Consider the following 57,671-nt stretch of genomic DNA (forward strand, 5'->3'; position numbering starts at 1 on the left):
GCCGCCTTTTTCTGGTTCGATTCGCACAGGGTGACGGTCCAGCTCGGGCGGACAGTCTTGAGCACCAGCCCGGGCAGGCCCGCGCCTGAACCCAGGTCGAGGACTCTCAAGGGGCCTTGAGGCAGAAAAGGCAGCGGGGCCAGGCTGTCGGCCAGGTGCCGCACCACCGTATCGGCCGGGGTGGAGGGGCCGATGAGGTTGATCTTTTTGTTCCAGAGAATGAGTTCAGAGAGATAGGTCAGGAGCATGGAGACCTGGGCGTGGTCTAACTTAAGGCCCAGTTTTTGAGCGGCTTTGATGAGAAGCCTGTCCAGAGGCATGGCCTGCCAGTTTTTTTCTGTTTCACGTGAAACATTTCGGTGTGTCATAGTTTTATTTCATTTATTCAGGGGGGAGCTTTTTAATAAAAAGTTCCCCCCTGAAACCCCCCTCAAAAATTTTCAACAGGGGCTGCGGCGGCGTGTGTCGCCGCAGCCCTGACAGTTTTTTGGGAGGGGGCTTGGGGGAACCGTTTTTTTTCAAAAAAAGGGTTCCTCCAATGATTTCCCCCAACTCACTTACCCAGGCAAAATTTTTCAAAAATCCGGTCCAGGATCTCATCCGTAGTGGTCTGGCCGGTGATAAGGCCGATTGCGTCCAGGGTTGACCTGATCTCCAGGGCAATCAGTTCAGGCGCCAGGTCCTGTTTAAGGCCCTGGATGGCGCGCCTCAGAGGCGACCTGGCCTGCTGAAGCGCCTGTTTATGCCTGAGGTTTGGCGCCAGGTGAGGCACATGGTTCGGGCTGGTCCGGCCGCCGGTTACATTTTCAAAGATCTGGGCCTTCAGTTCGGCCAGGCCCTCGCCGGTCTTGGCGGAAACGGACAGGGCCGGAATCGAACCCAGGAGCTCCTGAGCCTCCGGCATGGAAAAGGCCGGGGCCAGGTCGGCCTTGTTCAGGACAGCAATGGTGTGATCGTTCCGGGTCAGGGAAAGGATGCGCCGATCCTCGTGGCTCAAGGGCTGGCTCCGGTCCAGGACGAACAGCACCAGGTCGGCCGCGGCCAGCCGGGCCGCGGCTCGCCGCTGTCCTTCGGCCTCAGCCTCGTCTCTGGCCGTTGCTTCCAGACCGGCCGTGTCTACCAGGGTCATGGGCACGCCTTCGATGAGGGCCTCGACCTCGATGACGTCCCGCGTCGTGCCCGGGGTGGGGGTAACGATGGCGCGTTCATCCCTGGCGAGCCGGTTCAGCAGGCTGGACTTGCCCACGTTCGGCCGCCCGATGATGGCGGCCTGAAGGCCCTCGCGATAGATGCGGCCGGATTCATAGGCCATAAGGAGCCTGTCCAGGGGCCCCAGAACCTCATCTGTCAATCTGCTCGCCGCCTCCGCGCCCTGGATGATCTCGGCGTCTTCGTCCGGGAAATCCAGGGCGACCTCAAGATGAGCCAGGACGTCAATTAGAGGTTCTTTGAGCGCTTCCACTTCCTGTTGGAGTTCGCCGCTGAGCTGGGCCAGGGCCAGGTCGGCCTCAGCCTGGCTGCGCGCCGCCACCAGTTCGGCCACGGCCTCGGCCTGGGAGAGGTCAATGCGGCCGGCCAGAAAGGCGCGTCTGGTAAACTCCCCAGGCTCGGCCATGCGGGCCCCGGCGGCCAGGACCAGGTCCAGGATGCGACGGGTTACGACCGGCCCGCCGTGCGCATTGATCTCAACCACATCCTCACGGGTGTAGGTGTGGGGGCTGCGCATACAGGAGCAGAGGACCTGATCCACGGCGCGGTTCGTTTCAGGGTCAACGATCTCTCCGAGGTAGAGCTTATGGAACGCAAGCGGATGGCGGGACCCGGTCGGCCGAAAAATTTTTGCAATAATGCTCAAGCTGTCCGGGCCGGAGAGGCGGACGATGGCGATGCCACCCGGGCCGACGGCCGTGGAGATGGCCGCGATGGTGGCGGAATGAGGGAGCCGTTCCATATCGTTGCCCGGGAGTCTTTTGCAGGGTTTTAGACCTTCCTGATGGACGGTCTAACCAGTCAGCCGTTCTTTTCTATTCTTTCGGGGCCTGTGACTCCAGTTCCTCAGAACCGTGATTCGTTTCAAGGTCGGTCAGCTCTTCCTGTGCCAGGGCGGATTCAGTATCTGGCATGGACGGGGCTTGAGCTTCAAAATCTCCGACCGGCTGTCGGTCTTGAGGGGCGCGGTCTGGGAAGATCATAATTTTCTTATAATTGCCTTCGCCCTTGCTGCGTGTCGTCAATCCCGATTCGTTTTTAAGGGTCAGGTGGACGATGCGCCGTTCCTGGGCAGAAAGGGCGCTGATGCTAACCGGCCGCCGGGTGCTGCGGGCCTTGTCGGCCATGCGGTGGGCCAGGTTGATCAAGGCGTCGTGCCGGCGGGTGCGATAATCGCCGGTGTCAACGATGACATGGCAGCGCTCTGCCTGGGAGCGGTTCACGATTTTGTTGACCAGGAACTGAAAGGCGTCAAGGGTTACGCCTTTCTTGCCAATGAGCAGGCCGCTGTTGTCTCCTTGAATATTAAGGATGATGCGGTCATTGATTCTGGAGACGGCCACCGAGGCCTCCAGAGGCATCCTTTCAAGGATACCTTCCAGAACCTCCCGGGCGTGGGTCATGGCTTCCTCTTCAGGGCCTTGATACACCTCCTCGCCGGGCCCGGGCACGGTAGGCGAAGTCAGCGCTGAAATATCTGGCTGAGGCCTGGGGCCTGGAATTGGTTCGGTCCGGTGCTCCGGCGCTCTCTTCTCCTTTTTAGGTCCCGGCCGGGGCGTCCGGGCGGTCGTGTCTGTGGCCGGAGCGGATGAAAAGGGCGGGGCTTCAGGTTTTTCAGGGGCCGCTTTGGGGGTCCTGGTTCCGGGCGGAGCGGAGAGCTTCTCTTCTATGGTGACCTTGATGCGGGCTTTTTTCCCGGATAGAAGTCCAAAGATTCCGGAAGTGCCGGTGGAAAGGATTTCAAAATTCAGTTCGTCCTTGGCCAGGTGTAATTGACTGCAAGCTTTTTCTATGGCCTCTTCAGTGGTTTTTCCTTCAAATTCGATTGTGGGCATATGAGCCTCCGTGTTCTAGGACGCGAATTTATTGGTGTAGAATTGTTGGCCGATGGTAAGCAGGTTATTGACCAGCCAGTAGAGAACCAATCCCGCGGGAAAGTTGAGAAAAATAACGGTGAAAAAGAGGGGCATGAACATCATGATCTTCGCCTGGGTGGGGTCCCCGGGCATGGGCTGCATTTTTTGCTGAAGAAACATGGTCGCGCCCATGAGCAGGGTCAGGACCGGGATGCCTGACGGTTCCTGCATAAAAGGGATCTGGAAGGCAAAGTTAAAAAGCCGGTCCGGAGCGGAAAGGTCCTGAATCCAGAGCCAGAAAGGCGCATGCCTCAGTTCGAGCGAGTAATCCAGGAGGCGATAGAGGGCGATGAAAACCGGTATCTGGATGGCAATGGGCAGGCAGCCCCCCACGGGGTTGACTTTATAACTCCGATATAACTGCATCATCTCCTGGTTCATGGCCTGCCGGTCATTTTTATATTTTTCCCGCAGTTTCACGACTTTTGGCTGGAGCTTTTGCATCTCCCTCATGGACTTTTGGCTTTTATGCGTCAGCGGAAAGAAAAGTATCTTAATGAGGATGGTCAGGACGATGATGGTGACCCCGTAGTTCTTCACATACTGGTGCAGCCAAAGCATGAAGACAAGAATAGGCTTGGCCAGGATATCGAACCAGCCGAAGTAGATCGAACGCACCAGCCCGTTGTTGAGCGACTTGAGCAGCTTGTAGTCCTTGGGGCCGTAATACAGGGCATAGCGGTAAGATTTCTCGGTGTGAGGCGCCAGCATGACCGCGGAGTTGATCAGGCTGAGGCGCAGTCCGCGTTCTCCGAGGGGAACGGCCTTGACCTTGGTCTTGTCCTGTCTTTCCGGCAGAGCCACGGCCAGGAAATACTGATCCTCATATCCGGCCCAGATCAGGGAGTAGTTGCCTTGCTTGATCTTGGCCAGCCCCTTCTCGATCTTGTCAATCTTTATTTCATGAAGGTCGTCGCCCACCAGGAGACCAAGTCCGGCGAAAGAGTAGCGTTTTTTTCGCTTAAACGCGCTGCTGGTCAGTTCGAGCACCAGGTTGTCGTCAATGGTCTCTGCGGACAGGTTGCGAAGCATCACCTCCAGGTCTATCAAATACGAGTCATGGTGAAAGGTGAAAACCTTGATTACTTCCAGGCCGTCCTTTGTTTCATGGGTGAAGGTCAGCCGCTGCCGCTGACGGGCGGAGTTGACGGTGATGGTTTCCCTGTCCGCAGAAAAATGGGCCCTGCCAAGTCCGGGCACCGAGTCAGCCAGGAAGTATGTTCGTAAAGGAAAATCCTGCGGCGACTCCACCGTGACCAGCTCCTTGGGCGGAGAACCCGGGCTGGTGTCTAGGCGGTATTTATCAAGGGTTAAACTGGTGAGACGGCCGCCGGTCTCGGTAAACCGGGCGGTGTAAAGGTCGGTTTTAACGATAACTTCCTTGGCGGAACGATAAACGGTCTCCTGGGGAAGGGGTTTGGTCGTTCGGGTCGGAAACTCCGTTTCCGCTGTTCGGGTGACCGGCGCAGCTCTTTCACCAGCGCGTTTAGCTATCTCTTCTGAAGGGACTGTAGTAGGCTCTGGGGCCTTAGGCTCAGGCCCGAAGAAATATGACCAGATGACAAAAACAGCAATGGAAAGGGCAAACGCCAGTAAAACTCTTTTTTCCATAAGTCGCTCCGTGTATGAACTCTCGAAACCAGCAAGACAGACAGCCCCTTGATTTACGGGACAGGGTCATAACCGCCAGGATGCCAGGGATGACACTTCAATAGCCTGATCGCAGTTAGCCGAAGCCCTTTCAATGGCCCGTACTTTTCCAGTGCCTGGCAGGCATAGCAGGAGCAGGTTGGATGAAAACGACAGCTCGGTGGGAACAAGGGAGAGATAAAATACTGATACGCCTTGATGAAATAAAGAAAGGCCTTTTTAAAGACCGTACTGACCATGATTCAATGAATCGCTTGCCTGATCAATTCTCTCTGTTCTCTTTCAAACGAGTCGGCGTCCATATCAGCAGCACCTCGGGAAACAATGATCAGCAGGTCAAGCCCTGCTGGCAGGAAGTGCTTGTGGGTGCGGAAAAATTCGCGCACGCGCCGTTTGACTCGGTTTCGCTTCACCGCTGAGCCAACCTTCTTACTTGCCGTGATTCCAAGACGGGCTTGAGGCAGCTGATTCGGTTTAACCAGTAAAAGAAAGTGGTCGGTCTTAATGCGCCGGCTTGGATTTTTCGAGACCGCCAGAAAATCTCCCCGTTTTAGCAGACGCTCTTTTTTCGTGAATCGGAACTGTCCCATCTTTTTTAAGGGCAGGCAGCCCCTCTTGGGAAAGCAATCCTAATTTACTACGTTCCAAAAAGATCTCTGGTTACGCTGAAAGCCGTTTTCTGCCTTTGGCCCGTCTATGCTTTATTATCTGCTGGCCTCCTTTGGTTCTCATTCGGGATAGAAAGCCGTGGGTTCGTTTTCGTTTGATATTGCTCGGCTGAAATGTTCGCTTCATTTATATCTACGCATCTTTCTTAAAGATTTATATGGATTATATACCTAACAGGAAAAAAAATCCATGTCAACGACTTCTTAGGCTTTCGTTTTAAAGTAAAGATAACACCCGTCGCTTCTTAAGGCCCGAGTCGGCTTCCCTGCCTCTGCCACAGGACAGATTTGCCTTCCTTAGCTTTTCATGGAGGCGACCCGTTTTCTCAGGCAATGCTTATTCATCCGAGCCAGGGCGGAAAAAACCGTGCTGTCTTGCCTTGCGATAAATAATTTACAATGGCAGGCTCCTGTTTCCGGGCTCGGGTCAAAGATGATAAGCATAGCCGTACGATGGACCTTGTGTTAAAATATAATTTATCTTAAGATCAGGTCAGGAGAGGCTTCATGTCCAATTCCTGGAAGAAGAAGGTGGTTTCCCCGGATCGGGTGCTCGAAAGGATTAAGCCCGGCATGAGCATTTTTATCGGGACGGGCGTGTCTGAACCTCGGACCATGGTCCAGCACCTCCTGACTTCAGACGCCTCAAACCTCAGGGACCTGGAACTGATCCAGCTCATGAGCTTTGGGGACGCCATCACCATGGAAGAACGCTACCCTAAAAAATATCGGCTAAAAACCTTTTTTTCAGGGTGGGTGGCCAGCGAGGCCGTTACCGCGGGCCGGGTGGACCTGATTCCCTGCAATTTTTCGCGCATCCCTCTTCTAATCGAGTCTGGCGCGATCAAGATTGATATCGCCTTTGTTCAGATTACACCTCCGGATGACAAGGGCTACGCCAGCATCGGCGTAGCGGTTGATACGGCCAGAAAGGCCATGGACCAAGCGTCTCTGGTGGTGGGAGAGATCAATGAGCACGTTCCCCACACCATGGGCGACACCTATGTCCACGTTGATGACTTCGATTTGTTAGTGCAGGCGCAAGAGCCGCCCATCACCTTTGAACGCTGGCCCCTGGATCCGATTATTAACAAGGTTGCCGCCAACCTAGCCGCCTTGATTGATGATGGCAGCTGCCTGGCCTTTGCCACCGGCCATCTGTTTGAAGCCCTGGGAAGGCACCTGACTCACAAAAGGCACCTTGGCATCCATTCTCCATTTTTTACCGACCCGCTTATGGACCTGGTCAACTCCGGCGCCGTTTCCAACCGGCGCAAGAGCTTCTTCCCGGGCAAGTCTCTTGTGTCTTACGCCCTGGGCACTCCGGAGCTAATGCGCTGGCTTCATCAGAACCCGCTGGTTGAATTTCAGGGAATAGACGTTGTCGGGGACCCCAGGAACATCGGACTCAATGATAACTTCGTGGCCATCCTGCCCACCCGCAAGGTGGACCTGACCGGAAGAATCGCCATGCACATCGGCCGGAGTAACGTGGCTTATGCCATGGGCGAGACCCTGGAAGTTTTTTCCGGGGTGCAGCTTTCCCGCGGCGGGCGTATCATCTGCGCCCTGACCAGCCGAAACCTTAAAGGCGAACCAAACGTCCGGGTTTCAATCGAGGACTTCCCCAACCAGATCACCTCGCGCGAGGCCTTGAACATGATCGTCACCGAGTACGGGGTCGTCTCTCTCGCCGGCCGGACCGTGCGGGAGCGCGCCCTGGCCTTGATAGATATTTCCCATCCTGACGACAGGGCCGAACTGGTGCGGCAGGCCAAGGAGGCCAACCTCCTCTACCCGGACCAGATCTACCTCTCAGAGGCCGGACATCGTTATCCTCAGGAAATCACAACCTCATACACCTTTAAAGACGACCTCAGCCTTCGCTTTAGAGCCATCAAGCCATCAGATGAAAATGGCATGAGAAAACTGTTCTACCGGTTTTCCGACGAATCGGTCTATTATCGCTACTTCAGTCCGATCAAGGCCATGCCGCACGCGGAGATGCAGGAATACGTGAATATTGACTACAGCAACACCATGTCCATCGTTGGATTGCTCGGGCCTGAAGGCGATGGCAATATCGTAGCCGAGGCAAGGTATGTGCGCAACAGGAAGCGTCCCTATGCTGACGTGGCCTTCATCGTAGATGAAGATTATCAAGGCAAAGGCATCGCGAGCTTCATGTATGAAACGCTGATCAGGATCGCCCGACAGCGCGGTATCGAAGGGTTTACCGCGGACGTGCTGGGCACGAACCGAAGGATGCTGCACGTCTTTGAAAAGGCCGGGTTCCCCATTAAGTCCGTACTGGTCAACGGCGTCTATGAATTGACCATCCCGTTCAGTCATCCCACCCAGAAAGACGATAAAGGCAAAACACGGGTTCTCCGGTCCAGGGCCGTCGGTTAAAGAAAACAGGCCCTCCTCAAAAACGAATTTGAGGAGGGCCTGAATTACCTGTGGGCTGACGCCCTGTGTTCAGAGGAATCAGGAGAGGACCTTTTTAAATTCTTCCGTCATGACCGGAACGGCGTCAAAGAGATCGGCCACGATACCATAATCGGCCTTCTGAAAGATAGGGGCTTCTTCGTCCTTATTCACGGCCACGATGAACTTAGAGGAGCTCATGCCTGCCAGGTGCTGAATTGCGCCTGAGATGCCGCATGCGATATACAGGTTCGGGCTGACGACTTTGCCAGTCTGGCCGACCTGGTCGGAATGGGGCCGCCAACCGGCGTCCACGGCTGAACGGGAGGCGCCGACGGCCGCACCCAGCACAGCGGCCATCTCTTCAATGATGACGTAATTTTCCGGTCCCTTCATGCCTCGGCCGCCGGAAACAATAATATTAGCCTCGGTCAGTTCGATCTTGCCGCTTTCTTCCTTGAGGACCTCCGTGACCTTGGTCTTGAGTTCAGAGGCGTCAACACTGAAAGGCACATTGACTACTTCGGGTTTCTTGCTTTCATCCGGCTCAACCAGGTCCATGACGTTGGGCCGGGACGTAGCTATCTGGGGATCGCCAGCCGGTATGATTTCAGCCATGGCCTTGCCCGCATAGATAGGGCGCCTGGCTACTAATTTTTTATCGGCATTAAGTTCGAGTTCAATACAGTCCATGGCCAAACCGACCCCGAGCCTTGCGGCCAGTCGTGCCGAGAGGTCCTTACCCTGAACCGAGGCGGGTATGAGCAAGATAGCCGGGTCGTTCTCCTTGACCAGGTTGGCGATCGCGGCGGTATAGGCGTCGGTGGTGTATTGCTGGAGCGCGTCATCCTCAACGACAAAGACCTTGTCAGCACCGTAGGCGCCCAATTTATCGGCCTCGCCCGCCACTCCGGCGCCCAGCAGGACCCCGGTCACGTTCGTGCCTATCTCATCGGCCAGGCGACGGGCCGCACTGGCGACCTCGAAGCTCACCTTTCTCAACTCACTATCCCTCTGCTCGGCGACAAACCAAATTCCTTCTGCCATTTCTCTATCTCCTTTTTATATCTGCCTAAACGATTTTGGCCTCTTCGTGGAGTAAACGAACCAGTTCAATCGCCTTCTCCTCCGCGGTCTCACCATCAATAACCTTTCCAGGAGGCCGTTCCGGCGGCGGTGTAAGCTGAACCACTTCCAGCTTGCCTTCAGGTGTGACGCCCAGGGAGGCGGGATCTTTTTTATCCATCGGCTTTCTTTTGGCCTTCATGATCCCGGGCAGGGAAGCGTAGCGGGGTTCATTAAGACCTTTCTGGGCCGTAATAAGGGCCGGTAACCCGGACTCGATTACCAGCGTCTGGCCTTCGATGGGCCGCTGCACGGTTACCTTGGACTGGTCATCAGCCACATCCACTTTGACGATCAGGGAGAGCTGAGGAATCCCTAAGAACTCGGCTAGGGCGGCCCCGGTCTGGGCCTGATCGTTGTCTACGGCCCGCTGTCCGCAGAAGACCAAATCATAAGGCACCTCTTTGATGGCCGCTGCCAGAAGCTCGGCCGTGGTATAAGGGTCCAATTCACCCCCCTCAGTCTCGACATGAATCGCCTTGTCCACGCCCATGGCCAGGGCTGTACGGATGGCCTCGACTATTCGGGCCGGGCCGACGCTCGCCACGGTTACAGTTCCTTTGAATTTTTCTTTCAGTTTTAACGCTTCCTCCACACCATACTCATCATAGGGGTTCATGACCCACTTGATGTCGCTGGCGTCAATGGACTTGCTGTCCCCGGAGATCTTAATTTGAGCCTCGGTATCGGGAACCTGTTTCAGGCAAACGACAATTTCCACAACATCCTCCTTTTCTTAAGCCACAATCGGCCGCCCTTAAAGGCATGCCATCTTTTTTCACTAAGGCTTATACAGGTTTCTATCTATAGCGCTGCTGCCTCTTCGTAAAACGACTTGTCCTCGATCAGGTTACAAGGGCGGTCTTTTGTGTATCTCCCTTTTTAAATTGCGCCTTGAACCTAACCCCCTGTTTTTGATCATGGAACTCGATATTGAAATGAGTTCCTTCCGCTTAGCCGAATACTACAACCCCGCCACGGTGTCAAGGCTTTTTAAGGATTAAGTTTTATTTTTCCCTTAGATAGTTAAAAGCGGAACAGCGCTTTAGAGGAGTTTCATAAACTAGGCTCCCCTTAAAGACAGGCCAAGAAATCTCTTGTGTTTTTAAATGGATTGCTATATAAGGACATATTCAAAAACGAGAGGGGGTGGGGCAGGATTCAGTAAGATATTTAGCCAAAAGACATTTGTAGGACTTTTCAATCATCCCAAATTAAAACAACTTAATGAGGATAAGCTAATGAAGAAAAGTATTCTTTTCATATGGTCTTTTGTATTAACAATCGTATTGATTTCCCCGGCCGCTATATGTCAGGCAGCGGAGCCTTACAAAATTGGTTGTGTCTTTGCGATAACCGGCCCCGCGTCATTTTTAGGGGAGCCCGAGCGGAACTCAGCCAAAATGTTTGAAGAGGAAGTTAACGCGGCTGGAGGCATCAATGGTCATGCCGTTAAAGTAATCATTTACGACACCGAGGGTGACGCCACCAAGGCGAAAACCAGGGTCGAGCGGCTGATTCGAAAAGACAATGTCCTGGCCATCGTTGGACCATCCCGGAGCGGCACCACTATGGCTGTTATTCCAGTCGTAGAAAAGGCCGAAATACCTTTCATCTCGTGTGCGGCCAGCATCAAAATTGTTGAGCCGGTCAAAAAGTGGGTCTTCAAGACTCCCCAGACCGACACCTCGGCTGTTGAAGCCATTTACACACACATGAAAAAGGACGGCCTGACTCGGGCGGCTCTTCTGACCGGCACCACCGGCTTCGGGGCCGGCGGCCGGGTCCAGCTCAAGGCGGTGGCTCCGAAAATGGGGATCACCATTGTGGCTGACGAGGTCTTTGGCCCCAAGGATACCAGTCTGACGGCACAGCTTACCAAGATCCGCGGGACCGACGCCCAGGCCATCATTGGCTGGACCATTGCCCCGCCACAGGTCATCATGCTTAAAAACTGGAAACAGCTGGGCATGGATAAAAAATTTCGATTTTATGAGAGCCATGGATTTGGCAGCAAACGTTACATTGAGCTGGCCGGCGGCGCGGCAGAGGGTGTCTACGCCCCGCTTGGCCGGGTGGTTTTTGCGGATATCCTTCCCAAATGGAATGCCCAGCGAGAATTCGCCTTAAATTACAAGACCAATTACGAGAAGAAATTCAAATCTGAAATCAGCACCTTTGGCGGGCATGCCTGGGACGCTTTGCACATGCTCAGGATAGCCCTGGAAGCCGTCGGTCCAAACAAGGCCAAGATTCGTGACTACCTCGAAAACGTCAAAGGGTTTGCCGGTACGGGCGGTATCTTCAATATGTCGGCCCTGGATCATTGCGGCCTGGATGCCAGTGCTTTCGAGATGGTTGTAGTCAAGGATGGAAAGTGGGCCTTGATTGATTAGTCTTCCTTATTATTGACTTCCCATCAGTGCATTAACTATTGTTGATTGGGATCAATCTAGCGCTAAGTTGCTTTCAGAAAGGCAATACTTTCAGCGGTGTCTCTGCCAGTTGCAAAGGGGGGAGGCAGTCTTGTGCCAGAAATTTTAGAAATTGCTTCGCCTCGGTCGCAATGACAGCACAGATACGGACCTTTTTCTGATTGCAGCTTAGCTGACAGCCCTTCAGACGCAGGGGCCGGACTCATGTCCGGCCCTGATAACTTTTGGTACTTTTGGTTATGGAAGACTACGGATTTTTAAGCCAGCTTGTGCAGTACATCCTGACTGGCATTACTTTGGGCAGCATCTATGCCATTGTCGGTGTGGGGTTCAACATTATTTATAACGCCACGGAGATCATTAACTTTGCCCAGGGTGAGTTTGTCATGCTGGGCGGGCTGGTCATGATCACCCTGGTTAACTTCGCCCATCTGCCCATGCCTCTCGCGTTTCTCCTGACGGTGATCATCGTCAGCCTGGTGGGCTTGCTCATTGAACGGCTAGCCATCTTCCCTCTCAAGGAAAGTTCTGTTTTACGGCTGGTCATCATCACCATTGCCCTTTCTATTCTGATCAAGGGTCTGGCCATGTTCACCTGGGGTAAACAGTCATTCGCTTTAAGGTCTTTTTCCGGCGACACCCCCATACCTTTTCTGGGGGCCTCGGTTATCCCCCAGACACTCTGGATTATTGGAATCACAGTGGTGCTGGTGATTCTCTTGAGCATCTTTTTTTCCAGGACGATCATTGGCAAGGCTATGAGTGCGTGCGCGGACAACCCTGAAGCAGCCTCTCTGGTAGGCATTAACACCCAGCGCATGGTCATGCTGGCCTTCATGCTTTCGGCTGCCTTGGGGGCTGTGGCCGGGATGATCATCACGCCTGTTGCCTTGATGGAATACGACCGGGGAGCCTTGCTGGCGCTCAAGGGCTTCGGGGCGTGTATTTTAGGGGGGCTGGGGAATTTCTACGGCGCCGTCGTGGCGGGCATCATCCTGGGTCTGATCGAATCTCTGGGAGCGGGGTTGATATCATCCGGTTACAAGGACGCCATGGCCCTGGCGGTGTTGCTTCTGGTCCTGTTCATTAAACCCAGCGGTCTTTTTGGCAGCGCTGAAGTAAGTAAGCTGAAGAAGTTCTAGAATGGGGCGCAAGAATACAATCGGTGTGCTGGGCCTGGCGCTTTTCATCTTGTTTTTTCCGCTCACAGGGCGTATTCCGGCCATCTCCCACTATGTGGACATCATGACTTTTATCGGGCTGACGGCCATGATCACCATGGGCCTCTCGCTGCTCATGGGTTATGCCGGTCAGATATCCCTGGGTCATGCCGCTTTTTACGGCCTGGGCGCCTATACATCTGGTGTCCTAACTGCCAAGTTCGGGATCAATCCCTGGCCAGCAATTCTGGTGGGAGTTCTTCTTTCAGCCGCCGTGGCCGTGATTGTCGGTTCCCCGTCTCTCAAGCTCCGCGGGCATTACCTGGCCATGGCCACCCTGGCCTTCGGAGAAATCATCTACATCATTTTCAACGAATCAATAGCATTGACCGAAGGGCCGGACGGATTTGGCAACATCCCTCACCTGTCCCTCTTCGGCTTTACCTTCGATACAATCCTGGCTAATTACTACCTTATCTGGGCCGTAGCGATCCTTATGCTTATTTTCAGTCTCAACATTATACACTCACGGGTCGGGCGGGCCTTGATGTCCATCCATGGCAGCGAGGTTGCGGCCATGACCATGGGGGTTAACGCGGCCAAATTCAAGATCCAGGTCTTTGTCATCAGCGCGGTCATGGCCTCGATCGCAGGCAGCCTTTATGCCCACTATGTTCAGTTTATCAACCCTCCGGTCTTCGACCTGTTTTTCTCTATTAAATTAGTCATGATGGTGGTTGTTGGCGGTATGGCCAGTGTCTGGGGCGCCATTCTTGGGGCGGCCTTAATCACCTTTCTGCCAGAATGGCTTATATTTTTAGAAGACTTCGACATCCTGGCCTATGGTCTGGTTCTGCTGTTGATCATCATGTTTCTGCCTAAAGGACTGTCCAGCCTCACGGGCGTACTTTACCGGCTGGTCGCTCCGCGCTTGAAATCCGGAAGTTGAAACGTCTATGGTTCGTTCTGAAAACATCCTGGAGATTTCATCACTCAGTAAAACCTTCGGGGGACTGGTAGCAATCTTTGATCTGGACTTCACCGTCTCCAGAGGCATGATCAAGGCTATCATCGGCCCCAACGGCGCCGGGAAGACCACCCTTTTTAACCTCATTTCCGGTGTCCTCCCGTCCGACACCGGGGAGATCATCTTCAACAGCCAGCCCGTTACAGGGCTCAAGACCTACCAGATCGCCGACCGCGGCATCTCCCGCACCTTCCAGACGATCGAGCTTTTCAGCGAGATGTCCGTCTTGCAAAACGTTATGATCGGACGGCATGTCCGGACGAAAAAAGGGGTCCTGAGCGTTGGGCTGAAACTGCCAGGCTCGCGGCGGGAAGAGAAAACCATTTTAGAAAAGGCCAGATACTACCTCGAGTTTGTGGGCCTGAGCCATAAGGCCGATCAGGAGGCGAGCAGCCTCCCCCTGGGGCAGCAAAAGCTCCTGGAGATCGCCCGGGCCCTGGCCACGGAGCCTAAGCTCCTCCTCCTGGATGAACCCGCGGCCGGCCTGAATGAAACCGAAACAGAAACAGCGGCCCGGCTCTTTCAAACCATTCAGGATGCAGGGATTACCGTCATCCTGGTAGAGCATGACATGAGCCTGGTGATGAATGTGGCCGAAGAAGTCATGGTGCTCAACTACGGCCGCAAGATTGCGGACGACAGGCCGGAGGTGATTCGCTCCGACCCTGAAGTCATCAACGCCTACCTGGGCGTAGATATCGGATATGCTTGAGGTTACAGATTTAAAAGCTTCTTACGGCGGAATCCAGGCCCTCAAAGGCGTCAACCTGAAGGTTGAGGAGGGAGGCCTTGTGGCCATTATCGGGGCCAACGGCTCAGGTAAGACAACGCTGCTCAAGTCCATCTCCGGCCTCATCCGGTCCAAAGAAGGCCGAATCATCTTCCAGGGCCGTGAGATCACCCGGTCTCTGCCTCGACAAATCGTCAGTCTCGGCATTGCCCTGGCCCCGGAAGGGCGCCAGATTTTCGCCAGCCTCAGTGTGGAGGACAACCTTAACCTTGGGGCCTTCCTGTACTACCGCCGCAAGAATCGAGCAACAATTAAGGCTCTGAAAAAAGAGATTTATGAGTTATTCCCGGTCCTCGAAGAACGCCACTCCCAGCTCTCCGGGACATTGTCTGGCGGGGAGCAACAGATGCTGGCCATCGCTCGGGCCATGATGGTCAGGCCCAAGCTGCTCATTCTGGATGAGCCATCCATGGGCCTGGCGCCTCTCTTTGTGCAGGAAATATTCAAGGTTCTGGAACGACTGAATCAACAAGGGGCCACCATCCTTCTGGTGGAACAGAACGCTCGCGCCGCCCTCAAGGTAGCCCGGTATGCCTATGTCCTGGAAACCGGGGTCGTATCCCTGGAGGGCCAGACTGACAACCTTCTGGCCGACGAAAAGATAAAGAAGGCCTATCTCGGGGGTTGAACGTCTTTTGATTATTTCGCCGGAAATAAGGATTGGTTATCAAACCTTAACTGGTTCAATAAAGGGATGGACCAGGAAGAGAGGAGGATAGACCAATGAAAATCAAACATTGGATGACAAAGGACCCGATAAGCGTTAGCCCGGATACGTTGATCATTGATGCCAAGAAAGTCATGAAGGAAAATAAAATCCGGCGCCTGCCCGTGGTGGAGAAAGGCAAGGTCGTCGGGATCGTGACCTACCGCAATATCATCGAAGCCTCGCCCTCAGCCGTAACCACCTTGAGCATCCACGAACTGAACTACCTGTATATGAAACTAAAAGTTAAGGACATCATGCACAAAAACCCGCTGCTTGTCTCACCGGAAGACTCCAACTTTGACATCATTCTCAAAGGACACAAATTAGGCATTGGCTCGTTTCCGGTTGTGGAAAAAGGCAAGCTGGTCGGGATTGTCACAGAGACTGAGATATTCAATGCGCTGGTGCACCTCTTGGGTCCGGGGGATGAATCAGAGATCATTACTCTGGATAACATTGAACTTGAAAAGAAACCGGGCGAGTTCAGCAAGATTGCCACACTGATAGAAAAACAAGGGATTCCGGTCCTGGCCATTTTTTCTCTTCCGCATCGAAACAAGGAGGGACACAGGGTCTTCATCCGGGTCAAAACCAAGAAGACCGAATCCCTGACCAAGGAGATCAAGAAAGCCGGTTACACCTTACAGGAATAGCTAGGCGGACGATCTGTTTTGATCAAAGCAGGACAGGGTCTGTTCTAATGTTTCCTCCTCTCTCTGTCGGCCTCCCTCTGTGTGATTAATTGCGCTCCTAGACTTGAGTCCAGGTCCGAGAACAAAAAGCCTGGTCAAACTTTCAAACAAATCATTTGCCTTCATGGGCAGGGTGCGCCACCTCGTGTCCCGGGTACAGTAACCTTGATTTCAAGGAGCCTGGTGCTTGACAAATGTCCTTGACATGCTATTTTAATTTTAAAAATTTATATTTTAAAAATAATGGCTTTAAGAACGCTCCAAAAAGGAGATCGCCATGGAACTCGTCAAGGTAAAGCAGAATTACCAAATCACAATCCCGCAAAGCCTTCGCAAAAAAATTAAGATTGATGTAGGGGACTATATCGAGATAGACACTCAAGATGAGTTTATTATCTTAAGGCCTGTTAAGGTGGTCCATCCGGATCAGGAGTATTTCTATACCAAGAAATGGCAGATAATGGAAAGAGAGGCGGATAAAGACATTAGTCAGGGTGATGTAGTCGGCCCTTTTAAAGACGTTAAGGCCAGTCTCAAAGCCCTCAAAAAATCTAAAACGTGAAAGTCTCTTTTACTAAAAGCTTTACTCAAGATTACCGCTCACTCCCCCCACGCCTTCAAAAAACAACCGACAAGCAGCTGGGGCTTCTGCTTACCGACCCCCACCATCCTTGTTTGAACATTAAAAAAATGCATGACCCCAGGGAGATTTGGGAAGGAAGAATCACCAGGACCTACCGCTTTACCTTTCAAATCCAAGGTGACACCTATATCTTGAGAAGGCTGGGCACGCATGACGTTCTGAAGCAGCCTTAAAAAAGAGGAGCCGGGCCCCGGGTCGGGGCTAACCGGTTCATCCAGAATTCCTTTAACTTCATAAAGGACCAGATCTTCCGGGTGAGGAGTGAGAGAGGTCATGTACGCATGTCCGGGACAACAGCCAGCAGGTTGTCCAGGTTCAAAGGCCCGTCTCTAAGGAGGCGCGGCGGTGTGGTGCTGGTGTCAATCAGGGTCGAAGGCTTACCACCGGGACACGGACCGCCGTCCAGAATCAGGTCAACGCCGTCCCCAAAATAGTCCGCCACCTCGTCCGCGGTCAGGGCCGGGGGAGCGCCGGCTGGATTAGCGCTGGGACCGGTTACGGCTCGATCCAGGGCGCGCACCAGAGTTCGGATAACCGGCAGGCCTTCGACCCGGAGCCCCACCGTGTCCCGGGGTCCTATCAGGGCTGGATGCTGGCCGGGATGGGCTTCAAGGAGGATGGTCAGAGGACCGGGCCAAAAATGCCGGGCCAGTAGTTTAAAGGAGTAGGGCTGGTAGCGGGCGTAACACCCAACGCGCACGGTACGATCCAGAAGAAGGAGTAAAGACTTATTGACCGGGCGCTTCTTGAGCGCAACAACTCGTTCAATGGCCTCAGGCTGATCGGCTGCGGCCATGAGGCCGTAGAAGGTCTGCGTCGGCCCGGCCACGACCTCACCTTGCAGCAGGCTTGACACCACCGGCCGTAAAGCCAGGTAGTCGCAATGGTGAGGGTCAACCTTTAAAATCCGTGGCATGGCTTCCTTCTTTTTAGGGGAAACCGTTTTCCCTAAAAAAAGGTTCCCCCAGATTTACCTTAAAAAGCTCTTGTTTAACCCGCTTTGCGGCCATAGAGCCGGGCGGCCTTCTTTTCCACATCTTGAGCCAGTTCAGCCTTGTACTCCTCAAGTTTACCGCTCAGGGTCTGATCGGAAAGCGCCAGGATTTGCACGGCCAGGATGCCGGCGTTACGCGCTCCGGCCTTACCCACAGCCATAGTGGCCACCGGCACACCGGCAGGCATTTGAACCGTGGCCAGAAGAGCGTCAAGACCGTTAAGGGACGTGGAGCTTAACGGGACCCCGATAACCGGCAGGCTAGTTTCAGCGGCCAGGGTCCCGGCCAGGTGAGCCGCGCCGCCGGCCCCGGCAATAAGAACTTTCAGGCCCCGCGCCTTGGACGACCGGGTGTAGTCTTTTACCCGGGCCGGAGAACGATGCGCCGAGGCAATCGTGATCTCAAAAGGAACCTTGAATCTTTCAAGGATTTCCGAAGCGCCGGACATGGCCTTCAGGTCGGAGTCACTGCCCATCACAATTCCAACTAAAGGTGCGGTCATTGGTAATCCTCACTTAAGCCGCTTCAGGGCCTTCATGCCAATATCACTTCGACAGTATTTTCCCGGCCAGGAAATCAGCTCCGCGGCAGAGTAGGCTCGCTCCCTGGCCTGGGCGACATCAGCTCCCAAGGCAGTCACTCCTAGAACCCGGCCGCCGCTGGTCATAATTTTGCCATCCTTTTCTGCGGTGCCTGCATGGTAAACCACTACATCGGGCAGGGCCTTTACCGCTTCCAATCCCTCGATAATGTGGCCTTTTTCATAACGACCGGGGTAGCCTTCCGAAGCCAGGACCAGACAGAGGCTGGCCTGATCGTCCCATTCGATACGTATATCGGCCAGCCGATCCTGGATGATGGCCTCAAAGATGTCAACCAGGTCGGTCTTGAGGCGAGGCATGAGGGGCTGGCACTCAGGGTCACCGAAACGGGCGTTGAATTCCAAAACCCTGGGGCCGTCCTCCCTGATCATCAAGCCGGCGTAAAGCACACCCTTATAAGGACAGCCTTCGGCAGCCATGGCCTCGATGGTGGGCTTCATGATCCTGGTCATGATTTCGGCCGCAAGCTCCGGGGTTACCACGGGCGCCGGGGAGTAAGCCCCCATCCCGCCGGTATTGGGCCCCTTATCTCCGTCGTAGATAGGCTTATGGTCCTGAGAAGTGGGCATGGCTTGAATATTCTTCCCGTCAGTAAAAATCAGGAAGGTGGCCTCCTCCCCTTCGAGGAACTCTTCGATGACGACCCGATCTCCAGCCGAGCCAAAGGCCCTTTCCTTCATGATGCGGCTCAGGGCGTCCAGGGCCTCATCCGTGGTCTGACAAACCAGAACCCCCTTGCCAGCCGCCAGTCCGTCCGCCTTGACCACCAGGGGACCGGCTTTTTGTTTGATATAATCAACCGCGGCCTCATAGGTGTCAAAAGTTCGGGAATCCGCGGTTGGGATGCCGTATTTTTTCATCAAGTCTTTGGCAAAGGCTTTACTGCCTTCAATCCGGGCGGCCGCAGCCGTGGCGCCGCAGATCCGAAGCCCGGCTTCGGTCATGCGGTCCGCCAGGCCCATGGTCAGAGGAGCCTCCGGACCGGCCACTGTCAGGTCAATTTCTTTCTCCAGGGCCAGGGCCACCAGCCCGTCCAGGTCTTCTGCTTCAACCGGCACACATTCAGCCTGAACTGCTATCCCCGCGTTCCCCGGTGCAGCGTAAATGTGCTCCACCCGGGGGCTCTGAGCCAGTTTCCATACCAGGGCGTGCTCTCGACCGCCGCCACCAACGACTAGCAACTTCATCGTTTCTCCATGATTCAACAACCTTGACTTATGGGCTGATTAGGTGAAATCCCCCCTTACCCTTTTATCATCCTGCCAGGACTTCCTTTGCCTTGGCCAGGACCTGGTTAATGTTTTCCGGGTTCGCGCCGCCGGCCTGGGCCATATCCGGGCGGCCGCCGCCGCTGCCGCCGACAATCTGAGCCAGCTCTTTAATGATCTGACCGGCGTGGAAACGGTCTTTCAGGTCTGGAGTAACTATGACCAGGAGCAAGGCCTTGCCTTTATTTTCCGCAGCCAGCACTATCACGCCGGATTTGATTTTATCCCTGAAGTGGTCGCCCAGTTCCCGCAGGCCCTTTGGGTTGTCAATATTGACCCGGGCCGCCAGGAGGCGAACCCCGGCCACTTCCTGAATCTGATCCAGGACTTCATCGGTCCGCCCCACTGACGTCTTCTGTTTCAGGGTCGTCAGTTCCTGCTCCAGTTCCTTTTGACGCGCCTGAACCCTGTTCAAGCGCTCGGGGGCCTGATCTGGTGACGTCTTAAGGGCCGCGGAGACCGTGCGCAAGGTCTGGCGCTGGGCCTGAATCGCTTCCAGGGCCGCCCGCCCGGTCAAGGCCTCCAGACGCCGCACCCCGGCCGCGGCCGATGATTCGGCCATGACGATAAAGAGGCCAATATCCCCGGTTCTTTCGGTGTGGGTCCCGCCGCACAGCTCCATGGAAAAATCAGGCACGTTCACGACGCGAACCATGTCCCCGTATCGCTCCTCGAACAAGGCCACCGCCCCGGTCTGTATGGCCTCCTCCATGGGCATGACCGTCGTTATAACCGGCAGGTTTTCGCGAATCTTTTCATTGACCTTTTTCTCGATGCAATCAAGTTCTTCCCGTGAGACCTGGGCGAAGTGGGTAAAGTCAAAACGGAGCCGGTCCGGAGAGACCAGGGAGCCGGCCTGCTTGACATGATCCCCCAGCTCCCGCCGCAACACGGCGTGAAGGAGGTGTGTGGCGGTGTGATTTCGAGCCGTATCCCGGCGGGGGGATTCAGCCACCTCAAGGCTGAATTTCTCGCCGGTCTCAATCTGCCCGGTTTCGACCCGGGCCTGATGAACGATGATTTCGCCGGGATAAATAATGGTATTGGTTACCCGGACCGCGGCCTCCTGGCCCTTGATCCATCCCGTGTCACCGACCTGCCCCCCGGCTTCGCCATAGAAAGGCGTGGTTTTAAAAACCAGTTCCACCTCCTCACCGGCCTCAGCCCGATCAACCTTGAGCCCTTCTTTCATAATCAGGACGAGTTCAGACTCAGCTGCAAGCCTCTCATGGGCCAGGGCCTCAACCTTGAACCCGGCGGCTGTCAAACCAGAAATGGGTTCGGGAACCGCGACCTCCCCGCTACCTTTCCACGAAGCCCGGCTCTTGGCCCGCTGGCCCTCCATAGCGGCCTCAAACCCGGAAATATCAACCTTGATTCCTTCCTCCCGGCAGACGTCCTCAACCAGGTCCAGCGGAAATCCATAAGTATCATAGAGTTTAAAGGCTATTTCTCCCGGAAGGCTCTTTTGACCGGACTCCTTGAGGCCAAGGGTCTCATCGGACAGGAGCTTCAAACCGTTGTCTAATGTCTCGGAAAAACGCTCCTCCTCGCTGAAGATAATCTTCTGAATGTAACTGGCGCTATCCTGAAGCTCAGGAAAGGCCCGGCCCATCTGTTCGATGACCTGGCCAGCCACCTGGTGGAGAAAAGGCTTCTTCAATCCCAGATTCCGGCCGTGACGCACCGCCCGGCGGAGGATGCGCCTCAAGACATAACCGCGGCCCACATTTTCAGGTAAAACCCCGTCCCCGATAAGAAAGGCCAGGGCTCTGGCATGATCGGCAATGACGCGGGTCGAGACATTCGTCTTGATGGGAACGTCGCTCCCGTGGCCTCCTCTATCCTTCCGACGCTCAGATTGGTAAATATAACGCACGCCGGACAGGTCCTGGATGAAATCAATCAAAGGCCGGAAAAGATCGGACTCATAGTTGGAATAGTACCCCTGAATAACGGCCGCGATGCGTTCAAGGCCCAGGCCCGTATCAATGGAAGGCTTGGGCAGGGGGATCATGTTTCCGGCTGCATTGCGGTTGAACTGCATGAAAACCAGGTTCCACAGCTCCAGGAAACGGTCGCATTCGCAGGCCGGGGAGCAATCCGGCTTGCCGCAGCCTACATCCGGGCCCTGGTCATAGTGGATTTCAGAACAAGGCCCGCACGGGCCTGTGTCGCCCATGGCCCAGAAGTTATCTTTCTCTCCGAACCGCTGAATCCTGCTGCCAGGCAGGCCGACTATCTTTTTCCAGAGGTCTTCGGCCTCGTCGTCATCCTGATAAATCGTGGCGCTAAGTTTTTCCGGCGAAAGAGCGAACTCGTCAACCAGGAGTTTCCAGCCCAGCTCGATGGCCAGGGCCTTGAAGTAATCGCCAAAGGAGAAGTTGCCCAGCATCTCAAAAAAGGTATGGTGCCGGTTGGTGTAGCCCACGTTTTCCAGGTCATTGTGTTTGCCTCCGGCCCGGACGCATTTCTGGGAGGTAACGGCCCGGATGTAAGGTCGCTTTTCCTCGTTCAGGAAGGTTCGTTTGAACTGAACCATTCCGGCGTTCGTAAAGAGCAAGGTTGGGTCGTCCTTGGGAACCAGGGACGAACTCTTGACCACGGTATGGTCATATTTTTTAAAGAATTCTAAAAACCTGGTCCTGATTTCTTCAGCTTTCATCGTTTTTGTTTCTCGCTTATTGTAATTTCCACTGATCCCCAGGTGCTTTTGATGACCGTCTGCTAATCATACAGTCCAAAATAGTATCTTGCCAGGGAAGAGAGATCGCCATCCCGCCTGTATAAAATTATCACCCTAAGCGGCGGGCGTTTTCTCTTCAGTCTTTTCAGCGTCCTCCTCCAGTTCTATAAGCCCGTAGGCCCCGCGAATCTTGGTGGCGATATCGTTCGCGATCTCAGGATTTTCAATCAAGAACCGCCGCGCGTTCTCCCGGCCCTGCCCGATGCGGTCCTGACTATAGGCGTACCAGGAGCCACTTTTCTCGACAATCCCGACCTCGACTCCCAGATCAATCAGCTCTCCTTCTTTTGATATTCCGCGGCCGTAAACTATATCAAATTCAGCCTCACGGAAGGGCGGCGCCAGCTTGTTCTTGACGACCTTGACCCTGGTCCGGTTGCCAATGACATCCTGACCTTCCTTGAGAGCCGCGATGCGGCGAATATCCAGGCGCATAGTGGCGTAAAACTTCAGGGCGGTGCCACCGGTTGTTGTTTCCGGGTTGCCATACATGATCCCGATCCGCATGCGTGTCTGATTGATGAAAATAACCGAGGCCGCGGATTTCGAGATGTTTGAAGATAGCTTGCGCATGGCCTGAGACATGAGCCGAGCCTGGAGTCCGACATGGGTGTCGCCCATCTCGCCTTCAATCTCAGCCCGGGGAACCAGGGCGGCCACGGAGTCAATGACCAGGATGGACACCGCCCCGCTGCGCACCAGGATATCGGTGATTTCCAAAGCCTGCTCCCCGGTGTCGGGTTGGGAGATGAGTAAATCGTCGGTCTGGACGCCCAGGGCGCGGGCATAGTTTATGTCCAAGGCATGCTCAGCGTCTATAAAGGCGGCCACTCCATCCTTTTTTTGCATCTCAGCAATAAAATGCAGGGCCAGGGTCGTCTTGCCCGAGGCTTCAGGGCCGTAGATCTCCACCACCCGCCCGGCTGGGATACCGCCTACGCCCAGGGCCACGTCCAGCGCCAGGGAGCCGGTTGGAGTGACAGCAATATCCTGAAGCTTGGTCATGTCCCCTAATTTCATGATAGATCCCTTACCGAACTCCTTTTCGATTTGGGAAATGGCCATTGATATGGCCCGGTCCTTGTCCGGCATATTAGTCATGACTCCTCCTCCATGGGTTTCTCCTCTAAAGGCAACCGCCTTAAAGGCGTATAAATCGCTCCAGAAGGTTTGAGATCGCTTCTAAACAGGACCACCTCCCTGGCAGTAAAGGCCAAAGGTCTTGGCTCAAGGCGGTCCAGCGCGTAAAGAAGTTCTTCCCTGTTTTGGTTTGAACGTATGCGCCCCAGGGTCAAGTGCGGATTAAAAGGTCGTTTTTCTTTGGCAAACCCAAACTCAGCCGCCTGTGCCTCAATCTCCTTCTGTAAAGAGGCCAGGGCGTCCAGGTCGCCGTCCAAACCCACCCAGGCTACACGCGGACGACGCCGACTCGGGAAAACCCCTGTCCTGGCAAGCGTTAAATGCAGGGCGGGGTATGTCCCCACCACCCGAGACACAGCCTCGGCCAGGGGGTCTATGATCTCCTCGGCCAGCTGGCCTAAAAACTTCAGCGTCAGGTGCACCGCCTGGGGGCGAACCCATTTGACATCAGCCCTGACCTTTTTCAGGTCATCCTGCAGACACCCGATCTCCTCCTTGAAATCCTCGGGCAAGGCAATGGCAACAAAAGAACGTATCATCTCTGAAGATAAAGGAGCACCCGATTCAGGGCCGCTTGAGCGGTTAGGATTTTAATCTGTTCCCTAGTCCCGGAAAACCGGAAACTATCCACCTCAACGCCTTTCGCATCAGCCAGGGCGATGAAAACGGTGCCCACGGGTTTATCTTCCGTGCCGCCCGCAGGACCGGCGATACCGGTTGTAGCCAGGCCCAGGTCGGTCCGGCTGACGGACCGGATGCCCTGAGCCATGCTAGCTGCCGTTTCGGGGCTCACCGCACCATGGGCCTTAATCATATCAGCCGGAACATTAAGCAACTCGATCTTGGAGTCATTACTGTAAACCACGACCGCGCGCTCGAAGTAATCCGAACTGCCTGAAACCGACGTGATGCGGTGACTGATCAAACCGCCGCTGCATGACTCCGCCACGGCCAGACGCAAGCCCTTTTCCCGGAGCAACCGTCCAAGGGAATCCTCGATCGAGGCCGAATCCCTGGCCACGATATAGGGTTCGAGCCTGGCCTCGGCCTCTTTTTCCACTTCAAGGAGAGCCTTTTCTGCCTCTCCGACCGTATTTCTCCGCACCGTAATGGTGACGTGATTTTCTGGAAAGTTGGGGTAGAATCCGATCAGCACCCCTTTATCCTGCCCGGCCAGACCTTCCAGCAGTTCCCCGATACGGGCCTCCTGAAGGCCAAAGACCTTCAGGGTTCGCTGCCGAACCACGGCGCGGTTTTTATCATAGCTGACCAGCAGAGGCAGGACCTTGGCGTCGGCCAGGTAACGAACTTCCTCGGGAACGCCGGGCAGAAAAAAAATAGGAATCTCGTTTAAGTGGCTGTAAAAACCGCAGGCCTGAGCCTGAGGGTCAATCAGCCGCGCCCCCTCGGGAACATAAGCCAGCTTCTCATAGGCATCCACCCAAGGCAGGCCATGCTGGTTCAGCGAACGCTTGAGGTATTTAAGCGAATCTTCATCCAGGACCAGCGGGCAATCGAGGAATCGCGCCGCAACTTCAGCCGTGATGTCGTCCTCCGTGGGGCCGAGGCCGCCGCAGACGAGCACGAATTCCGAACGCTTGACAGCCCGGTCCAGGACTTCGATGATGCCTTCCTGGTTGTCTCCGACCGTGGAGATAGCAGTAACAACAATACCCAGGGAAGAAAGCCGTGAGGACAAGTAGTGGGCGTTGAAATCGCGAACCCGCCCGGAAACAAGCTCATCCCCGATGGTGATAATCTCTCCCCGCATACTCCTTACCAGCTCGACCCGCCCAAGGCAGGCCAAAAAAAGATCAAAACGTGCAGAACCGCACAAGCATATACCCCGGCGGCCACATCGTCCAGCACAAGCCCCAGCCCGCCGCGCCATTTCCGATCAATGAGCCTTGCGGGCCAGGGTTTTAAGATGTCAAAGGCCCGAAACAGGATGAATCCGAGAATTATACCGCCCAAACTCGGTCCGACCCCGACCATGGTTACCAGATAACCGGCCACCTCGTCTATGACGATCCGGCCGTCATCCCTCTGGCCATAAATCCCTTCGGCTCGGGCAGCCAGATAAACGGCTAAAATAATTACAGCTGCCAGGGCCGCCAGGTAGGCCCAAAAAGGAAGCTGGCTCAGGCCCAGAAACAGGGGTATCCCGGCCAGGGTGCCAAATGTCCCCGACGCCACCGGGGCATATCCTAAATAGGCTGCCGAAGCCAGGAAAGTTACCAGCTTATTACTTGAAAAACTGTTTAAACCGGAAGCGATGCCTGGATCCTTTTACCTGCCCCAAAATGAAGTTGTCACCCGGCCACAGCGACACTCTCCGCATGGTTCTGGACGATTTTTAACCTATATTTATTCCTTGACCTTGTCAAGGCCGACCGATAGAATCTGCCATGATAAAGCTGTATTAACCGCTCATATCTGTTTTCAAAAAATAAAAGCCTGAATCAGCCATGGGCGGATGAAATATAAGGAGAGAAGTCTGGACATGCAATGTGAAAGATGTAAGTGTGAAATCGAGGAAGGCGAAGAAAGAGAACTCTACGGCCAGACCCTGTGCGAAGACTGTTACATGGACGCCCTCTCCCCGTCCAGAGCCTGCGATCCCTGGGCGGTCCACCGCGCCAGGACCTTTAAATCCGAAGAAGGCTCAGGCCCGGAACTGAATGAAACTCAGACCAAAGTCCTCGAAATCCTGAAACAAACCGGCGGGGCTGAACCAGGATACATCATCCAAAAGCTCAAGATAAAACCAGCCGACCTGCAAAGAGAAATCGCCCCGCTCCGGCATCTGGAACTAATCAGAGGCGAAATGCGGGACGGAAAAAGAATCATCCGGCTCTGGTGATGATTTATAAGGATTAGTCTTTTTATTTTCAGGGGGGAACTTTTTGAAAAAAGCTCCCCCCTGAACTTCCCCAAAACTTAACAAAAAAGTAAATTTTGCTCATCCTTTTCGTCCTAGAAAAAATATCTGCCTTTACTATTAACAAGCCAGCAACATTTTAATTGACTTTCTATTTTAATGCTGTTTTACTTTTCATTGTGTTGAAACTGGGATTTTAAGGGCTCGAATCGGCCATAAAGAGATGATGAGCATCCTGTTGTCCGGTAAGGTTTTTTAAATTATGGATAGCAGAAAAGAGGTGAAATGATGTCAGTTGAAGAGCAAAATAAAGCGGTCTTAACACGCTGGTATGATGAGATGTGGCAGAAAAGGAAGTTCAAGGAGCTCATGCCCGAGTTAGCCGGCCCTGAGTATACCAGACACGAGCCAGATGGGACCCGGGTGGTTACGAATGATCAATACGCTGAAGAGCTGACCAAGCTGAGTGAAAGATTCCCGCCATATGAAGCTAAATATGATCTGATTGCAGACCAGGACAAGGTTGCGGTAGTGGGCACCATGAAAATGGAAAAGAACCTTATGCATTGGGTCCAGATTTTTCGCCTCGAAAAGGGCAAGCTTGTAGAGACCTGGTTCCCCGGTTGGGTCAGGGACGTGGAATGGTAGGCTCAGACATCTTATCCTGAATTATGCGGCAACTGCCGCGTTTCATTTATAATCAGTCTTGTAGGTCAGGGTGGCTCGCGGCGCGAGGCTCCCTGACATTTTTTATAGCTATTCTAGAACGAACGGAATATATTTTTGACAATTGCTCTATTATAAATGACCCGTTGTTTAAAAGCATGTTTATATTAGTCCTGGCCTTTATTGACATATGAAAGACCAGAAATATACGGGCGGGGATAAACCCCGCCCCTACAATACCGATTTATAGCGATTGTCATAATTATGTTCCTTTTGGCTTCCTGGTTTCAGAACCTGGTTTCCTGCTTGCGCAGGAATGACAACAACATCCACTGTCATTCCCGCGAAAGCGGGAATCCAGAAAGGAATATATTTTTGAGAACTACCTTAGACATGATATTGAAGGATGGTGTCCGTAACTTGCTTATTCTCAAATTTTGTCAGGGAGCTTCGCACCCTGACCTACAAATGGCCTGACAGCTCGGTGCGGGATTATGAAGGTGGGTCTCAGGGGACACTGGTTACAAACGGCTTTTTGTCTCGATGGCAGAGGATCTGGATGACGTGCCGTCCTGAAATAATGCACGGCGGGACGCCGCCGCCGGGCATGACCCACTGCCCGGCCATGTAGAAATCGGCCAGCCCGGGCAGTGTCCGCGGCACGGTGGTATTGATCGCCTCCACCGTTGGCAGCCAGCCCTCATAAGCGCCTTTGTAGTTCAAGGTATAGCGCCAGGTGGTGTAGGGCGTAGCCACATCGGTCACCTCCACCAGGCTCGAAATCCCGGGATATCGCCTCTCCAGGCGCTCAAGGGTCTCGGTCGTCAGGCGCTGCTTTTCCGCATCATATCGCGGGCGATCCTTGACCAACTCATTCCAATACTCCCACTGGGCTTCAAATGAAACCTGGACCACGGTCTTGCCCGGAGGAGCGAAGCTCGGGCTGTAGTTGAAGATACGGATGATGATTTCATTAACGGCTTGAGACCCTAGCTTGATCGGCTGTTTCAGCTTGATGAGGCTCAACCACGGTTCATCTGAAAATTCACGGGCTATCCCGAAACTGACCATCACCATGGGACGCATGAGTTTCCAGTTTGAAAACCTGGCCCTGATGGTATCATCCTGATAGCGGCCGCCAAGCATCTTGAAGATGGTTCCATAGCCATCAGCGGCAGAGACCACCACATCAGCCCGGTGCTCGCGGCCGTCGGCCAGCCGCACCCCGACAGCTCGATCGTTTTGGACAAGGATTTCTTCAACTTTGGCCTTGTAGGTCACCTGCCCGCCCAGGTCCTGGTAGCGCTTTTCAATGGCCTGCACAAAGCCGAGAGAGCCGTTTTCCAACAAGCCAAGCTGCCTGTCAGCCAACAGCCCCCAGATCATAAGCACGAACCAGACCGGCACCTCGGGCAGGAACATGTTCACCAGAACCCAGCGCAGCCAGGGGTCTTTGACCTCCTGAACGTATTCAGCCATGGATCGCACATACTTTCCCCGGTAGTACTTAAGCAGGCCGCGCAACCCCCACATAAACCTGACCCGGTCCCAGAGGCCTGTCAGTTCAGGCGGCTTATTAAGGGCCGCCATGGTCATGTCCCGGCCCTGCATGGCACGGACCCCGGAGATCAGATCGGAAATGAAGGCAGCGTCGGGTTCGGAAAAATCTCTTAATTCGGCGGCCAGGCGGTCAAGGTCCGGTGTGATGTCCAGGCTCTGCTCACCGGCCTCATCAATGAAGCGGATATAAGTAGTGAGGTCAAGGAAGTTGTTGGTCTGGATAGTTCCCAGCTCGCGGTAAAGTTCGTAAGTTGGCTGTCCCGACCTGTGACCCATCAGGAAGTGGATGCCGCCGTCAATGAGAAAGCCCTTGCGTTTCCAGGCTGCGGCCACGCCTCCGGGCTTGGAGTGATGTTCGAAGATATGAGAACGATACCCGTTCATGCGGGCATAGCAGCCCGCGGACAGACCGGCCAGCCCGGCGCCGATGATGATCAGTGATTCAACAGGCATTTCCTGGCTTTTTCCTTTTCGCATGAGATGCGCTCGTCAAGCTGAATGCTGTTAGCTTAAGATTTAGGGTCTTCTCCAAATTAGTTGATGGTAATTAGGTTTAGTAGATAGATTTTTTACATCATTTAGCTCGTCGGAGGTGCACCGCCGGAGACGGACGGGGCGCTGGCAAAAATACCCTTCAAATGGATTTAGTCAGATAAATAATTTGTATTATAATAAATTATATTTTAACACGATGCTTTTTTTCTAACAAACTTACCAACTCTTTTGGAGAAGAACCTAAAATAACTTTTTTGTATAGACAAGCCAGACCATCTTAATAAACCCGGGCTAGCCCATTATTTATTTGACATTAAATTGATTTTTCTCCATGCTTTTGGAAGAATGAACCAGCGACACGGACGGACTTTAAAACGGAAACATTTAATTAGAAGGAGAGTTTAATGAATCTACCGAAAAAAATAGCGGTTATTGGTCTGGATTGTGCTTTGCCACATCTAATTGAAAAGCATATTTCTGAAGGTTACCTGCCAACTTTTAAAAAGCTCATTGATGGAGGCGTACTAGCCGACAATTGCCTTGTTCCCTTTCCAACCATTACCCCGCCCAACTGGGCGACTATTGCCACTGGCGCCTGGGCCGGGACTCACGGCGTCACGGATTTCCACTATCAAAACCCGGATGAACCGCTGAACCAGGTTCCGCTGGAATCTTTCAGCAGTGAGCGTGTTAAAGCGGAAACGATCTGGAACGCCCTGGATAAAATTGGAAAGAAATGTGTCGTCTATAACTATCCCGGCGCTTGGCCGTCCAAGCTAAAAAACGGGATCATGGTGGGCGGCTCAGGATTATCCATAGGAGAAACCCGTATTGGGTTGCCACGGCTGAATTCGCACTGCACCCTGTGCGGCAGCCAGCTAATTACCACCGGGCTGTATCCGTTCAGCATCCGCGGACAGTTCCAGAATGCGGAGGGTTGGGAAAACATGCCTGATGTGGGCGAAGACCCGCTGGACATGGAGGCCCCGCTTACTTTCCCCGCGGCCATTAAAAAACCAGCCGCTACAACCTGGTATGTTCTGGCGCAGCAGAATGAGGACGATGAATATGATCGGATCACCCTGTCCCCGACCAAGGATTATAACGACGCCTTTTGCACTCTGAAGGTCGGGGAGTGGAGCCCCAAAATCATGACTCGGTTTAAAATGCCGGATGGATCGGAGAAGGAGGCCTTCTTCCGGTGCAAGCTCATGGAGTTTTCCGATGATGCGGAGGATTTCCGGCTTCTTTTAAGTGACTTCTGCGCTACAGAAGGGTGGACCGCGCCGGCTGAGATCGCCAAGGAACTTGTGTTCGGAGAAGGCGTCTTCGGGCATTCCGGCGGCCTGCCGCAGCTTCTTCTCGGCTGGATTGACCTGGAAACCTATACTGAAATAAACGAGTTTCATGATCAATTCAACGGCGATGCCGTGACCACCTTACTAAAAGACCACGAATGGGACCTTTTTTACATGCACTCCCATCCGCCGGACTGGCTATACCATGTCACCATAACGCAATTGGATGCCGAATTAACCAAGGATAAAGCGCTGTACGATCAGGCCTGGAAAGCGCATCTTAGAATCTACCAGAGCCAGGATAGGTTGATTGCCAGAATCATAGAAGCCGCGGGCCCGGACACTCTGGTCGTTTTGGTGTCCGACCATGGCGCCACACCGGATGGCCCAACGCTGAACCCCCAACAGGCGCTTGTTTCCGCAGGGTTAGCCAAAGTGAATATCGAGGCCGGTCAGGATACCGAGGTCGCGGCGGAACTGCCGGCGTTCGGGCGTCAATTCGGCATGAAGTTAGCCAAGGCCGGGCGCCAGACTATTGTGGTCGAGGAGTCCAAAGCTATTGCTCAACGGTCCTGCTATGTTTATGTCAACCTCAAGGGGCGCAATCCCGGTGGCATTGTCGAACCTGAGGATTACGAGGAAGTGCAGCAGCAGATTATTGACGCCCTGCTCACATACGTGGACCCTGAAACCGGCAAGCGCCCGGTGGCTCTCGCTCTCACCAAAAAGGACGCGCGCATTATCGGTCTTTACGGTGACAACATCGGGGACGTTGTCTATGCGATTAATCCCTGGTTCGGGGGCCAGCACGGCCCGATTCTGCCTACGGGTGAATGGGGGGTTGGCTCGTTAAAAGGACTGCTTTGTCTGCACGGCCCGGGAATTAAAAAGGGAGACCGCCTCCAGCGCACCGCCTGGATCACGGACCTGGTCCCGACCCTTTGTTACATCATGAACTGGCCGCTGCCCGAGCAGGCCGAAGGCGCAGTTCTTTACCAGACCTTTGAAAACCCGAATTTCCGGTATAAAGCGTAACTAGTTAAAGTATATTGATTGCAGTGAAGCGCCCCGCCCCTCCAGGCGGGGCTTTTTTTTATGCAGCGTTCTCTCTCTAATGGGACTAGGTTGAGCTTAGAGCGATTACTATATATATTTTCCTTTTAAGATAGATCGTTGTTTGAATGAGCGATAAAAATGAAGATGATGATCAGTGATTCAACAGGCATTTCCCGGCTTTCTCCTTTTCGCAAGAGATGCGTCCGCCAAGCCGAGTGTTATTAACTTAAGATGTGTCAGGAAAAATCAAGGACAGGGTCTAAGACCAATACTCAGTCCCCTTTCGTAGCTATCACCTTAGCATCAGGCTGTTATTTGAGGCAAGTGTTTTAACTGCTTTGAAGCCTGATAACCGGAAAAGCGACTGATAAAAGGGAAGGGTTTGAGGCAGATAAACGTTCATTATTATCTTGACAGATGAAACACGGCGCGTTAAGAGTAACAATGTTATTGCAATTGTTTAAAATCCGATCGTCCTTAATTATTAATAAAAAATTAATTACGATAATTATATATGGAGACGACCTTGAATAAAGTTCTAGATGCGTTCGGCCAGCCCAGCCCGGAGATTCAAAAAAAACTGGAAAAGGCCGTGCTTGAAACCTTCTCCACCGGCGACTTCCACCAGGCTAATATGCGCGCCATCGCTAAAAAGGCCGGGGTCAGCTTTGGAACAATCTATAAGTACTACCAGAGCAAGGAAAACCTTCTCTTCTCCTTTATTGATGAATGGCTGAGCGAATTGATCGAGCGCATGATAGACCACCTCCAGGGCCTCGAGGATATCAAGGAAAAACTAAGAAAGATCTTCTGGGTTCAGCTCGAATTCTATGAAAAAAATCCGGATGTTGGCAAGATTATCATGATGACCGTCCCGCTAAAAACATGGATGACGGATGAAACCTACAAGCAAGAAAGAATGACAGAAATACTGCTCCGGGTTCTGAGAGAAGGCCAGCAAAAAGGCGTGCTGGACCCAGGAGTACCCACCCTCGTTTTGCTTGATGTCATGCATGCCATGGTAGCCCGCACCTTTACCATGTGGATGTACCGCGGGCAAAAAGAAAGTCTGGCCGCCCAGGCCAGCCTGCTTTTCGAAATGGTCTGGAGGGCGATTTCCAATCCTGACCATGCTTCAGGAAGGAGTGAAACATGACCGCTAGCCGTCTGATCGAATCTGAACTTAACAGTAACATTGTTCCAAGTCCGGTCAAGTACGCTGTCCTCCTGCCAGAGGGTTACGAGGAGTCAGAAGAAGATTTTCCGCTCCTTTTTTTCCTCCACGGCGGCAGGGGCGACCGGAGTTTTCTGACCCTGATGCAACCTCTCATCGAACGGCTCTGGAATCAAAATCGCCTGCCTAAAATGGTCGTTGTAACACCGAGCGTAACCCGCTCCATGTACATGGACTTTAGAGACGGGTCGCAGAAATGGGAACAGTTTATCATCAGCCCTTTTCTGGATCATTTGCGCCAGGATTATAAGGCCCGGTCTGATCGGCAGGGGACCTTAATTCTTGGGGTTTCCATGGGCGGCATGGGAGCGCTGCGCCTGGGACTTAAATATCCCGACCTCTTTGGGGGTCTGGCCGCACTCGAACCGGGCATCGAACCGATACTGGCCTTCAAGGACATCCAGGTTCAGGACCGGTTCTGGCGTTCGGACGAGATGTTTGAGACCATCTTTGGGAGACCCGTTGATGAGGAATACTGGGCCGCCAACAACCCGGCCAATATCGCAGCAAGCAATGCCGAAAAGATTAAATCCTCAAACCTTGCCATCTACCTGGAGTGCGGGGATGAAGACTACTTCTACCTATACAGGGGTACGGAGTTCTTGCACCGCATTTTATGGGATCATGAGATCCCGCACGAGTATCATCTGGTGCGGGGGGCCGACCACCTCGGCCGGACTCTTGGCCCGCGTTTTACCGAAGGGCTTGAGTTTTTAGCCAGGGTCGTCAATCCGCCTCCATCGTCTGACCCTGCCCTAGAAGAGCTTCACAAATTATTAGACCCTTTAAAGGAAAAGTTTTCATTGAAAACAACCATGAAAACTTAACCATCCCCAGACCAATAAAGGAGGGAGATTCTCATGATTAGCAGGATCAATAAAACGGGCGCGTTTTCAAGTATTGGGATCATTCTTTTTTTCGCGCTGCTCCTGGGCTTCATTCCGGCGGCTTCGGCCGCGTCTGCGGCTGGCAATTCCGGTGATACCTTCAGGTGCGCCATCAGGAGCGACATCACCACCCTGGACCCCAGCCGGGCCGGCCGGGGAGCGACCGGTTTTGTGCTATTCTACCTGTCACAGGGCCTGGTGCACCCCAGCGCCATTAACTGGCGGCCGTTGCCAAACCTGGCTGAATCCTGGGAAATGTTGAGCCCTAGGGCATGGAAATTTAATCTGCGCCAGGATGTCAAATTCCATAACGGGCAGCCTTTGACCGCAGCCGATGTACAGTTCTCCTTTTACCGGCAGATGGGCAAAATCAACCGCAAATTTCCCGGGGCGGCTAAAGCCAATTTCAGGCGAATGATAGACAGGGTTGAAACACCTTCTGACTACACCGTAATCATTCATACCAAAAAACCAGAGGTCTCTCTTCTGTCCCTGGTCATCAGCGGCAGCGTCTATATCGTACCCAAGCAATATGTTGAGACGGTCGGTGACAAGGCCTTTGGCAAGAAGCCCATAGGTACCGGGCCTTTTATATTTAAAGAGCGAAAGCCTGCGGAATACATTTCTTTTGTGGCCAATGAGGACTACTGGAACGTGAAGGCCATCCCTGGCACCCTGAAGGCGGCCGAGATTAAAAAGGTCGTTTACCGCATCTTCCCTCAGTCCCAGACCGCGGTCGCGGCGCTCATAGCCGGTGAAGTTGACGGCGTCCAAAACCTATCTTACGACATCATCAGGGACCTCGAAAAAAAACCGGGCATCAATGTTTTCTATACCATACAGAATACCCCTTCCTACGTCATGATGAATTGGCTGAAACCAAAAGACGAAAAAACAGGCCGGTCCAACCCCTTTTACGACGTCCGGGTGCGGCGGGCCTTGAACTACGCCCTTGATGTTGACACTCTTATCAAGAGCTACGGTACGGGTCGCGAATACAGGACCACCCTGGTAGGCCGAGGCTCGATCGGGTACAACCCCGACGTTCCCTTTTACAGCTACGATCCTGAAAAGGCTAAAAGGCTTTTGGCCGAGGCCGGATATCCCAAGGGCTTCACCGCAAAGATGTACGTCCTGGCGGACCGTCCGCCCTTTCAGGACGCCATGACCCAGTACTGGCGGGACATCGGGGTGAAGGTTGATTATCAGATCACCACCCTGCCCGTGGTTATGCGCGCCTTATTCAGAAAAAAATTGGAAGGCATGGTCATCTGGATCGGGGGCCGCGGCTACGATACAACCAGCGGCTTTAACAAGGTCTACCTCAAAGGCAAAGGCACCTTCAGCCTCCATCCGCCCGACCAAAGGGTGGAGGCCTTAATTGACAGGCAGGAACAGGAGTTCGATGAGCAAAAGAGGGCTGAACTCATTCACAAGGTCACCCGAATAATCTGGGAAGACGCCTGGTTCGTTCCCCTATGGGAAGGCGTTGTCATGAAGGCCCTCCGAGCCGACTGGGAATATGAGCATCACCCGTGCGTCAATAGCTTTTCTCTTCCGTTTCTGAGGAAAAAGAAATAACCGCATCATGGCTGAGGTCTATCACGACTCAAGGCAAATCTACTTGACCCTTATGGATGACAGCCCTTGAATCCCCGACGGGGGCGCTGAGTTCTTGATAAAAAAAACACCTGGCAGGAGGTTCTGATCGTGACTATTGCAAAGGAACAACGGACGGTTGAAAAACACAAGGTCTACATCACCGAAAGCCCTGATAAGCCGCTCATGGCGCTGATTCGAATGGCGGCAGGCGGCATGGGACTCTGGGACAAGGTCTGGCCCTTTCTGACCGAGTATTTCACCGTGGCCAGTATTGACCTGCCCGCGCCGGCCCTGGATAAATTCGATTCCACGAGCGAGCTTTTCAAGCATGTGGGCGGAAACGTGATTAAAGTCACCCAGGGGCTAGGGTATGATAAGTTTCACATCTTTGGGTGGACCGGCGGGGCCCAGGTGGCGCTGAGGTGCCTGGTTGATTTTCCGGATCATATTCTTTCCGCCATCCTCATGGGTGCGGTGGATCTCCCTGAGGAAAGAAGACCGCTCGAAAAATCGAGTGAGATACTCAAGGTCATTCTGGATCACGGCGACCTCGAGCTCTATACTTACTTCTGGCTGCTGTCCCAGCATACACCGGGTTATACCGAAGAACATTTCGACCGCATCCAGGCCCTGGTGGACGCCCGCCTCAAGGCGGACCGAGGCCGGCTGGACACCCAGCGTGTCCTGAAGTGGATCAAGGCCATCCGGCAGCAGGTGGCCAGCGATGAAGAGCTGGCCGCCATAAACGTGCCCACGCTTCTGGTCGCGCCGGCCTTTGAAGCCTTTCCCCTGCTGGCGCACGTCAGAAGACTCCAGACCAAGATCAAGACCTCGGAAATGGCCCTTATCCCGGGCGGCGGGTCCATGGTCCTGTCCGAAGCCCCGGATAAATTCATGGCCGCCGCCGGGAAATTCATCCGGGCCGTGGCCAAGGGAAACCCGCCGCTGGCCAAACTCTCAGAAAAAAATACGGTCACCATCATCCAAAATAAAAAGCGGGTGGACGCCCTGGAGAATGCCAGCCATGAGGCCCTCGTGTTCCTGCACGGCTGGCTCATGTCGCCCCAGATGTGGGCCCACGCCATGGCCGCCCTTAAAGGCAAGATGCGCTGCCTGGCCCTGTGGCAGCCGGGACATGGCAAATCCACCGCGCCGGATTATGACTTCACCATGGAGCAGTGGGTTGACTGGCTCATCGGCACGTTAGAGGCCATGAATATTAAAAAGTTCGTGCTGGCCGGGCATTCCATGGGCGGGATGCTCACCCTGGCCTTCACCCTGAAATATCCTGAGAAAGTCAAGGGGATCGTCCTGGTTGACACCCAGGACCAGGCCTGGGAAACCGAAAAATCTGAAGAATTTCTGCAGGCGGTGGACACCGTCGCCGCAGCCTGGAGCGCTGACCTCGCCCCGCAGGTGGCAGACTTTCTCATGGGCAAGAATTTTCTGAAAAAAGAACCGGCCTGGGTCGGAACCTGGGCCAATGAGGTGGCCAAGTACGATCTGCCTGGAATCGCCAACCTTGGCCGGACCATCTGCCAGCGCGAAGACCTGTCAGGGCGAGTGGGCGAGATCAGGGTCCCGGCCCTAGTCGTGCACGGAACCATTGACGAGGCCATTGATATAGAGATAGGCCGGGCCATGGCCAAACGCATCCCTGGGGCCCGCTTTGAAGAGATGCCCGGCGCGGCTCACTGTCCGCCATGGGAGGCCCCGGAATTGTTTGCCGCAAAGCTACTCGATTTTTTAAAGACCAACAATTTCATCCAGTGAGGGAGGCTGCCTTGAGACGAAGTCATAAAAATTCACTGTATTTTACCCTGGCGATCCTCTTTGCCTTTGCCTTGACGATGCTTCCCTGTCAGTCCGGCCTGGTCAAGTCATAAGTAAGGTTTCCATAATTATCATGCACATGCGTCTTTAACCAGGCCGTAAAGAATGGAAGGTATAATCATGAATATTCGTTTTGACAATAGAGTGGCCATCATCACCGGCGGGGGCCGGGGCGTCGGCAAGGCGCACGCCCTGCTGCTGGGTTCCCGGGGGGCAAAAGTCGTGGTCAACGACCTCGGCGGCTCCACCGACGGAAAGGGCGACGGGTCCGAGGCGCCTGCCCAGAAAGTCGTGGACGAGATTAAGGCCGCGGGAGGAGAAGCGGTCGTGAGTTTCAACAGCGTGGCCGACCCCCACGAGGCCGAGGCCATCGTCCAGACCGCACTCGATCACTTTGGGACCGTGGATATCCTGATCAACTGCGCCGGAATCCTGCGAGACAAGACTTTTTTCAAGATGTCACTCGAAGATTTTGAATTTGTGCTCAAGATTCATCTCCTCGGTTCGATCTATGTCACCAAAGCCGCCTTCCCCGTCATGAGAGAAAAGGACTATGGCCGGATCATCATGACCGCATCGGCCGCGGGTTTATATGGCAACTTCGGGCAGACCAACTACAGTACCGCAAAATTGGGCCTGGTAGGCTTTATGAACACCCTGAAAGAGGAAGGGCAAAGATATAACATCTGCATCAATACCATAGTTCCCTGGGCCTACAGCCGGCTGGGCCTCGGTATCTTCCCTGAGGAGGTTTTAAAATATTTGAGACCGGAGCTGGTGGCCGCCGCGGCCGCCTTTCTCTCGAGTGAACAATGCACCGCCTCAGGCGACATTATTATCGCCGGCCTGGGCTACTTTGCCAAGGCCCAGATGGTTGAAAGCCAAGGGGTCAGGTTTGATCCGTTCCAGGACGTAACACCCGAAATGCTCGCTGAGCGCTATCAAGATATCACCAACATGGAGAAGGCCAGACCCTTCACCAACAGCAGCGAGGCCTTTTTAGCTGCGCTAGGCCCTTTAAACCCTGAGCTTGAAGATTAATCAACATCGTGCAGGAGTTTATCGCCTTTTTCATGGACACTTAACCCGGGAGAGATAATCATGGAAAAGTTTGACGCTCCCTTTATCGGCCTGACCGACTCTCTGGCCAGTCTGGCGAAATGGCAGCCCGACAGGATCGCGGTCGTTTGCGGAGACAAAAGGCTGACCTATCTGGAATTTAACCGGCAGGTCAGCAAGGTGGCCAACGGGCTGATCAGGCTGGGTATCAAGAAGGGAGACAAGGTTGGCGTCTACATGCTGAACAGCATCGAGGCGCTTCAAACCATTTACGGCGTGGTCAAGGCCGGCGGCACCGTGGTTCCGCTTTCATCAATGGTGCCCGGGGATGTGCTGGCCATGATGGTCAATGATTCTGATTCCCGCGCCCTGTTCGTCGAGTCAGGGCTCCTGAACGCCGTTATCAGTCCGGTCAAGGATCAACTGAAGGGCGTTGAGGAAAACGGCTTCTTTTCCCTGGGCTTTGAGGCAGACGGGTGGAACGATTATACCCAGTGGATCAATGAGTGCTCGGACGAGGAGCCGGGCATTGAGACCAAACCTGACGATGACTTCAACATCGTTTACAGTTCCGGGACCACCGGCGTGCCCAAAGGCATCGTGCACACTAATCACTGCCGGTATCTTTTTGCAATGGGCCTGGGTCTTGGCTTCAGGATTCATTCATATGCTAGGACTATCCTCACCACGCCGCTGTATACCAACGGCACCTGGATGACGCTGCTGCCCACCCTTTTGTTGGGCGGCACGGTGGTTATCATGCCTTCCTTTGACCCCAAGCTCTTCATGGAGCTGGTCCAAAAAGAGAGGTGCACGCACACCTTTATGGTGCCGACACAGTTTATCGTTATCATGGCCCACCCGGATTTTGAGAAGTATGATTTGAGCTCTATGGAGATGATGATCTCGGCCGCAGCTCCTTTGAGGGAGAATACCAAGCGCGAGATCATCCAGAAGTTCGGGAGCCGTCTCGCCGAACTTTACGGCTTGACCGAAGGGTTTGGCACTGTCCTGAACCCAGAGGAGATGGAAGGCAAAACAGGCTCAGTCGGCAAGCCCTTAACAGGCGGCGATATGCGCATCATTGATCAAAATGACCAGGAACTCCCCTGGGGTGAAGTCGGAGAGATCGTGGGATATCAAACCGGGCTCATGCGCGGCTATTACAAGCAGCCGGAAAAAACCGCAGAGTGCATCTGGAAAGATGAGCACGGCCGAACCTTTCTCAAGACCGGCGATGTGGGGCGCATAGATGAAAACGGCTTTCTTTACATCCTCGACCGGAAAAAGGACATGATCGTCTCTGGCGGCATAAATATCTTTGCCAGTGATATCGAGGAGATTATAGCCAAACATCCTGACGTTATGGACGTGGCTGTTATCGCCACCCCCCATGAGAAGTGGGGCGAGTCGCCTGTGGCCCTGATCATTGGCAAGCAAGGCGCGACCGCCTCAGAAGACGAGATCAAGGAATGGGCCAACAAGCAGTTAGCCAAGTATCAGAGATTAACTCTGGTTGAGTTTCGGAATGAATTTCCCAGGAACGCCTTAGGCAAGGTGCTCAAAAGGCAGCTCCGCGAGCCGTACTGGAAGGAGTGAAGTAATTTTCGGTCCAATACTCTCTGGTTAATGCCAGGCCCTAGTCACGGCTAGAAACCGCTGGGAAAGGGTTTTTTTAGGCCTTCATTCAGAAGCGGCTTCGGCTTCCAGGGCTTCTTCCCGCGGGGCTGGTGGAGTCGGTCTTTGAATGGCGTGCCGGAATATAAAGACGGCCACGGGCACGCCGAGGAAGACGCCCCAGAGGCCGAAGAGGCTGCCGCCGATATAAAGGATGATCAAGGTCAACACCGGGTTGATCCGCAGCACGGCGGAGACAATCCGCGGGTTGAGGATATAGGCCTCAATGAGATGAATGATGAAGATCATTGTCAAGGCATAGAATACCAGCTTGATTCCCCCGCTGTTAAAGGCCAGGAGGAAGATGGGAACCGAGGAGATAAAGGTCCCTAGAACCGGTACCAGCCCCGCAAAAAAGACGATGACAGACAGCACGATAATCGGGTGGATATCAAGGATGTAGAGCCCCAGGGCGGTCAGACCTGTGTTTATACAGGCAATGAGGATCTGGGCCTGAAAGACCTCACCTACCACCAAGGCAAACTGAATCACGCTCTCCACGGTTTCAATGTAAATGTCCCGCAGCCTGGTCTCCTGTAAGGACCTGGCCCGCTCCCGCAGCACGGGATAGTCAAAAAGGACCAGGAAGCTGAAAATAATACCCACCAGGAAGTAAGAGAAAAACGTGGTGGCCGAGTTGAAAAACTTGACGACAGTGGCAAGGATCGCCTCCTGATTGTACCCAACCAGGGCCTCAAAGGTCAGACTCTCCTTGATCCTGTTAAAAACGGGGGCTAAGCGCTCCTGCTGCGTGGCCAGCCGGTCCAGATAGCGCTGAAAGTTATCTATGGTTTCCGGAATCTGCTGGATAAAGAGCTTGGACTCAGAGCCCAGTTTGGGAACAATATATACAGCCAAGGTCGTTATAATGAACAGAAACACGACATAAGTCACTACAATCAGGAGGCGGCGGTTCAGTCGGGTCTTGGATTCAAGCCAATGAGTAATGTTGAAAAAAATAAAGCCGAGGATGAAGGTCAGAAAGAGCAGGCCGAAGAGTCTCCGGAGCAGAAAGAGCAGCACAAAGAAGGTCGTCCAGATGATGACCCGCTTGTTGATACTGATAAATTTCTGGAGATCAATTTCCATAGAATTAGCATAACACAAAAAATTATTCGGGCGCAATTGTAATCAAGGCACGATCAAACACCCTTCCGCGTCCACGGCGTTGGACTCGGGAAAATCCAGTCGGCCCAGTCTATGAATCAGCCTGGCGGCCTGACTTAAGGGGTCCAGCCTGGGGGGGTGTCCATAGACCTGGATAAAAGAAACAATACGACCGTCAGTCAGACGTCCGGTCAGGTCGAGTTCAGCCAGAAGCAGCGGGGCGTAACCGGCCGCTCCAGAAACATTAAACCTCATCATGGTGCAGAAATTACCCAGGGAGTAAGCGATAAGCCGCTTCTTGTAAACCTCCATCGCTCGCGGCACATGAGGGCCGTGGCCCAGAACCAGGTCCGCGCCGGCGTCAACCACGGCCCGGGCAAACTTCACCACCTCCCCCCGCTTCTCCCCGTGAAAAAACTCCATCTGCCGCGGGGTCCTGACCGCCTCGCCCCCCTCTGCCCCGGCGTGCATCGAGACGATGACAATATCGTTTTCCCGGGCCAGATCGGCCACAATCCTTTTGGCCCTCTGGACGTCTATGAGGTAGTGGCTGTGAAGATACGGCGCAAAAGCAACCATGACCACCCTGACTCCTCGAACCGTGATACTGGCCGTCACCCCGGGCGGACCTGAAAAGACGATGCAATGCCGTTGCAGGGTCTTAATGGTCATTTTTTTGCCTTCCGGCCCGAAGTCATTGATATGATTATTGGCGATCGAGGCCATGTTGAATCCAGCTTGAGCCAGGAAACGGGCATAGCCCGGCGGGGTTCTAAAGGCGAAGCTTAACCCGGTCGTCGAGTCCTTTTTCGTGCGGCCTGCATCGCTTAACGTGCCTTCATAATTAAAAAAAACTACATCGCTAGGCTTTAAAAACGCCTGACACGCCAAAAAAAGGCTGACACCTCCATCCTCCGGAAGCCGGCCCTCACTGCCCATCATTACGTCACCCACAGCCGCAACCCTGATCACGTCATTGGCCTGGGCGGACGAAGCCAGAAGGAGGACGGCCAACACCAGGAACAACCCGCCAAACCCGGTCATCTCGCTGAGGCCGATATGTTTGAGAAATATCATGTCACAAGGCCCTTTACCAAGGGCTTCAAGTTTCCTGGCGCATCAGGTTGAGCAACCCGCCTGCGGCCAGAATACGGCGCTGGCGTACAGAAGCGTCAAGGCTGGTCGCAATTTCTCTGCCTCTGACTTTAACCGGTATCTCCACGGCGCCGCTCAGGACCATCTCCCGGATATCTTCGATGATCAGGACGTCACCTTCAGCGATCAGGTTATAATCGTCAGACCGCATAAAGGTCAGGGGGAGGATGCCATAATTTATCAGGTTTGCCTTGTGAATGCGCGCGAAGCTCTTGGCGAGCTTGACGGCCACGCCCAGGTAGCGAGGCGCCAGGGCCGCGTGTTCCCGTGAGGAGCCTTGACCGTAGTTTTCCCCGCCCACGACCGCAACCATCCCGTTTGCTTCGGCCCGCCGGGCAAAATCCGGTGAAAGGCCCTGGAAGACAAAACGGCTCATGGCCGGAATGTTACTGCGCCAAGGCAGAATCTCGCTGCCAGCTGGCATGATATCATCCGTGGTGATGTTGTCTTTCACCTTGAGGATGACGCAGCCCTCAAGCCGGGCGGGCATCTCACTGAATTGAGGAAATGATTTAATGTTGGGACCCCGAAGAACCTCAACGCCTGTAGTATCTTCAAGCAACGGAAAAATGTTTCGATCATTGATGATGAATTTTTCCGGGACAACAACCTTCGGGTAGTCGCCCAGGTCGCGCGGATCGGTGATCCGGCCGGTCAAGGCCGCGGCCGCCGCGGTTTCCGGCGAACAAAGGTAAACCTGGTCGTCTCTGGTTCCGCTTCGACCCGGGAAGTTGCGGGTAAAGGTTCGCAGAGATATGACCCCGCTGGCCGGAGCCTGCCCAACCCCGATGCATCCCAGACAGCCGGGCTGCTGAATGCGGGCGCCAGCCTGGATGAGCTTCAGCAGGCCGCCGCTTGAAGTGATGTTTTCAAGGACCTGACGACTCCCGGGATTGACCTCGAAGCTGACATTTTCATGGACCGTTCGGCCTTCAAGAATCATGGCGGCTGACATCAAGTCACGATACGACGAGTTGGCGCAGGAGCCGAGCAGAACCTGAGATACATCTCGACCGGCCACCGCCTTGACCGAAACCACGTTGTCCGGCGAGCTAGGGCAGGCGATCATGGGTTCGAGGCTGTCAAGATCCAGCGTAATTACCTGGTCGTAGCCCGCATCCCGGTCGGCCGACAGCGGAAGATAATCCCCCTCCCGGCCCTGAGCGCGAAGAAAAAGACGCGTCTTTTCATCGCTGGGCCAGACCGTAGTTGTCGCTCCCAGTTCGGTACCCAGGTTCGCCACGGTAGCCCGATCAGGGACTTCGAGGGACATGACCCCTGAACCAAAAAATTCGACGATGTATCCTCGCCCCCCCTTGACCGTCAGCCGGCGCAGAAGCTCAAGGATGATATCCCGGCCTGAAACCCAGTCAGACAACCTGCCTTTCAGACAGACCCCCAGGACTTGAGGGTAGGTTAGATAAAAAGGATGGCCGGCCATGGCCGCAGCCACATCCAGGCCTCCAGCCCCGATGGCCAGGGACCCCAGCCCGCCGATGGTAGGGGTGTGACTGTCTGAACCGAGCAGGGACTTGCCCGGGCGGCCAAAACGCTCCAGATGGACCTGGTGGCAGATACCGTTGCCCGGCCGGGAAAAGTAAACCCCGAATTTTCTGGCCGCAGATTGAAGAAAGATATGATCGTCAGAATTCTTAAAATCGGTCTGGAGAAGATTGTGATCCACGTAGCTGATGGAGAGTTCAGTCTTGACCCGTGCCAGGCCTATGGATTCAAAGGCCAGGTAAACCATGGTCCCGGTTGCGTCTTGGGTCAGGGTCTGGTCTATCCTGATGCCAATTTCAGTCCCCTTCTTGGGTTGGCCTTCAACCAAGTGCATGTTCAGTAATTTTTCAGCCAAGGTCTTGCCCATGTCCGCCTCTGAGCCGCCGGTTAAGGAAAAACCAAGAATTAGCCCTAAACTAAACCGTTGCTCTCCTTAATAACTCAGGCCTATTCTTCACAGGCCTCACGCAGTCTGCGGGCTTTTTCACTTTTGCGGCAGAGTTCCCAGATAACACACCCGGTGCGATTTTTGCAGTATCCGCAGGGCTCGGTGCAGGCCTCACAGCTATCCAGACACTCTTGACAGTAGCCAAAGTTCATCTTAAAGCAGGTGATAACCGCCTCGCGGTCCGGATGCCTGGTGCAGTAATCCGCCATGGTCTCCACTCATCGCTGAGTATAAAAGTTGCCTTATGATCAGGCCTCTGTTTTGTTCTAACAACTCTCCGGCCATGGGTCAAGCTTTCTAGGGGAACCCTCTTTGTAAAATAAAGATTCCCTGGATAAGTTGACATCCTCCATGGCCTGGATTACATTTCTAATGTAATATTTTAATTTTAGCCTTGAAGAAAATTATTATGAAGATCAAAGAGCTGCAAGCCAGGGTCCGAGAATTATTAAAAAGGCGCCAGGCCATCCTTCTGGCCCATAACTATCAGCGCGCAGAAATACAGGAAATAGCCGACCTTACGGGAGACTCCCTGGGACTCTCCATCCAGGCCGCCGAAACAGATGCAGACGTAATCGTCTTTTGCGGGGTGCACTTCATGGCCGAAACCGCCTCCATTATCTGCCCGGACAAGACGGTTCTCCTGCCGCGATTGGACGCGGGGTGTCCCATGGCGGACATGATCACGGCTCCAGCCTTGAGGATACGCAAGGCAGAACTTCCCGGCGTGCCTGTGGTGACCTATGTCAATACGACCGCGACGGTCAAGGCTGTAAGCGACATCTGCTGCACTTCGGCTAACGCCATTGCTGTCATCAATTCACTCCCGGGGGACCGCGTGTTGATGACGCCGGACCGAAACCTGGGCCAGTATGCACAGCGCCACGTTAAAAAGGAAATCTTACTCTGGAACGGCTGCTGCAACATCCACGACCGGCTTGGCGCGGACCAGATTCTTCGCGCCAAAGCCCGGTGGCCCGAGGCCTTGGTGGTAGCGCACCCTGAATGTCGCCCTGAAGTCCTGGACCTGGCCGACGCTGTTCGTTCCACGTCTGGCATGATCAGCTTTTGTGGGGAAAATCACGGCCAGAAGTTCATCGTTGCCACGGAAAACGGACTGCTGTACCAGCTTCGAAGACAAAATCCGGACAAGCAGTTCTACCAGGCCTCCCGCGCCATGCTTTGTCCTGATATGAAGCTGACCAGGCTTGAGGATATCGTCGAGGCCTTGGCTACCATGAACCCCGTTATCAAGGTTCCGGAAGAGATTCGCCGCCGCGCCCTCAAGGCGGTCAACCGCATGCTGGCGGTGCCGCGCGATTAATTTTTGTTATTGTATGTCGTTAACGGCCTGATCCCTGTCCTCGAAAAACTTAAAAAACTGACTCAAATTTAAGGCCTCAAAGGCCCTTTTCAGACCGTGTTGAAATTGAGGGTCAATGAGACAACCGACCACAGCCTCAGGCCGGAAACGGTTTCTTTTCTTTAAAAACTCCCAGTTAAATAAAAGATTATCTCAAGGCATTTTTTTGTTGATTAATTTTTTAATTTCTGGTAAAGTATTACTGGTTAACATGTTAATTTAATTAATTTTTTTCGAGGCGTTTTTCGAGTGAAGGAAGTATTTGACCAGGCACTGACCCAACTGAAGAAGCAGCTTGAACCGTGGGAATTTCAGCGCTGGATAAAACCTGTAAAACTCCAATCCTCATCCGAAGACTCCTTGACCATTCAAGTCCCTAATATCTTTTTTAAAACGTGGATAAATGAAAACTATTTTTCTGATTTTAAGCGTATTCTTTTCGATTTAAGCGGTCGAGAAATAAAAATAAATTATTCTCAAAGACAAGACGCCCGAGATATACCGGGTCAGCGTGTTGAGGTTATCCCTGAACCTGAACCACGGGAATCTTTGAAATTGGAATCCGGTTTAAACAAAAAGTATACCTTTTCCAACTTTGTAGTCGGCGGTTCGAACCAGCTGGCTCATGCGGCTTCTCTGGCCATAGCCAAGGGAACCGCTTCTTATAACCCTCTCTTTATATATGGCGGCACGGGTTTGGGTAAAACCCATCTCCTTTGTGCTATTGGAAATATGCTGTTAAATCAGGATAAAAACCATCGCGTGGTCTTTTTGAGTTCTGAAAAATTCACCAATGAGTTAATCGAGGCCATGCGCATGGAGCAAATGAACCAGTTTCGACAGAAGTATCGTAATATTGATACATTACTTATTGACGATATTCACTTTATTGGAGGAAACGAAAAGTCACAGGAGGAGTTTTTCTACACATTCAACGCCCTTTATGAAACAGACAAGCAGCTTGCGTTTACCAGCGACAAGATCCCCAAACAAATACCTGATTTAGAAAAAAGGCTTCGTTCCCGTTTTGAAGGCGGGCTTTTTGCCGATATTTCACCGCCGGATCAGGAAATAAAGGTGGCAATTCTGCATAAAAAAGCAGAAGAAGCTAAAATGAAACTAAGCCGAGAAGCAGCTCTTTATATTGCTTCACACAATGAGTCTAGTATCCGCATCCTGGAAGGGCAACTCGCTCGCTTAAAAGCATACCCCACTATGACCAAAGCGCCCATTACCCTTGAACTGGCCCAGAAAATTCTAGGCCAGTTCATTGAATCCGAGAAAAAACAGATTACCTTGGATCACATCCTGCGATTAACCGCCGGCTTTTTTAATGTAAAGATCAGTGAACTCAAATCAGACAAAAAGCACCAGGCAATAACGATTCCGCGTCAGGCCGCCATGTATCTGGCGCGCAGGCTTACCTCTCTTTCAACGGTTGAAATCGGACGGCGTGTTGGCGGGCGAGATCATTCCACGGTTATTCATGCAGACAAGAAGATAAAAAATCGCATAAAAAAAGATAAGGACTTTGGGCAGTTACTCTATGAACTGGAACAGGCGATTCGCAGCAGCGGGACCAAGATATGATGAAAACCAGTTTAAAAAAATGATGATAACTTTCATTTCTTTAATTATTTTAATTTATTATTTTGCGAACGGTTGAAGAAGTCAACAGTAAAAAGTTGTTCGTTCAATACAATCAAGCGATATTATTAATAAAACAGGAAATACTAACAATAAACAGAACTTATTAAATATATTATTAAAATGTTAAAAATAATTAATATTTATAATAAAAGGAGGATATAAACATGTTGGAACTTAAGGTCGTAAAAGGTGAGCTTTTAAAAGGTGTTTCCAGAACACAATCAATAGCCGAGAAGCGAAGCTCCATGCCCATCCTTTCAAATATCCTCCTGCAAGTGGAAGAAGATAAATTCGCTATTACTGCGACAGATCTGGAAATCAGCTTCAAAGGAATTTATAAAGCTGAGATCGTTAGCCCGGGTCGGTTAACCGTCCCGGCTAGAAAACTTTATGAAATTATTCATGAAATGAGTAATGAAAACCTCAGCCTCAAGGAATCTGACAGCTTTAATCTATCTATTACCGGTTCTCGATCAAACTATCAGCTTCATGGTCTCTCGGCAGAAGATTTTCCACCCATGCCTGATTATGAACAGATTAAATCTATATTGATTAATTCTGAAATTTTGAAAGATATGATTGATAAAACCATTTATTCAGTTACCACCGAGGAAACTCGATATATCCTCGGCGGGGTCTATGTGGAACACATCATAGATCATAGTAAAAATACGTTGCGTTTTACCTCTACCGATGGGCATCGGCTTTCACTGGTGGATAGCAAGGTGGAAGGTCTTGAAAACCTGGAACTTGAAAAAGGTGTCATTATTTCTCGTAAAGGACTGGCGGAAATGAGGAAGCTGGCTGATGAAGGCGGGGAGCTCAAACTGGCTTTTACATCAAACAGCGCAGTATTGATAAAAGACGAAGCCGTTTTAGTCATGAGGCTTCTGGAAGGCCGTTTCCCGGATTACAATCTGGTTATTCCTAAAAACAATGTAAAAATTATGACCTTGAGCCGAACGGGCTTTTTAGAAGCTCTTCGTCGTATTTCCGTAATGTCTACTGAACGGTATAAAGGTACGAAATTTATCGTCAGGCCAAAAAACCTTACCCTGACCGCTGTAAATCCTGACCTTGGCGAAGCTCAGGAAGACCTTCTGGCAGAATATGAGGAAGAGGAAATAACCATGGGTTTTAATGTCAGGTATTTTATTGAAACCCTTTCAACTTTAAGGAGCGATGTGGTTAGTTTGGCCTTTAATGGTCCCAAAAGCCCCTGCTTGATTAAAGGGGATGAAGATAAAGGTTTCATTGGCGTCATTATGCCAATGAAGGTTTAGTTAACAGGTTGGAAAGGAACAAACGAAAAAAAATGAGTGATCAGACTGCTTCTGTAAAAGAGACACAATCATCAAGTTATAGTGCCGATAATATTCGAGTTTTAGAAGGACTAACCGCGGTGCGGAAACGCCCGGCCATGTATGTCGGCAGCCAGGGTCAGCTGGGTTTGCACCATCTGGTTTATGAAGTTGTGGATAATTCAGTGGATGAAAGCCTGGCTGGCTTTTGTGATAAAATAGAAATTATCATCGGCGCGTCAGGAACAGTGACCGTTGAAGATAACGGCCGAGGCATACCTGTCGGCATTCATAAAACCGAGGGGATTTCCGCAGTTGAGGTCGTGATGACCAAACTACACGCCGGCGGTAAGTTCGACAAGCAATCCTATAAAGTTTCCGGCGGGCTGCACGGTGTGGGCGTGTCCGTGGTGAATGCCTTATCTGAGTTTCTCGATGTTGAAATCTTTCGTGATGGCAAGGTTTATCAACAGCATTATGAAAAAGGAGAAGCTAAGACCAGGCTTGAGGTCATTGGCAAGACCAGGCGCCGCGGGACAAAGGTTGTCTTTAAGCCAGACAGCGAGATTTTTGAAACCACTGAATTTAATTTCGATACCCTGGCCAGGCGGATGCGGGAGCTGTCTTTTCTCAACAAAGGCGTCAAGATCACCATTACCGAGGAAGCGACCGACCTTTCCAGGGAATTTCTGTACAAAGGCGGGATTATCGAGTTTGTAGAGCACCTTAACCGGAAAAAAACGCCCCTGCATCAGCCGCCTATCTATATCGAAGGCGTGAAAGACGGCGTGCAGGTCGAGGTGGCCCTTCAGTATAATGACTCCTATAATGAGCAAATCCTGACCTTTGCCAATAATATTGCGACCATTGAAGGAGGTTCTCACCTCTCCGGGTTCAAGGCCGCCTTGACCCGCACCATAAACAACTATATTTATTCCTCTAATTTAGCAAAAAATCTGAAGATCAAGCTCGAAGGGGACGACAGCCGTGAAGGCCTGACCGGCGTGCTTTCCATCAAACTGCCCGAGCCTCAATTTGAAGGCCAGACCAAAACCAAACTGGGCAACTCCGAAGTAAAAGGCCTGGTCGAAATCCTGCTTTACGAAAAGCTGAGTTCATTTTTCGAGGAGGCCCCGGCCATGGCCCGGAAGGTCATGAACAAAATCATAGACGCGGCCAGGGCCCGGGAAGCGGCGCGTAAGGCTAAAGAGATCGCCCGGAAAAAAGGTGGAATGATAGACGGCTCCCTTTCAGGGAAGTTGGCCGATTGCCAGGAAAAAGACCCGGAACACGCCGAAATATACCTGGTTGAGGGTGACTCGGCCGGTGGTTCTGCCAAACAGGGTCGAGACCGCCGTTTTCAGGCCATATTGCCGCTCAGGGGTAAGATTCTTAACGTTGAAAAAGCCCGTTTTGATAAGGTCTTATCCAACCAGGAGATTCGGAACATGGTCCTGGCCCTCGGAACAGGCCTGGGCAAGGACGACGACGATTACTCCCTGGACCGGCTGCGGTATCATAAAATTATAATTATGACCGACGCCGATGTAGACGGGGCTCATATCCGAACCCTGCTTCTGACCTTTTTTTACCGTCAAATGTATGAGTTGATCGAGAATGGCTATCTCTATATCGCTCAGCCGCCGCTCTATCGAGTAACAACCGGAAAAAAAGACAGCTACCTTAAAGATGAATATAAATTTCAGGAATTTATCCTTAACCGAGTCGTAGAAAATCGGGAGCTTACCTCCCCGCTAGAGTCCATTAAAGGCCAGAAGCTCCTAAGCCTGGTAAAGAACCTGGTAGCCTTTCAGAATCAGGTTGAACGCTTTTCCCGCCGCGGGTATCCGAAAGAGCTTTGGGAAGCCCTGCTGTCTTATCTTCTGGATTCGGGAACCAGGTTTTATAACCTGGAATGGACCAAAGAGATGGCCGACTTTTTGAGGGAGAGCGGTCTGGAATTAGAAGGTCCTGAACTTGACGAAGAGCATAATAACTATTTTCTGTCTATGCCCGTGGTGCAGAACGGCAAGCACAGCATCCGCATCGGGCAGGAGCTGATGAAAAAAGACGACATGGTCAAGCTGTTCCAGCTTTACAGACTGCTCTCGCCCCTGAAAGCCACACCTTACCAGCTCAAACACAACGAAAAAACCATGGAGGCGAATTCAAAGGAAGAGCTTCTTCAACTTCTGACGGCTGAAGGCCAGAAGGGGCTGAGAATCCAGCGCTACAAAGGTCTGGGGGAGATGAATCCGGAACAGCTCTGGAACACGACCATGGACCCTGAAACGCGCACCCTGCTCCGGGTCCGGGTGGAAGATGCCATTGAAGCGGATCAAATCTTTACCATCCTCATGGGCGATAAGGTCGAGCCGCGGCGCGACTTTATCCAGGAAAACGCCCTCCAGGTTCGCGAATTAGATATCTAGTTAAAATCCTCAAAGCATTTTTTTGATAAATTTAAGGAATAAGAGCATGACTTCTGCCGAAAAAATAGAACCGGTCAAGATAGAGCAGGAAATGAAGACCTCGTACCTGGATTACGCTATGAGCGTAATCATCGGCCGGGCTTTACCTCACGTGCGGGACGGCCTCAAGCCGGTCCACCGCCGCATCCTGTATGCCATGCGGGAGCTGCGCAGCGACTACGACCGTCCTTATAAAAAATCCGCCCGGGTCGTGGGTGACGTTATCGGTAAGTATCATCCGCACGGCGACGCCGCGGTTTACGACGCCCTGGTGCGCATGGCCCAGAATTTTTCTCTTCGGTATCCCCTGGTGGACGGTCAAGGCAATTTCGGGTCGGTTGACGGTGACCCTCCGGCGGCCATGCGTTACACCGAGGCGCGCATGGCCCGCATCGCTCATGAGCTGCTTCAGGACATTGACCGGGAGACCGTTGATTTCGGAGACAACTACGACGGTTCACTTCAGGAGCCATTGGTTCTGCCTTCCAGGCTGCCCAACCTCATCGTCAACGGCGGGTCCGGTATCGCCGTGGGCATGGCCACCAATATCCCGCCTCACAACCTTGGAGAGGTGGTGGACGGCCTGATAGCCCTTATTCACAACCCGGATGTTTCCGTAGATGAGCTGATACAGTTCATTCCCGGACCTGATTTTCCGACCTCTGGATTTGTTTACGGCCAGCAAGGCCTGCTAGACGGCTACCGCACCGGCCGGGGCGTTATCAAGATTCGAGCCAGGGTCAATATAGAAACACGGGCCAGGGATGGCAAAAAATCCCTGATCGTTACCGAACTGCCTTACCAGGTAAACAAGGCCCGTGTGGTCGAAAATATCGCCGAGCTTGTCCGGGATAAAAAGGTGGACGGGGTTACAGAGATCAGGGATGAATCCGACCGGGACGGCATGCGGATCGTCCTGGAAATCAAGCGAGACTACCCGCCGGAGATAATCAGTAACAACCTCTACCGCATGACCCAGCTCGAGGTCTCCTTTGGGATAAACATGCTGGCCATTGTCAATCAGGTGCCCGAGGTTCTTAACCTCAAGGACATCCTCAGACTTTTCCTGGAACACCGCCGGGAGGTTATTGCCCGCCGCACCAGGTTCGATCTGGCCAAGGCCGAAGCAAGGGCGCACATCCTCGAAGGCCTCAAGGCGGCCCTGGATCAACTGGACATGGTCATTGATCTCATCCGTTCGAGCGCCTCCCCGGATACCGCCCGGACACGGCTTATGGAACGGCTGGACATCACCGAGATACAGGCCCGGGCCATCCTGGATCTCCGGCTCCAGAGACTGACCGGGCTCGAACGCCAGGCCATTGACGATGAGTACCTGGAGGTGATCAAGGCCATTGCCAACTACTGGGCCATCCTGCAGAGCGCGCAAAGGGTCAACCAGATTATCGAAGAAGAACTGCTGGAGCTCAAAGAGACATACGGCGACGAACGGCGCACGGAAATCATTGATCCGGTTGATCAAGACCTGAGACCGGAAGACCTGATCGTTGAAGAGGACATGGTCGTGACCATTTCTCACACCGGGTACATTAAACGGAGCCCCATCAGCCTCTACCGGGCCCAGCGGCGAGGCGGTAAAGGCGTCACCGGCACCCGGCCTGGCGAAGAGGACTTTGTGGAACGCCTGTACGTGGCTTCGACGCACAGCTACCTCCTCTTTCTGACCTCAGCCGGATACCTGCACTGGCTCAAGGTGCATGAAATTCCCCAAGCCGGACGCATGGCCCGTGGCAAGGCCGTGGTCAACCTCTTGAATCTGTCTCCAGGCGAGAAAATGGCGACCGTGCTGCCAGTCAGAGACCTTCAGGAAGAAAATCGTTTCGTGGTCATGGCCTCTAAAAAGGGTCTTATCAAGCGCACCCCTTTAAGCGCCTTCAGTCATCCCAGGCGCAGAAGCATCATCTGTCTGACGATCAACCCGGGAGACGAGCTGGTTTCAGCCGGCCTGACCGATGGGTCCAACTTCATCTTCCTGGCGACTCAAAGCGGTAAGGCCATCTGTTTTTCTGAAAATGAGATCCGGTCCATGGGCCGAACCGCCGCGGGCGTTAAAGGAATACAGCTCTCGCCCGACGACAGCGTGGTCGGCATGGAGGTCCTGAGTGAGTCCCGCGACAAGGATATCCTGACCGTAACGGCCAACGGATATGGCAAACGAACTCGGGCCGACGAATACCGAGTTCAATCCAGAAGCGGTAAAGGCCTCATCACCATAAAGACCACGGACCGCAATGGACCGGTCGTCGCCGTCTTTCAGGTAGTTGATGAGGATGAACTGATGCTGATCACTGACACCGGCCGCATCATCCGCACCAGAATCAAAGAAATCCGGGTCATTCACCGTAATACCCAGGGTGTTAAGCTTATTAATGTTGACCCAGAAGAAAGAGTCATGGCCGTCGCCCGGCTGGACGAAAAAGACGAGGATTAAGCTCTGCCAAGCCGGCTCAGTGCCAGATGATATGACAGCGTTCAAGAAAGTAAAGAGCTTCCTTCTCCTCAGCCTGGCGCTTCTCTTCCTGGCTGGGGCCTGCGGCTCAAAAAACGAGGAGGCCTTTCTTCAGGAAGCGGACGCCCATTTCGCAAAAGGCAGCCCTGACAAGGCGGTCCAAACTTACCGGGATTACCTTAACGAGTTTCCTCGAGGGCGTTTCAGGGATCAGGCCCTGTTGCGCAAAGGTGAGATCCTTTACTACGTCCTGGGGAAAAAGGGGCCGGCCGTGCAAGCCTTCAGCCGCTTGGTCCTGGATTATCCCTTGAGTGAGCCCAGCTTTCAAGCCAGAGAGATCCTGGCCGCGATTTATCGGGACGAGACCGCTGATTATCTTCGCGCGGTCATTGAATATCGCTGGCTTCTTAACCACCGTCCGGCCAACAAGAAGGCGGATGAATACCATTATCAAATCGGGCATTGCTTCTTTCTGGCCAATCGGCTCGAGCAGGCCATCATGGAATACAAACTGTTTATTGAGGGCTATCCTGAATCTCGCTTTGTCGAGCGGGCTTATAATGAGTTGGGCGGCGCCTACATGATCCTGAAGCAGCCGGAGCAGGCCTTAAGCGTTTTCAAGACCGCTATTGACAGGTTTCCTGAAAGTTCACTCCGGCCGACTATGGATTTTAAAACCGCGGAGTGCTATGAAGCCATGGACCGTCTTGATGAAGCCCTGGCGCAGTATCAATATGTACGGGAGATGTATGACAATTGGCCGGCGGTTGATATCCGCATTAAAGGGGTTGAGTCCCGGCAGAAGAGCAAGCAGGGACGGGCCAGGAAAGGAAATAAATGAGTTTGATCGAGCGCCTGAAGGATATTCGAACGATAAGCGTGGTCGGAGCTGGCGCCTGGGGAACGGCCTTGTCCCGCCATCTGGCCTCTAAGGGGTTTAAGGTCGCCCTCTGGGCCCATGAGGACGAGGTGGTCAAGCAGATAGAGTCAATCCGGGAGAACCAGGCCTACCTGCCCGGGGTAAAAATTCCCGAAAATGTTACGCCGTCCACGGACTTAGAAACAGTGGTTCGCGGTCAGGAGATCGTTATTTTAGCGGTGCCATCTCACCACATGCGCAGCGTGGTTACACGTTTGGCTGGATTTCTTTCGGCGGGAGTCATTCTGGTCAGCGTTGCCAAAGGCATTGAGAATGAAACCTTGATGACCATGACCCAGGTCTTTGAAGATGTTCTGCCTGAAAATCTGGCCGCATATCGTGCCGCGCTGTCCGGGCCGAGTTTTGCCCGGGAGGTGGGTCAAGGTCTGCCCACGGCTGTGACCGTGGCCTGTCATGACCGGGATGTCTCTCTGCTGCTTCAGCAGGTCTTTGCCTCGCCCACACTGAGAATATATACCAGCCAGGATGTGATTGGGGTGGAGCTGGGGGGTGCCTTGAAGAATCTGAGCGCCATTGTGGCAGGCATCTGCGATGGCATGAAAATGGGACTTAACGCCCGGGCCGCCATCATTACCCGCGGCCTGGCCGAGATCACCCGCCTTGGGGTCAGAATGGGGGCTAACCCGCTAACCTTTTCCGGGCTGGCAGGCATGGGCGATCTCGTCCTAACCTGCACCGGCGATCTTTCCCGCAACCGCGGCGTCGGTCTGAAGCTGGGCCAGGGTCAGAAGCTATGCGATATCCTGAAAAACACAAAAACCGTGGCCGAGGGGGTTCGAACCACCCTTTCCGCTAAAGACCTGGCTGAAAAGGAAGGGGTGGATATGCCTATCACGGTGAAGCTTTACGAGATTCTCTATGAGGACAAGGAGCCGCGGCAGGCCATGGTTGAACTTATGTCCCGCACCTTAAAGCCCGAGATTGACCAGGGGATGCTGTTTTAGCCAACAAAATCCAAAAAAACTTTCTAACAATGATATAATATTTCCATGCCTCGCTACCGGGTTATGGATCATACGGCTGACCTGGGGGTGTATTTTTACGGGGCCACCCCGGAAGAGGTCTTGATTAATGCTGGCGCTGTATTGTTTGAGCTCATGCTCAGCGGCAAGCCTCGAAGCGGTGATATCCAAAAGACCGTCATCCTCGAAGGGTTGGACCTGGAGGACCTGCTGGTGCGCTGGCTTTCTGAACTCCTTTATTTCTTTTCCGTTCGGAAAGAGGTCATGACCGGGGCTGAAATCAAATCGCTCTCCAGTACTCGACTTGAAGCCCGGATTAAGTTGGCCCCTTTTGATCCCGCGACCCAGGCGCTCAAAATGGAAATCAAGGCCCCGACCTACCATCAATTGGAGCTTAAGCCTAGAGAAGCGGGCTGGCGAGCCAGGGTTATTTTTGACCTTTAATTAGGAATCAGTCATGGAGATAAAGCGGCTTGACGACTATCGCTGGGAGATTCCGGCCACGGGCGCCATGCGCGTTCCCGGGCTGGTTTTTGCCGACGCCGAATTGATAAAGGAAATCCACCGGGATGGGAGCTTAAAGCAGGTGGCCAACGTTGCCCAACTGCCTGGCATTATTGGCCATTCTCTGGCCATGCCGGATATCCATCAGGGTTACGGCTTTCCCATTGGCGGGGTGGCGGCCTTTGATTTTGAGGAAGGGATCATCTCTCCGGGCGGGGTGGGTTACGATATCAACTGCGGCGTCCGTTTGATGACCTCCGCCCTGAGCGTGAGCGATCTCAAGCCGTACCTAACGGTCCTCATTGAAAGGCTTTACAAAGATATCCCGAGCGGCCTTGGGTCCACCGGACCGCTTAAATTAAGCAAGGCGGAAATCAAGAAGGTCCTGACAAACGGCGCCGGGTGGGCAGTTAAGAATGGCTTCGGCGAACCAGGTGACCTGAATCACTCTGAAGAGGGCGGCGCCATGGAAGGGGCCGACCCGGAGGTCCTGAGCGAACGAGCCCTGGAGCGAGGTCTGAAGCAGCTGGGCACCCTCGGATCAGGGAACCATTTCCTCGAGCTGGATCGGGTGGACGAAATCTTCGATGAAAAGGCCGCCCAGGCCTTCGGCCTGTTCAAGGATCAGGTCACGGTCCTTATTCACTCCGGGTCCCGCGGCCTTGGCTACCAGGTCTGCGACGATTTCCTCAAGACGATGATGAAGGCAGTCAACCAGGAGGAGCTGGCCCTGCCAGATCGCCAGTTGGCCTGCGCCTTTATTCAGTCGAAGCCCGGGCGTAAGTATTTCGCGGCCATGGCCGCGGCCGCGAACTATGCCTGGGCCAACCGTCAGGTCATCATGCACTGGACCCGGGAGAGCTTTGAAAAGACCCTCGGCCTTGGCCCGCGGGACCTCAGGATGAACCTGGTCTATGACGTGGCCCACAATATCGCCAAAAAAGAGCGGCATGAGGTTGACGGGCGGGAGCAATGGGTCTGCGTGCACCGCAAAGGGGCAACCCGGGCCTTCCCGCCCACCCACCCCGATATCCCGGCTGATTACCGTCATGTCGGCCAGCCGGTTCTCATTCCAGGAGACATGGGCCGTTCTTCCTTTGTCCTGGCCGGAGCGGCCGGAGCCATGGAGGAATCCTTCGGGTCGTCATGTCACGGCGCCGGCCGGGTCCTGTCCCGCACAGCAGCCAGGAAGAAGGCCAAGGGCCGGTCCATATATGGTGAACTGGAGCAGCAGGGCATCGTGGTGCGCTTCTCCGGGCGGGATACCCTGGCCGAGGAGATGCCAGAGGCCTATAAGGATGTCACCCGCGTCGTTGAGGTGGTCCATCAGGCCGGGCTGGCGCGAAAGGTGGCCCGCCTCAAGCCGCTGGGACTGATCAAGGGTTAGGGCTGTGAAGCGAAGGCGTGAAGATCAAATTGCCCGGCCTGATTGACCCTGGATTCTCGCTTTTTCGGAAATGGCAACCCTGACTGTAGCTCCTCATGCTGAAACCGAAACCCATATATCCAGATCAGGGGGCCAAAAGGAACCTTGCTGTGAAGACCACCAGAGACTCTGAAGTTCTGTCATTCCTGCGCAAGCAGGAATCTATTAACAACAATTATAGCGATTGTCAGAATTATATTCCTTTTGGGTATTATTTTTTTTTGCACATGGATTCCTGCTTACGCAGGAATAACAACAACTTCCACTGTCATTCCCACGAAAGCGGGAATCCAGAAAGGAATATATTTTTTAGAACTACTCTAAAATTATATCATGAAGAATTATTATGTGTATATATTAGCAAGTAAAAGAAATGGCACCTTATATCTTGGCGTAACGAACGATCTTGTGAAACGGATTTACGAAAAAATATGGTGTTCATAGATTGGTATATTACGAAGAGACAAGAGATAGCCTCAGAGCAATCGAAAGAGAAAAGCAGATTAAAAGGTGGAAAAGGCGATGGAAGTTAGAACTTATTGAAAGAATTAACCCTGAATGGAAAGACTTATACGATGACCTGCTTTGAATCCTGGATTCCCGCTTTCGCGGGAATGACAAATCTGATTGTGGTTCCTCACGCTGAAACCGGAGCCTATATATCCAGATCGGGGAATTTAAAGGAACATTGCCGTGAAGACCACCATAAACCCTGAAGTTCTGTCATTCCTGCGCAAGCAGGAAACCAGAATTTATCAAGAAATTAACCAGAAGGCCATTGCTTCACAATCTGTTGCACAGTCTGGCCTTGAGTGAAATTGCACCGGCAGGCTGGAAAGCCTGCCCAACATGACAGAGAGAACCAACATCCCGTTAATAGAAGTTCTCTCATGCCTGCACAGGCATGAATTCATATCA

The 57,671-nt window shown here is 53.2% G+C and carries 46 protein-coding genes and 2 pseudogenes; 27 read left to right on the forward strand and 21 right to left on the reverse strand.

Going from position 1 to position 57,671, the window contains the following annotated elements:
• The 7 genes from JRI95_03500 to rpmH form a co-directional block, all read right to left on the reverse strand.
• Positions 1 to 320 (reverse strand): class I SAM-dependent methyltransferase (locus JRI95_03500; GenBank protein ID MBW2060611.1); only part of this gene is annotated, 320 nt, incomplete at its 3' end.
• Positions 321 to 553: 233 nt separating this feature from the next.
• Entirely contained in the window at positions 554 to 1,951 is a 1,398-nt protein-coding gene (gene mnmE, locus JRI95_03505) for a tRNA uridine-5-carboxymethylaminomethyl(34) synthesis GTPase MnmE (protein ID MBW2060612.1), read from the reverse strand.
• Between the two features lie 73 nt (positions 1,952 to 2,024).
• Positions 2,025 to 3,044, reverse strand: coding sequence for a Jag N-terminal domain-containing protein (locus JRI95_03510; GenBank protein ID MBW2060613.1), 1,020 nt, complete (start codon positions 3,042 to 3,044; stop codon positions 2,025 to 2,027).
• Positions 3,045 to 3,059: 15 nt separating this feature from the next.
• Positions 3,060 to 4,736, reverse strand: coding sequence for a membrane protein insertase YidC (gene yidC, locus JRI95_03515; GenBank protein MBW2060614.1), 1,677 nt, complete (start codon positions 4,734 to 4,736; stop codon positions 3,060 to 3,062).
• A 53-nt stretch (positions 4,737 to 4,789) separates the two neighbouring features.
• On the reverse strand, positions 4,790 to 5,014 hold the full coding sequence (gene yidD, locus JRI95_03520) for a membrane protein insertion efficiency factor YidD (protein MBW2060615.1): 225 nt from the start codon (positions 5,012 to 5,014) through the stop codon (positions 4,790 to 4,792).
• A gap of 3 nt (positions 5,015 to 5,017) precedes the next feature.
• On the reverse strand, positions 5,018 to 5,365 hold the full coding sequence (rnpA, locus tag JRI95_03525; protein MBW2060616.1) for a ribonuclease P protein component: 348 nt from the start codon (positions 5,363 to 5,365) through the stop codon (positions 5,018 to 5,020).
• A gap of 70 nt (positions 5,366 to 5,435) precedes the next feature.
• Entirely contained in the window at positions 5,436 to 5,570 is a 135-nt protein-coding gene (rpmH, locus tag JRI95_03530) for a 50S ribosomal protein L34 (GenBank protein ID MBW2060617.1), read from the reverse strand.
• Between the two features lie 380 nt (positions 5,571 to 5,950).
• Here rpmH and JRI95_03535 point away from each other — a divergent pair, with 380 nt between their 5' ends.
• Entirely contained in the window at positions 5,951 to 7,855 is a 1,905-nt protein-coding gene (locus JRI95_03535) for a GNAT family N-acetyltransferase (protein MBW2060618.1), read from the forward strand.
• Between the two features lie 78 nt (positions 7,856 to 7,933).
• On the opposite strand, the gene JRI95_03540 is transcribed toward JRI95_03535, so the two are convergent.
• Positions 7,934 to 8,920, reverse strand: a complete 987-nt coding sequence (locus JRI95_03540; protein ID MBW2060619.1) for an electron transfer flavoprotein subunit alpha/FixB family protein — start codon at positions 8,918 to 8,920, stop codon at positions 7,934 to 7,936.
• 25 nt (positions 8,921 to 8,945) lie between these two features.
• Entirely contained in the window at positions 8,946 to 9,719 is a 774-nt protein-coding gene (locus JRI95_03545) for an electron transfer flavoprotein subunit beta/FixA family protein (protein MBW2060620.1), read from the reverse strand.
• Between the two features lie 520 nt (positions 9,720 to 10,239).
• On the opposite strand from JRI95_03545, the gene JRI95_03550 reads away from it, so the two are divergent.
• The 7 genes from JRI95_03550 (at position 10,240) to JRI95_03580 (ending at position 16,373) form a co-directional block, all read left to right on the forward strand.
• Positions 10,240 to 11,394 carry an ABC transporter substrate-binding protein gene (locus JRI95_03550; GenBank protein MBW2060621.1) on the forward strand — a complete coding sequence of 385 codons (1,155 nt, stop codon included), beginning with the start codon at positions 10,240 to 10,242 and terminating at the stop codon, positions 11,392 to 11,394.
• A gap of 278 nt (positions 11,395 to 11,672) precedes the next feature.
• A complete protein-coding gene (locus JRI95_03555; GenBank protein MBW2060622.1) occupies positions 11,673 to 12,575 on the forward strand; it encodes a branched-chain amino acid ABC transporter permease in 903 nt (300 codons plus the stop codon).
• A 1-nt stretch (position 12,576) separates the two neighbouring features.
• The gene (locus tag JRI95_03560; protein MBW2060623.1) at positions 12,577 to 13,542 is read left to right on the forward strand and encodes a branched-chain amino acid ABC transporter permease; all 966 of its coding nucleotides are present in this window, start codon (positions 12,577 to 12,579) and stop codon (positions 13,540 to 13,542) included.
• 7 nt (positions 13,543 to 13,549) lie between these two features.
• Positions 13,550 to 14,332: an ABC transporter ATP-binding protein gene (locus tag JRI95_03565; protein ID MBW2060624.1), complete on the forward strand. Its 783-nt coding sequence runs from the start codon at positions 13,550 to 13,552 to the stop codon at positions 14,330 to 14,332.
• On the forward strand, positions 14,325 to 15,038 hold the full coding sequence (locus JRI95_03570; GenBank protein ID MBW2060625.1) for an ABC transporter ATP-binding protein: 714 nt from the start codon (positions 14,325 to 14,327) through the stop codon (positions 15,036 to 15,038). The genes JRI95_03565 and JRI95_03570 overlap by 8 nt, the downstream gene beginning before the upstream one ends.
• A 95-nt stretch (positions 15,039 to 15,133) precedes the next feature.
• Complete coding sequence (locus JRI95_03575; GenBank protein ID MBW2060626.1) at positions 15,134 to 15,772, forward strand: CBS domain-containing protein; 639 nt, start codon at positions 15,134 to 15,136, stop codon at positions 15,770 to 15,772.
• Positions 15,773 to 16,088: 316 nt separating this feature from the next.
• Positions 16,089 to 16,373, forward strand: coding sequence for an AbrB/MazE/SpoVT family DNA-binding domain-containing protein (locus tag JRI95_03580; protein MBW2060627.1), 285 nt, complete (start codon positions 16,089 to 16,091; stop codon positions 16,371 to 16,373).
• Positions 16,374 to 16,725: 352 nt separating this feature from the next.
• Here JRI95_03580 and JRI95_03585 read toward each other — a convergent pair whose 3' ends face one another.
• The 7 genes and pseudogenes from JRI95_03585 to JRI95_03615 all read right to left on the reverse strand — a co-directional run bounded on the left by JRI95_03585 (position 16,726) and on the right by JRI95_03615 (position 25,446).
• A complete protein-coding gene (locus JRI95_03585; protein MBW2060628.1) occupies positions 16,726 to 17,370 on the reverse strand; it encodes a threonylcarbamoyl-AMP synthase in 645 nt (214 codons plus the stop codon).
• Positions 17,371 to 17,444: 74 nt separating this feature from the next.
• Positions 17,445 to 19,238: pseudogene (gene purD, locus JRI95_03590) on the reverse strand (phosphoribosylamine--glycine ligase).
• Between the two features lie 67 nt (positions 19,239 to 19,305).
• Complete coding sequence (alaS, locus tag JRI95_03595; GenBank protein MBW2060629.1) at positions 19,306 to 21,984, reverse strand: alanine--tRNA ligase; 2,679 nt, start codon at positions 21,982 to 21,984, stop codon at positions 19,306 to 19,308.
• A gap of 135 nt (positions 21,985 to 22,119) precedes the next feature.
• Complete coding sequence (gene recA / locus JRI95_03600) at positions 22,120 to 23,166, reverse strand: recombinase RecA (GenBank protein MBW2060630.1); 1,047 nt, start codon at positions 23,164 to 23,166, stop codon at positions 22,120 to 22,122.
• On the reverse strand, positions 23,163 to 23,744 hold the full coding sequence (gene thpR, locus JRI95_03605; GenBank protein ID MBW2060631.1) for an RNA 2',3'-cyclic phosphodiesterase: 582 nt from the start codon (positions 23,742 to 23,744) through the stop codon (positions 23,163 to 23,165). The genes recA and thpR overlap by 4 nt, the downstream gene beginning before the upstream one ends.
• A complete protein-coding gene (locus tag JRI95_03610) occupies positions 23,741 to 24,976 on the reverse strand; it encodes a competence/damage-inducible protein A (GenBank protein ID MBW2060632.1) in 1,236 nt (411 codons plus the stop codon). Before JRI95_03610 ends, thpR begins: the two co-directional genes overlap by 4 nt.
• Before the next feature lie 5 nt (positions 24,977 to 24,981).
• Positions 24,982 to 25,446 carry a phosphatidylglycerophosphatase A gene (locus tag JRI95_03615; GenBank protein ID MBW2060633.1) on the reverse strand — a complete coding sequence of 155 codons (465 nt, stop codon included), beginning with the start codon at positions 25,444 to 25,446 and terminating at the stop codon, positions 24,982 to 24,984.
• Positions 25,447 to 25,708: 262 nt separating this feature from the next.
• On the opposite strand from JRI95_03615, the gene JRI95_03620 reads away from it, so the two are divergent.
• Both JRI95_03620 and JRI95_03625 read left to right on the forward strand, forming a co-directional pair.
• The gene (locus JRI95_03620; protein ID MBW2060634.1) at positions 25,709 to 26,068 is read left to right on the forward strand and encodes a hypothetical protein; all 360 of its coding nucleotides are present in this window, start codon (positions 25,709 to 25,711) and stop codon (positions 26,066 to 26,068) included.
• A 303-nt stretch (positions 26,069 to 26,371) separates the two neighbouring features.
• The gene (locus tag JRI95_03625) at positions 26,372 to 26,734 is read left to right on the forward strand and encodes a nuclear transport factor 2 family protein (GenBank protein MBW2060635.1); all 363 of its coding nucleotides are present in this window, start codon (positions 26,372 to 26,374) and stop codon (positions 26,732 to 26,734) included.
• 525 nt (positions 26,735 to 27,259) lie between these two features.
• Here JRI95_03625 and JRI95_03630 read toward each other — a convergent pair.
• Positions 27,260 to 28,765, reverse strand: coding sequence for an NAD(P)/FAD-dependent oxidoreductase (locus JRI95_03630; GenBank protein ID MBW2060636.1), 1,506 nt, complete (start codon positions 28,763 to 28,765; stop codon positions 27,260 to 27,262).
• 446 nt (positions 28,766 to 29,211) lie between these two features.
• Here JRI95_03630 and JRI95_03635 point away from each other — a divergent pair, with 446 nt between their 5' ends.
• From JRI95_03635 to JRI95_03665, 7 genes are all read left to right on the forward strand, one after another.
• Positions 29,212 to 31,140: an alkaline phosphatase family protein gene (locus JRI95_03635; GenBank protein ID MBW2060637.1), complete on the forward strand. Its 1,929-nt coding sequence runs from the start codon at positions 29,212 to 29,214 to the stop codon at positions 31,138 to 31,140.
• Positions 31,141 to 31,675: 535 nt separating this feature from the next.
• A complete protein-coding gene (locus tag JRI95_03640) occupies positions 31,676 to 32,317 on the forward strand; it encodes a TetR/AcrR family transcriptional regulator (GenBank protein MBW2060638.1) in 642 nt (213 codons plus the stop codon).
• Entirely contained in the window at positions 32,314 to 33,222 is a 909-nt protein-coding gene (locus JRI95_03645; GenBank protein MBW2060639.1) for an esterase, read from the forward strand. Before JRI95_03640 ends, JRI95_03645 begins: the two co-directional genes overlap by 4 nt.
• 33 nt (positions 33,223 to 33,255) lie before the next feature.
• Positions 33,256 to 34,863, forward strand: a complete 1,608-nt coding sequence (locus JRI95_03650) for an ABC transporter substrate-binding protein (GenBank protein MBW2060640.1) — start codon at positions 33,256 to 33,258, stop codon at positions 34,861 to 34,863.
• 129 nt (positions 34,864 to 34,992) lie between these two features.
• The gene (locus JRI95_03655; protein MBW2060641.1) at positions 34,993 to 36,657 is read left to right on the forward strand and encodes an alpha/beta hydrolase; all 1,665 of its coding nucleotides are present in this window, start codon (positions 34,993 to 34,995) and stop codon (positions 36,655 to 36,657) included.
• Positions 36,658 to 36,837: 180 nt separating this feature from the next.
• Positions 36,838 to 37,758, forward strand: coding sequence for an SDR family NAD(P)-dependent oxidoreductase (locus tag JRI95_03660; protein ID MBW2060642.1), 921 nt, complete (start codon positions 36,838 to 36,840; stop codon positions 37,756 to 37,758).
• Positions 37,759 to 37,818: 60 nt separating this feature from the next.
• Positions 37,819 to 39,375 carry an AMP-binding protein gene (locus JRI95_03665; protein MBW2060643.1) on the forward strand — a complete coding sequence of 519 codons (1,557 nt, stop codon included), beginning with the start codon at positions 37,819 to 37,821 and terminating at the stop codon, positions 39,373 to 39,375.
• A gap of 84 nt (positions 39,376 to 39,459) precedes the next feature.
• On the opposite strand, the gene JRI95_03670 is transcribed toward JRI95_03665, so the two are convergent.
• The 4 genes from JRI95_03670 to JRI95_03685 all read right to left on the reverse strand — a co-directional run bounded on the left by JRI95_03670 (position 39,460) and on the right by JRI95_03685 (position 43,875).
• Positions 39,460 to 40,542 carry an AI-2E family transporter gene (locus JRI95_03670; GenBank protein ID MBW2060644.1) on the reverse strand — a complete coding sequence of 361 codons (1,083 nt, stop codon included), beginning with the start codon at positions 40,540 to 40,542 and terminating at the stop codon, positions 39,460 to 39,462.
• A gap of 42 nt (positions 40,543 to 40,584) precedes the next feature.
• Complete coding sequence (locus JRI95_03675) at positions 40,585 to 41,637, reverse strand: CapA family protein (GenBank protein MBW2060645.1); 1,053 nt, start codon at positions 41,635 to 41,637, stop codon at positions 40,585 to 40,587.
• Positions 41,638 to 41,662: 25 nt separating this feature from the next.
• Positions 41,663 to 43,585, reverse strand: a complete 1,923-nt coding sequence (locus tag JRI95_03680; protein ID MBW2060646.1) for an aconitate hydratase — start codon at positions 43,583 to 43,585, stop codon at positions 41,663 to 41,665.
• A gap of 80 nt (positions 43,586 to 43,665) precedes the next feature.
• On the reverse strand, positions 43,666 to 43,875 hold the full coding sequence (locus JRI95_03685) for a hypothetical protein (GenBank protein MBW2060647.1): 210 nt from the start codon (positions 43,873 to 43,875) through the stop codon (positions 43,666 to 43,668).
• 200 nt (positions 43,876 to 44,075) lie between these two features.
• Here JRI95_03685 and nadA point away from each other — a divergent pair, with 200 nt between their 5' ends.
• From nadA to JRI95_03735, 10 genes and pseudogenes are all read left to right on the forward strand, one after another.
• The gene (nadA, locus tag JRI95_03690) at positions 44,076 to 44,990 is read left to right on the forward strand and encodes a quinolinate synthase NadA (GenBank protein MBW2060648.1); all 915 of its coding nucleotides are present in this window, start codon (positions 44,076 to 44,078) and stop codon (positions 44,988 to 44,990) included.
• A gap of 288 nt (positions 44,991 to 45,278) precedes the next feature.
• Positions 45,279 to 46,619 (forward strand): chromosomal replication initiator protein DnaA, encoded by a 1,341-nt coding sequence (gene dnaA, locus JRI95_03695; protein MBW2060649.1) that lies wholly within the window; start codon positions 45,279 to 45,281, stop codon positions 46,617 to 46,619.
• A 224-nt stretch (positions 46,620 to 46,843) separates the two neighbouring features.
• On the forward strand, positions 46,844 to 47,962 hold the full coding sequence (dnaN, locus tag JRI95_03700; protein MBW2060650.1) for a DNA polymerase III subunit beta: 1,119 nt from the start codon (positions 46,844 to 46,846) through the stop codon (positions 47,960 to 47,962).
• A 32-nt stretch (positions 47,963 to 47,994) separates the two neighbouring features.
• Complete coding sequence (gyrB, locus tag JRI95_03705) at positions 47,995 to 50,412, forward strand: DNA topoisomerase (ATP-hydrolyzing) subunit B (GenBank protein MBW2060651.1); 2,418 nt, start codon at positions 47,995 to 47,997, stop codon at positions 50,410 to 50,412.
• Positions 50,413 to 50,458: 46 nt separating this feature from the next.
• Positions 50,459 to 52,903: a DNA gyrase subunit A gene (gyrA, locus tag JRI95_03710; protein MBW2060652.1), complete on the forward strand. Its 2,445-nt coding sequence runs from the start codon at positions 50,459 to 50,461 to the stop codon at positions 52,901 to 52,903.
• Positions 52,904 to 52,922: 19 nt separating this feature from the next.
• Entirely contained in the window at positions 52,923 to 53,762 is an 840-nt protein-coding gene (locus tag JRI95_03715) for a tetratricopeptide repeat protein (GenBank protein ID MBW2060653.1), read from the forward strand.
• The gene (locus JRI95_03720; GenBank protein ID MBW2060654.1) at positions 53,759 to 54,805 is read left to right on the forward strand and encodes an NAD(P)-dependent glycerol-3-phosphate dehydrogenase; all 1,047 of its coding nucleotides are present in this window, start codon (positions 53,759 to 53,761) and stop codon (positions 54,803 to 54,805) included. The genes JRI95_03715 and JRI95_03720 overlap by 4 nt, the downstream gene beginning before the upstream one ends.
• A gap of 45 nt (positions 54,806 to 54,850) precedes the next feature.
• Positions 54,851 to 55,267 (forward strand): archease, encoded by a 417-nt coding sequence (locus JRI95_03725; GenBank protein MBW2060655.1) that lies wholly within the window; start codon positions 54,851 to 54,853, stop codon positions 55,265 to 55,267.
• 13 nt (positions 55,268 to 55,280) lie between these two features.
• Entirely contained in the window at positions 55,281 to 56,714 is a 1,434-nt protein-coding gene (locus JRI95_03730; protein ID MBW2060656.1) for an RtcB family protein, read from the forward strand.
• Positions 56,715 to 57,086: 372 nt separating this feature from the next.
• A pseudogene (locus tag JRI95_03735) lies at positions 57,087 to 57,342 on the forward strand (GIY-YIG nuclease family protein).
• The last annotated feature ends 329 nt before the right edge of the window (positions 57,343 to 57,671 follow it).

This window comes from Deltaproteobacteria bacterium, from assembly GCA_019308995.1.
Lineage (GTDB): Bacteria > Desulfobacterota > Desulfarculia > Adiutricales > JAFDHD01 > JAFDHD01.

Coding starts and splice junctions, on each gene's coding strand:
- mnmE (MBW2060612.1), bottom strand. CDS start 1,951: ATGGAACGGCTCCCTCATTCCGCCACCATCGCGGCCATCTCCACGGCC.
- JRI95_03510 (MBW2060613.1), bottom strand. CDS start 3,044: ATGCCCACAATCGAATTTGAAGGAAAAACCACTGAAGAGGCCATAGAA.
- yidC (MBW2060614.1), bottom strand. CDS start 4,736: ATGGAAAAAAGAGTTTTACTGGCGTTTGCCCTTTCCATTGCTGTTTTT.
- yidD (MBW2060615.1), bottom strand. CDS start 5,014: ATGGTCAGTACGGTCTTTAAAAAGGCCTTTCTTTATTTCATCAAGGCG.
- rnpA (MBW2060616.1), bottom strand. CDS start 5,365: ATGGGACAGTTCCGATTCACGAAAAAAGAGCGTCTGCTAAAACGGGGA.
- rpmH (MBW2060617.1), bottom strand. CDS start 5,570: ATGAAGCGAACATTTCAGCCGAGCAATATCAAACGAAAACGAACCCAC.
- JRI95_03535 (MBW2060618.1), top strand. CDS start 5,951: ATGTCCAATTCCTGGAAGAAGAAGGTGGTTTCCCCGGATCGGGTGCTC.
- JRI95_03540 (MBW2060619.1), bottom strand. CDS start 8,920: ATGGCAGAAGGAATTTGGTTTGTCGCCGAGCAGAGGGATAGTGAGTTG.
- JRI95_03550 (MBW2060621.1), top strand. CDS start 10,240: ATGAAGAAAAGTATTCTTTTCATATGGTCTTTTGTATTAACAATCGTA.
- JRI95_03555 (MBW2060622.1), top strand. CDS start 11,673: ATGGAAGACTACGGATTTTTAAGCCAGCTTGTGCAGTACATCCTGACT.
- JRI95_03560 (MBW2060623.1), top strand. CDS start 12,577: ATGGGGCGCAAGAATACAATCGGTGTGCTGGGCCTGGCGCTTTTCATC.
- JRI95_03565 (MBW2060624.1), top strand. CDS start 13,550: ATGGTTCGTTCTGAAAACATCCTGGAGATTTCATCACTCAGTAAAACC.
- JRI95_03570 (MBW2060625.1), top strand. CDS start 14,325: ATGCTTGAGGTTACAGATTTAAAAGCTTCTTACGGCGGAATCCAGGCC.
- JRI95_03575 (MBW2060626.1), top strand. CDS start 15,134: ATGAAAATCAAACATTGGATGACAAAGGACCCGATAAGCGTTAGCCCG.
- JRI95_03580 (MBW2060627.1), top strand. CDS start 16,089: ATGGAACTCGTCAAGGTAAAGCAGAATTACCAAATCACAATCCCGCAA.
- JRI95_03585 (MBW2060628.1), bottom strand. CDS start 17,370: ATGCCACGGATTTTAAAGGTTGACCCTCACCATTGCGACTACCTGGCT.
- alaS (MBW2060629.1), bottom strand. CDS start 21,984: ATGAAAGCTGAAGAAATCAGGACCAGGTTTTTAGAATTCTTTAAAAAA.
- recA (MBW2060630.1), bottom strand. CDS start 23,166: ATGACTAATATGCCGGACAAGGACCGGGCCATATCAATGGCCATTTCC.
- thpR (MBW2060631.1), bottom strand. CDS start 23,744: ATGATACGTTCTTTTGTTGCCATTGCCTTGCCCGAGGATTTCAAGGAG.
- JRI95_03610 (MBW2060632.1), bottom strand. CDS start 24,976: ATGCGGGGAGAGATTATCACCATCGGGGATGAGCTTGTTTCCGGGCGG.
- JRI95_03620 (MBW2060634.1), top strand. CDS start 25,709: ATGCAATGTGAAAGATGTAAGTGTGAAATCGAGGAAGGCGAAGAAAGA.
- JRI95_03625 (MBW2060635.1), top strand. CDS start 26,372: ATGATGTCAGTTGAAGAGCAAAATAAAGCGGTCTTAACACGCTGGTAT.
- JRI95_03630 (MBW2060636.1), bottom strand. CDS start 28,765: ATGCCTGTTGAATCACTGATCATCATCGGCGCCGGGCTGGCCGGTCTG.
- JRI95_03635 (MBW2060637.1), top strand. CDS start 29,212: ATGAATCTACCGAAAAAAATAGCGGTTATTGGTCTGGATTGTGCTTTG.
- JRI95_03640 (MBW2060638.1), top strand. CDS start 31,676: ATGGAGACGACCTTGAATAAAGTTCTAGATGCGTTCGGCCAGCCCAGC.
- JRI95_03645 (MBW2060639.1), top strand. CDS start 32,314: ATGACCGCTAGCCGTCTGATCGAATCTGAACTTAACAGTAACATTGTT.
- JRI95_03650 (MBW2060640.1), top strand. CDS start 33,256: ATGATTAGCAGGATCAATAAAACGGGCGCGTTTTCAAGTATTGGGATC.
- JRI95_03660 (MBW2060642.1), top strand. CDS start 36,838: ATGAATATTCGTTTTGACAATAGAGTGGCCATCATCACCGGCGGGGGC.
- JRI95_03665 (MBW2060643.1), top strand. CDS start 37,819: ATGGAAAAGTTTGACGCTCCCTTTATCGGCCTGACCGACTCTCTGGCC.
- JRI95_03670 (MBW2060644.1), bottom strand. CDS start 40,542: ATGGAAATTGATCTCCAGAAATTTATCAGTATCAACAAGCGGGTCATC.
- JRI95_03675 (MBW2060645.1), bottom strand. CDS start 41,637: ATGATATTTCTCAAACATATCGGCCTCAGCGAGATGACCGGGTTTGGC.
- JRI95_03680 (MBW2060646.1), bottom strand. CDS start 43,585: ATGGGCAAGACCTTGGCTGAAAAATTACTGAACATGCACTTGGTTGAA.
- JRI95_03685 (MBW2060647.1), bottom strand. CDS start 43,875: ATGGCGGATTACTGCACCAGGCATCCGGACCGCGAGGCGGTTATCACC.
- nadA (MBW2060648.1), top strand. CDS start 44,076: ATGAAGATCAAAGAGCTGCAAGCCAGGGTCCGAGAATTATTAAAAAGG.
- dnaN (MBW2060650.1), top strand. CDS start 46,844: ATGTTGGAACTTAAGGTCGTAAAAGGTGAGCTTTTAAAAGGTGTTTCC.
- gyrB (MBW2060651.1), top strand. CDS start 47,995: ATGAGTGATCAGACTGCTTCTGTAAAAGAGACACAATCATCAAGTTAT.
- gyrA (MBW2060652.1), top strand. CDS start 50,459: ATGACTTCTGCCGAAAAAATAGAACCGGTCAAGATAGAGCAGGAAATG.
- JRI95_03720 (MBW2060654.1), top strand. CDS start 53,759: ATGAGTTTGATCGAGCGCCTGAAGGATATTCGAACGATAAGCGTGGTC.
- JRI95_03725 (MBW2060655.1), top strand. CDS start 54,851: ATGCCTCGCTACCGGGTTATGGATCATACGGCTGACCTGGGGGTGTAT.
- JRI95_03730 (MBW2060656.1), top strand. CDS start 55,281: ATGGAGATAAAGCGGCTTGACGACTATCGCTGGGAGATTCCGGCCACG.